Below are 55,338 nucleotides of genomic sequence, written 5' to 3'. Positions count from 1 at the left end.
TCGAAGCCATGCAGTACGACCAGGCACACAGTCTGGCGGGGCTCATGCTGGTGTTTTCGTTTGTGGTGTTGATGGCGGTGGCGTGGTTCAACCAACGTGGCAGTCGGGTGACACCATGAGTGCTCAGCTTCATGTGCGCGTGCAATTGCCGCGTGTTGATTTTTCGCTGGATGTGGATGTTCGCTTGCCCGCCCACGGCATCACAGCGGTGTACGGCGTCTCGGGATCGGGCAAAACCAGTTTGTTGCGCGCGGTGGCGGGCCTGGAGCCTCAGGCGCGTGGTCGCGTGGATCTGGCCGGCCAGGTGTGGCAAGACGATGCACAAGGCATTCGTTTGCCTACCCACCAACGCCCAGTAGGCTATGTGTTTCAAGAAGCCAGCTTGTTTGAGCACCTGGACGTACAGGGCAATCTGAGCTTTGGTCTGCGCCGCAGCGCGGGTCAACCACACACCCTGGATGCCGCCATTGCCTTGCTGGGGATTGGCGGTTTGCTCAAGCGCCGTGTGCAACAACTCTCAGGCGGTGAGCGCCAGCGTGTGGCCATTGCCCGTGCTTTGGCGACGCAGCCTGCCTTGCTGTTGCTGGACGAACCCTTGGCTGCGCTCGACGCTGCTAGGCGGCAGGACATCTTGCCGTGGCTGGAAAAGTTGCGCGATGAATTGCAACTGCCCATGCTGTATGTCACCCACGCCATGGACGAAGTGGCGCGTTTGGCCGACACCATGCTGCTGATGCACCAAGGCCGTGTGCAGGCGGTGGGGCCCGTGTCTGAGGTGCTCGCAGGCAGCGATGCGGCGCTGATGTTGGGTGACGATGTGGGCGCTTTGTTAGACGCCCATGTGCAGGCCTTGGATACCACGTGGCACTTGGCACAAGTAGGCTTTGACGGTGGGGCCATGTGGTTGCGCGATACCGGCTTGGTGCTGGGACAGCGGGTGCGCCTGCGTGTGTTGGCGCGCGACGTGAGCATCAACGTGCAGGCCGCCACAGGCACCAGCATTCAAAACCATGTGCCGGGCGTGGTGCAGTCGTTGACGCCAGACCTCCACCCCTCTCAGGTCTTGGTACGCGTGGCCTGCGGACCGTCGGTGCTGGTGGCGCGTGTCACCGCACGGGCGGTGCACGAGTTGGACCTGACCGTTGGGCAAACTGTGTGGGCGCAGGTCAAGTCGGTGGCCTTGGTCAAGTAGCGCGACCAGACGCGGCGCGTGCGCGGGGTGCATGCACGATCTCTTGAAACATCTGTTTGAGTTGCGCGCTCAGCGGTGACTCGGTGCGTGACTTCATGGTGACCCAACCAAAGCGTGCTTTGGCGTTGAGCGCTGGCACCATGGGCAGCTCCACCAAATCAGGCGCGGCGCTGCGAATGGCCAGCACCACCGCATCGCTGTGACGGGCCACGTCCAGCAGGCTTGAAATTTCTTCGCAGCGCAAATTCACCAGTGCATCGGGGTGGGCTGTTGGGCCGTAGCGCTCCATCAAGATGCGGGCCACCTCGTCGCTCAACGGAGTCGATGCCACGGGGTAATCACACACCATGTCGAGGCTCACCTTGCGTCGCTTGGCCAGCGGATGGCCTTTGCGACACATGAAGGCGCCGTCGATTTCTTGCACCAGCTCAACGTGCAGGTCGGTGGCGGGTTTGAGTGACCGTATGTCAATCACCAGTGCATCCAAGCGGCGTTCGCGCAAGGACTGAATCAATAACTCCGTGCTGCCGCGTGAAATATCGATCTGCGCTTTGGGGTGTTCATGCGCCATGTGCATGAGCAGTGGTGTCATCAACAACGCGCCCGGGCCAGACCCCAAGCCAATGCGCACCTGGCCGATCTCACCCTTGAGCAAGCGTTGTCCGGTTTGGCGCAGCTCATGCGCGCCATCGACCAAGTGTTGTGCATGCTGCACGATGTGTTGGCCAAAGGCGGTCAGCTCGTTCTTTCGGCCAATGCGGTCGAACAAAGCTTGCCCCAGTTCGTCCTCCAGCGACTTGATGCTGCGACTCAGCGCAGGTTGCGTCAGGTGCAGCTTGTCGGCGGTTTTGCTGAACGAGCCTTGGCGGGCCAGCTCGATCAAGTGTTTGAGTTGAACCAGGGTCATGGTTGCATCCATTCATGCATTTAAATTATGGAAATCAATACAACAATGCATTGGACATTATATTTTTGCATTTCTACGATCAGCCCATCACACCACCCATGTCACCACCCAAGGAGTTGACACATGCCTTTCACACTTCGCCGTTTGTTCCCGCTGTTGGCCAGTTTGTTGATGAGTGGCGCCGTGTTGGCGCAGGCCTACCCCACCAAACCCGTGACCTTGATGGTGCCGTACCCGGCGGGCGGTTTGTCAGACGTGATCGCACGCACGGTCAACACCACCTTGGCGAAAAACTTTGGTCAACCCGTGATCGTGGAAAACTTAGGCGGCGTGAGCGGTGCCATTGCAGCCCAGAAGGTATTGAACTCACCGTCTGACGGGCAAATCATTTTTCAGGGCTCGCCCAACGAACTGATCTTGTCGCCTCTGGCCAATGCGGCGGTGAAGTTCAAGAGCGAAGACTTCCGCCTGGTGCAAATGATTGCCACCGCACAAATTGCCTTTTTGGCGCGCAAAGATTTGCCCGTCAACAACGTGGATGAGTTTGTGGACTACGCCCGAAAAATGGCCAAAGAAGGCAAGCCCATCACCTACGCCAGCGTGGGGCCGGGTTCGTTTTATCACCTGCTGGGTGAGCATTTGTCCAAGGTCACCCACATCGAGATGACCCATGTGCCCTACAAAGGCGCGGCACCCGCCAACCAAGATTTGTTGGGCGGCCAGGTGGATATCTTTTTGGCTCCCTTTGGCAAGGCTTATGACGAGTTGGCCAAACAAGGCAAGCTGAAAATTTTGGCCATGCTCAACAGCGAGCGTTTGGAGGGCGTCAAAGACTATCCCGCCATCACCGAGAGCAAAGCGCTCAAGACCTTCACCTTCACCATCTGGACCGGTTACTTTGTGAAAAAAGACACGCCAGAGCCCATCGTTCAAACCATCCACAAAGCCATCACCGAGTCGTTGACCGACCCTGCCGTGCGCAGCGGCTTAGAAGCCAACAGCCAATTGGTAGCGAAGCCTTTGTCGCTGATGGCGGTGGACAAAGCGTATGTGGATGGCACGGCCCAGTTCCGCGCCATCGCCAAGTCGATCAACTTGCAGCCGCAGTGACATGAGTTATTTGCGTGATGCCTTGGTGGACCGCATGGGCGAGTTCATCCAACTGCGACGTGACATCCACAGTCACCCCGAACTCGCCTATGCCGAGCACCGAACCGCTGACCTGGTGGCCAGCAAGCTCAAGAGCTGGGGCTACGCGGTACACCGTGGCTTGGGCGGCACAGGCGTGGTGGGCACCTTGCAGCGCGGGCACAGTGCGCGCCGCTTGGGCCTGCGCGCCGACATGGATGCCTTGCCCATCGAAGAAGCCACTGGGCTGGCCTGGGCCAGTGCCAACCCGGGCGTGATGCACGCCTGCGGCCACGATGGTCACACGGCCATCTTGCTGGCGGCGGCCAAAACCATTGCAGACGATGTGAACTTTGACGGCACCTTGCATCTGATTTTTCAACCCGCAGAAGAAGGCGGTGGTGGCGCCTTGCGCATGATCGAAGACGGTTTGTTTGAACAACACCCGTGTGATGCGGTGTTTGCCATGCACAACATGCCGGGTGTGCCCACAGGCCACTTGGTGCTCCGTGACGGACCAGCCATGGCGTCGAGCGACTACGTGACCATCCGCGTCAACGGACAAGGTGGCCACGGTGCCATGCCGCACCGCGCCGCAGACCCGCTGGTGGCCGCATCGTCCATCGTCATGGCTTTGCAAACCGTGGTGTCGCGCAATGTGGACCCGCAGCACACCGCCGTGGTCACGGTGGGCGCGTTTCACGCAGGAGTCGCCAACAACGTCATACCCGCTCAAGCCACGTTAGAGCTGAGCGTGCGTGCGCTCGATCCGCAGGTGCGCCAATTGCTGGAGCAGCGCATCAAAGCTTTGGTGATGGCTCAGGCCGAGAGCTTTGGCGTCAGCGCCGAGGTGGATTGGAAGCCCGGCTATTGCGTGCTGGTCAACACCGAAGCAGAAACCCAGTTTGCGCGTCGTGTGGCACTCAAGTTGCGCGGTGAGGCCGGTGTCACTCTCAATGGCCCCGCGTTGACCGGCAGCGAAGACTTTGCCTTCATGCTGCAACGCGTGCCTGGCAGCTATGTGCTGATTGGCAATGGCGACGGTGACTCTGCGGGCGCGTGCATGGTGCACAACCCAGCGTATGACTTCAACGACGACAACATTGCCATTGGCGCTTCTTATTGGGCATTGCTTGTTCAGGAGTTTTTTGCCCACTAGAATGAATTAACCATCGACCTTGTGTCGACGTGTCATCGGGAGAGACTGCCCCTGTTTCACAGGGCAGCGCCGAAGGAGCAACCGCCCCGGAAACTCTCAGGCAAAAGGACCGATGACATGCAAATCTCTGAAGAGCGTTTGGCGTATTCGTCCGCCAATCCACCGAAGGAGCAAACCAGCACCGCGCGTGCTGCGTGAATCTCTCAGGTTCAAGACAGAGGGGGCGCCTGATGGCATGTTGCCGTTGGGCCCAACCCTCGACGTTTTGAAAGCTCATTCCTATGACTTCGATTGCCATCATCGGCGGCGGTATCACCGGCGTCACCTCGGCCTACGCGCTGGCCAAACGCGGTTTCTCGGTCACCTTGTTCGAACGCCACCGCTACGCGGCCATGGAAACTTCGTTTGCCAATGGCGGCCAACTCTCTGCCTCCAACGCCGAGGTGTGGAACTACACCGGCACCATCCTCAAAGGCTTGAAGTGGATGCTCAAAAGCGATGCGCCGCTGCTGGTCAACCCCAAGCCCAGCTGGCACAAGCTGTCTTGGTTTGCCGAATTCATCGCGGCCATCCCGCACTACGAACGCAACACGGTGCAGACCGCACGCATGGCCGTGGCGGCACGTGCGCACTTGTTTGCTTGGGCACAAGAAGAGGGCATTGATTTCGACCTCAAGCGCGAAGGCATCTTGCACATCTACCGCGACAAACAAGGCTTTGAGCACGCGGGCGAGGTGTCCAAGCTGTTGACCCAAGGCGGTTTGCCACGTCGTGCCGTGACACCACAAGAAATGAAAGCCATTGAACCCACGCTGGCTGGCAATTACTACGGAGGTTATTTCACCGAAAGCGATTCAACCGGCGACATCCACAAATTCACCAATGGTTTGGCTGCTGCCGCTCAACGTTTGGGCGTGCGCATTCTGTACGGCCAAGACGTGACGGCGGTCAGCAGCAATGGCACCCAGGCCGTGGTCAAGGTCGCGCAGCAAGATGCGCAGCCCAGCGTGCACACCTTCGACAGCTTGGTGATGTGTGCAGGCACCGCCAGCCGAGAATTGGCCGCACAGCTGGGCGACCGCGTGAACGTCTACCCGGTCAAGGGCTACTCGATCACGGTCAACCTCAACGATGCCGCCAGCCAAGCCGGCGCGCCTGTGGTGAGCCTGCTCGACGATGAAACCAAACTGGTCACCAGCCGTTTGGGCGTGGACCGTTTCCGCGTGGCAGGTACGGCCGAGTTCAACGGCTTCAACCGTGACATCCGTGCTGACCGCATCCGTCCTTTGGTGGCATGGGTGGAGCAGTGCTTTCCCAAAATCGATACCCGCTCGGTGGTGCCATGGGCCGGACTGCGCCCCATGATGCCCAACATGATGCCGCGTGTGGGTCGAGGCAAAGCGGTCAACGTGTTCTACAACACAGGCCACGGCCATTTGGGCTGGACTTTGTCTGCCGTGACCGCCGACATGGTGGGTGATGTGGTGGCAGATGCCATGCGGGCACAAACACCTTCGCCCATTTCGGTGTCTGGCGCTAAGGCTGTTGCCGCTTGATACATCGTGTGCGGCCTAAGCATTTGACCGCGCATACGCACTGGCAAAATAACCACGGGCCTTCGGGCCCGTTTTTCATCGGCCCTATTTTTTCTCGAACACACCATGACTCCCACACGCATTGCCGTTGCCGGTGCCGGTTATATCGGTCAAGCCCACATGCAGGCGGCTCAACACAGTGCCACGGTCACGTTGACCGCGGTGGTTGACCCATCGCCTGTGGCCAAAGAGGTTGCGGCCAAAGCCGGTGTGCCTTGTTACGCCTCCTTGGCCGATTTATTTGCCAACGACCGTCCCGATGGCGTGGTGCTGGCCACGCCCAATGCCCTGCATGTGGCCCACGCGCTGGCATGCATGCAAGCGGGTGTTCCTTGTTTGCTAGAAAAGCCCATTGCACCCACCGTGGCCGAAGCGCAAACCCTGGTGGACCAGGTGGAGGCTACAGGTGCCAAAGTGCTGATTGGCCACCACCGCGCGCACAGCCCCATCATGGCCAAAGCCAAAGCCGTGGTGCAAAGCGGAGAACTGGGCCAGTTGGTGGCGGTGATGGGCAGCGCCACCTTTTACAAGCCCGACCAGTACTACGCCGATGGCCCGTGGCGACGTGAGGTGGGTGGAGGGCCCATTTTGCTCAACATGATTCACGAGGTGCACAACCTGCGCATGCTGTGTGGCGATATCGTGGCGGTGCAAGCGTTTGCCTCGAATGCCATCCGCGGCTTTGCGGTGGAAGACACGGTCGCCATCAACCTGCGGTTTGCCAACGGCGTGCTGGGCACCTTCTTGTTGTCTGACACCGCAGCGTGTGCGCGCAGTTGGGAGCAGACCTCGCAAGAAAACAAGGCCTACACCAGCTACGACGACGAAGACTGTTATGTGATCACAGGCACCAATGGCAGTTTGTCGGTGCCCACCATGCGCTTGAAAACCTACCCCCGTCCCGAGGACCGCTCGTGGTGGAAACCGTTTGACGTCAGCACGGTCGAGATGGTGCGCACCGATCCGATTGCGCAACAAATGGAACACTTCGGTGCCGTGGTGCGAGGCGAAGCGACACCGTTGGTCACCGCACGCGATGGCTTGGCCAATTTGCGCGTCACCGAAGCCATTGTCGAAGCCGCCAAAACCGGCAGCACCATCGCTTTGGTGTGAGTCAACGCCTCAAAACCAAGCGGTTGCGCTAGAGCGTTGACTGCAAGTTGTGGAATGCAAAATTTTGTGCAGTTGTTCTCAACATTGCGATAAAATTTGATTCATACAATCCCTTCGCGGTGTCATTAAGTTGGCTCATGCTTAGGGCGAAAAAGCCACCGCAAGGTGGCTTTTTCATGGGTGAGGTTAACTTGCTGAGAACAATTGTTTATGTAGATGGCTACAACCTCTACTACTCGCGGTTGAAGGGAACCCCATACAAGTGGCTGGATATCCCCGCACTTTTTCGTGATCGCATTGTGACGCCACAAAACCCAGCTTCTGAAGTTGTGAAGGTCAAGTACTTCACATCTCCAGTCATGGCTTCATATGCCAGACACGGCAAAGCATCGGAAGAAGCACAAACGCAATATTTACGTGCTTTGCTTGCTCGTTCTGCGGGCTTCATGAAGGTCATCAAGGGCTTTCATGTATTTCAGCCGACGCACCTGCCAGCATACCGTGTGGGTGCCTCTCCAAATAAAGATGATCTCTCATCTGTGTGGATGATTGAGGAAAAGCAAACAGATGTGAATATTGCGCTTGAGGTTTACCGCGATTCAATTCAAGGTTCTTGCGATCAAATCGTCGTTTGCTCAAACGACAGTGATATTGAGACAGCTTTCCGATGCATTCGTACAGATGCTCCGCACGTCCAAATCGGCTTGGTAATGCCGCTGCGAGAGGTGATGGGTGAAAACTTGAATCGTCCAAACCAACGATTGGTACAACACGCACATTGGGTTCGCCATCACATCCGGGATGAAGAGTTGGCCGCTTGTCAGTTACCCCAAAACATTCAAACCAAAAAGAAACCAGCTTCAAAGCCTGCGCACTGGTGAGGCTCTCAAAACCAAGCGGCCACCGCGTAAGGAATCAACAGCGCACCCGCGATGCCGTGCAGCCCCATGCCTAAGCTGGCATACGCGCCTGCTTCGGCGTTCACGCTGAACGCACGTGAGGTGCCAATGCCGTGGGCGGCCACACCCAGCGCAAAGCCGCGTTGCCACCAAGCTGTGATGCGCAGTGCATCCAACACATAGCGCCCGAGCACGGCCCCCAAAATACCGGTGCTCACGGCAAAGATGGCGGTCAAAGTGGGCGATGCTTGCACCCGTTCGGCTATGCCCATGGCGATAGGCGCGGTGACCGACTTGGCCACCAGCCCACGCACCAGGGCTTCGTCCACGCCCAGCCAACGGGCCATGCCCACCGCGGTGAACGCCGAGGTCAAGCCGCCCGCCACCAACGACAACAGCAACACACCCATGCGTCCTTTCAAAGACGCCAAGCCTTTGTAAATCGGGATCGCCAAAGCCACGGTGGCAGTTCCTAGCAAGAAGTGCACAAACTGCGCGCCTTCAAAATATTTGGCATAGGGCATCTTCAGCCCGCTGATGCTCAAGGTCACCAACACCACCGCAATCAACACCGGGTTGGCCAGTGGGTTGCGTTGGCTGCGTTCGTAAATGGTCAGGCCCAGCCAGTAAGCGCTGAGCGTCAACACCAAGGCGAGCAGCGGACTGCCTGAGAGGTAGACCCAAATGTCAGAGATCGGGGGCAGGGTGGTGGTCATGTCAGTCTTTCTTGGCCAGCACTTTGAGCAAGCCCGCCGTCACCGCCACCGTGGCCACCACACTCACCACCAAGGCCGCGCTGATGGCCCATGCGTTGGCTTGCAGCAAGGGCAAGTACAACACCACGCCCACCGATGCGGGGATGAACAACAAGCCCAAGTGCTGCAAGATGCCGCTGCCCACCAGGTCAATGGATGCAGGCACTCTTCCACGCACACTGAGAAACACCAGCAACAACACCAAGCCCAGCACAGGCCCGGGAATAAACGGCAGTGCAAACTTAGAGACCAGCTCGCCCAGCGCTTGAAAGATGAAGAGTTGAACCAAGCCTTGAATCATGCAGCCAGTGTAGACAAGTGCATGGCATCAAAAGTCAAAGCCCAGCTGTTGCTTGGCGGCTTGACTTGTCGTGGGTTTGACTTTTCGGGTGGACAAGGTTTTTCTGGAGGCATGCTTGTCCACCACAGACTTTTTGCCCGCCTTGACTTCTGGCGTTTGACGTCGGCTGTGCAGTTGTTGCTTGCCTTCACGTGTGGCTTGTGCCAGATCGACCACAGGCTGCGCGACGTCCACCCCCAGTTGCACGCCTGCGTGGGTTTGTACCGGCTGAGGCATCAACCAAGGCTCGAACAGCCAGCTGTCTGGCACGCGGCGCATGGCGGGTAGCCAGCGTCTGACAAACACACCGTGCGGATCGTGGTCTTGTGCCTGCTTGATGGGGTTGTACACACGCGTGGTGTTGATGCCTGTGGTGCCTGATTGCATTTGCAATTGGCTCCAGTGAATGCCAGGTTCGTAATCGAGAAATTGCGTCGCTAACCACTCGCCCACCGGCCGCCAGTGCAGCCACAAAGGGTAGGCCGCGACTGACACCAACATGGCGCGCATGCGAAAGTTCAGCCATCCTGTCTCGCGCAGCATGACCACGCAGGCGTCCACCATGGGCCAGCCGGTGCGGGCGGCTTTCAAGGCTTCAAAGTACGCCGCATTGAAGTCTTCCTCGCGCAGTCCGTCGTAGCCACGGTGCATATTGCGCCATTCAATCTCGGGCTCACTCTCGAGTTTTTGAATGAAGTGACAGTGCCAATACAAGCGGCTGATGAACGCAGTCAGCCCCGCGCGGTGGCGCGTAGCCGAAGGTGGCAATTGCGCGATGTGTGCCCGGGTGTGTTGCACCACCTCGCGCATGCTGATGCAGCCCCAGGCCAGATACGCCGACAGGCGCGAACACGCATCGGGTGCCGTCAACGGAGAGGAAATACCCCCGCGATAACCCAAGCTGCGCGCATTCAAAAAGCTCTGCAAGGTAGCCAGTGCCAAAGGTCTTCCCCCTCGCTGGCGCAACGGAGGGTTGTGTTGCAAGTGCGCGGGTGCGTCCATCACAAAAGCTGGCGCTGGCACACGTGACCAAAACCTGAGTGGACCCACCTGTTGCAGCGGTGCCGCCATGTGTTTCTCCCAAGCGGCTTGCCACAGGTTTCTGTTCTTCAAACCACGCACCACACCAAACTGCGCCTGCTCTTGCCAAGGTACGTTGTGTGATCGGCACCAAGCGGCTACTCGCAGGTCGCGGGCGTAGGTCCATCCGTTGCCTGTTTCCTGGTGTGAATGCAGTCTCTCAAATGGATGGTCTTGCCAAATGCGAGACAGCACTTCCGGCAACTCGCCGACGTGTATTTCCAACCACCCACCTTGGGCACGCAATGCCTGATCGAGTGCTTGCAGCGATTCACGGACAAACTCAAAGTGTTGCAGGGCGGCGTCAGGCTGCAACCACAGTTCAGGCTCCACCACGTAAATGCAGCGCACGGGTCCACGCCTGCCTGCTTCGGCAAGTGCTGCATGGTCTTGCCAGCGCAAGTCACGCTTGAACCAAACCAGTTCATAGCTCATGTGTGCGGTGTGTGGCTGGGGTTGACCACTTGTGTCAGCGCTGGGTGGCGTTCGGTCTGGGAATGACTTGGTAGGACGTCATTTTCCCTTGTGCATCGACTTTGGCCAGCACCATGTCGCCCGAGGCGATGTTCTCGCCCATGAAGGCATGGATGTTGACGTGGTGCGTCACCAAGATGAGTGCCTTGTTGCCTTTGGTTTTGACCCTCTCAGCAATGAATTGCTCAAGCGCTTGCGTGCGAGCCTTGGCTAGGTGCATCTCATCAAAAAAAGAGGCCAAGGCAGGCGCCACCTTGAAGCCGCTGAAGTGCAGCAGCTCCGCCGTGTCCTTGCAGCGGCACCACGCGCTGCTGTGCACGTCAGCCGTTGTCACGCCTTGCTTGCGTAGCCACTGGCCCACCACCACGGCTTGTTGGCGTCCCTCTGCGCTCAGGTTGCGCTGGGTTTTGCAGTCTTCCAGCGTGTAACCCGTGGGGTCTCCGACACCAGGGGCCAGGGTGTGGCGTATCAGCAAGACGTAGTCAGGCGACTGAAGTTTCTCTGACAAGTCGCTGGCCAGTGCGCACACCGACAGCAGGAAACAACAAGCAGTGAAGGCAATTTTTTTCAGATTCATGTCACTCAATCTCGCAAAGCTTGTGTAGGGGAGGCTAGCTATTGAAGCCCTGCATGGCAGGCATTTTCAGTGAACAAGACGCACCAGAAACTTGTTCTACAAAAAACATTAAAAATAATAAAAACAATACTAAAATACCTAATAGATTTAAATTCATAAAATTTTTATTAATTAAAAATATTGATTTTTCAACTTCATATTCAAAAGACCAATTTCCAAACAGGGACAGATCATGAGAACTTATCTGCGCAACGCTTGCCCCTTTTTGATGTTGAGCCTGTTTCATTTATGTTCCGGCGCACAAGTTCAGGAGCCTTTCTTAGAGCTGGGGCTGCAAGAGGTGCTACAGCTCGAAATCACCTCCGTGTCTAAGAAACCACAGACGATCTCGCAAGCCGCCGCCGCCGTGTTTGTGATCACGGGGGACGACATCCGCCGTGCCGGTGCGCAAAACATCCCTGATGCGCTTCGGTTGGCGCCAGGGATCAATGTGGCGCAAATCAGCTCGAATGCATGGGCCATCAGCGCACGTGGTTCGAATGGCCGTTTTGCCAACAAACTCTTGGTCATGATTGACGGACGCTCTGTGTATTCGCCCCTGTTTTCGGGCGTTTTTTGGGACACACAAGACACCGTGTTGGCAGACATTGATCGCATTGAGGTCATCCGTGGTCCTGGTGCTTCGCTGTGGGGGGCCAATGCCGTGAATGGTGTGATCAACATCATCACCAAATCCGCTGCTGCCACGCAAGGCAGCTTGATCGACGCCAGCATTGGCAACACCACCCAAGGCAACGTGTCGATGCGTTATGGCGGTGAATGGCAAGGCTTGGGGCATTGGCGCATTTATGGCAAAGCTTTTGAGAACAAAGCGCTTGACCTTGCCAATGGACTGGACAAAAACATGAACAACTGGCGCCAGCAACGTATTGGCTGGCGTGCAGACCTCAACCCCAGCGCGCAAGATGCGGTCACCGTACAGGGTGAACTGCATCAAGGCTCGTACGGCGAGTCGGCACTGCTCAACAACTTATCCTCGCCGAGCAACGTGCCGCAAGGCACCACCCAATCCGATTCTGGCGGCCATCTGTTGGCGCGCTGGCAGCGCGACTTGCCCAGCAACAACTCGCTGACCGTACAAAGCTACTTTGAACACACCCGGCGCGATTGGCCGGCCCACCCCTATTACCGGCTCGACACCTGGGATGTGGACGCGCAATACCGCCACCGCGAGATCAAGTTACATGACATTGTGTTGGGCGCCTCGTTTCGGCAAAACAGCGATGAAGTTCGCACGTCAACCACGGGGCTGCCCCCGGGCATCGAGCAATACCAAACATTCAACGCCGATCATCTGCGCACACGCATGTGGAGCATGCTGGCTCAAGATGACATCAGCCTTATTCCAGACAAGCTGATCCTCACGGTGGGAAGCAAATTTGAAAAGTACGAGGAAGAATCGCTCAAACCTTTGCCCAACGTGCGCTTGATGTGGATGCCCGATGACAACCAAACATTTTGGACATCGGCCAGCAAAGCCATTCGCACACCCAGTCGCATAGACCGCAATGGCACCACGCGGTCTCTCTTGCCTCCAGAGTTCACCTTGAACGGGAGCAGCCTGCCTCGACCTGGCTTCATGGATGTTTCAGGTAAAACGACTTCTGAGGAGTTGTGGGCCTACGAAGTGGGGTGGAAGCAACGCTTGGCGCAGGGCCTCACGCTGGATACCTCGGTGTATTACAACGATTACAAGAAGCTGCGCTCTGGTAGTTTCAGTGCGAACAATTTGCAATGTATGTCTCCTGGCGTCAATCTCCCGACGTTGGCTTGCTTCATACCGGAAACGACACCGTCCAATCAGTACTTGCTTTTGCCAGTCACCCTGCGCAACGAGTACACAGGGCACAGCCAGGGCATCGAAGCCTGGCTGGACTGGCAAGCCACGCGCGAACACCGCTGGCAAGCCAGTGCGAGTCGCTACAGCATGAAGGTCAACACCACGGCGGCGAACGCCTACAGCCTGGAGTCAACCGGCAGCAGCCCCAAATGGACGGGATCTGTGCGCTGGTCCTACACACCCAACCAACGCACAGAGACAGATGTGATCGTGCGCTACGTTAGCGCGTTGGACGATGTGCTCTTTGGTCAGTCCATCCCCAGTTACACCACAGCTGACATGCGCTGGGCCTGGCACAGCTCACCCGAGGTGCAGTGGAGCGTGACAGGACGAAACCTCTTGATGTCACGTCACCCGGAGTTCATTTCAGAGCTGTCTGACACGGCGCGTTCCTTGGTTGGACCTTCTGTGATTTTTGGTGTACGCGTCCAGTATTGACCGGTTACACCGCTAACACACATGCGCACTTGCATGCTTCAACGCATCGTGGCACTGGTTGGGTTCAGTGTTGTCATGCTGTGTGCGTCGCTAAGCACGAGTCATGCACAAACAGATTTGTCACGAGAGGCGCGCATCCAAGCGGTACTCATCCTGCGCTTGATCAAATTTGTGGAGTGGCCAGCTGACAGCATGACACGCACAGAAAGTCTGCAAGTGTGTATCTGGGGTGAGTCACCCACTGAGATCGCACTGCAAAGCCTGCAAAACCAAAAAATACGTGAACGAGACATCCGCTTCAAGAAACTGACGTTGCCACTCGACACCCGTGGCTGCCATGTTCTTTACGTCAGCAATACCGTTCGAGATGTCAGCCCTGCACTGCTCTATGGCTCGGGCAGCAACGCCTTGTTAACGATCAGTGACATGCCTGATTTCAACAAGCGCGGCGGCATCATTGCCTTGGTTCGCAAAGACAACCGCATTGGTTTTGAAATTCAGCTGCGCTATGCCCGCGAGCATGGCTTGCAAATTGGTGCGCCGCTCCTTGAGTTGGCACGCGTCGTGGACTGAACAGGCAGGCTCATATGCGCAAACCAGATCTCATCAAAAACAAACTCAACAGCTTGATGCTGCGCACGGTCACCCTTGCGCTGAGCGCGGCGACTGTGCTTTTGTTGCTCTACCAAGGTTGGACCTTCCAGCAAAACATGTTCGATCGACTCGCGGTGGTGTCGCAAATGGCGGGCAGCAACCTCACGGCTGCGCTGGAGTTTGAAGATGCACGTCAAGCGCAGTTGCTGCTTCAATCGGTGCAAGCCGAGCCAGACATCGTGGCCGTGACGGTCTATGACCGCGAGCGCCAACGCTTTGCGAGCTACAGCGCGCAAGGACGAGCAGCCTCAGTTCATCCCGAACAGCTGACCAGCGAAGATGCCCACCAACACAGTGGCTACGTGTTTCGCGTCAACTTGATGGAGCACACAGCGCCCGTGTTGCTGCACGACGAAACCGTGGGCTACATCTTGATCAGCGCCAGCCCCAACCGTTTGCTGCAACAGTGGGGGGTCAGCTTGCTGTTCATCATGCTGATTTCAATCGTCTCTGGTTGGTTGGCCATGCGCGCGGCATCTGCTTTGCAGCAGCGCTTGGTCGAGCCCATCACCGGGCTGGCTCAGTCCATGCGCCAGTTCACGCAAGAGCAAGATTTCGGCATCCGCGTGCACAGCCAATCCGATGATGAGATTGGACAACTGACCCGTGGCTTCAACGACATGTTGACGCACTTGCAAGAGCGAGAGGTCGCGCTCGATGACCGCAATCGACAATTGGCACACAGCAACCAAGAGCTTGAACAAGCTGTCAAAGAGGCCACACAGGCTCGCCTCGTGGCTGAGCAAGCGGCCTACGTCAAGTCCATGTTTCTGGCCAATATGAGCCATGAAATTCGAACCCCCATGAGCGGTATTTTGGGCATGACCGAGTTGTTGCTCGACAGTCCTTTGCAAACCGAACAACGCAGCCAGGTAGAAACCGTACTCAGCTCTGGCCGGGCGCTGCTGAGCATCATCAATGACATCTTGGATTTTTCAAAAATCGAAGCCAACAAGATGGTGCTCAGTCCTTCGACTGTGGAGATACGCAGTCTGCTGCAAGATCTGATTCAACTCTTCCAACGCAGTGCGCAACTCAAAAACTTGTCTCTGCGCTTGACCGTCGACCCCGAGGTCGTCAATTGGTGCCGTGTCGATGCGGGGCGCTTGCGCCAAATTTTGGCCAATCTGTTGGGCAATGCCATCAAGTTCACCAATGCCGGCGAAGTGCATCTGCATGTGTCACAAGCGCAGGCGTCTGACACACGTGTGCAATTGTGCTTTGAAGTCAGTGACACAGGCATTGGCATTTCGCCCCAACAACAAGACCATATCTTTGACGAGTTCAACCAAGGCGACATCAGCACTGCGCGACGCCACAGCGGCACCGGTTTGGGTTTGGCCATCGCGCAGCGCTTGGTGCAGCTCATGGGCGGCAACATACAAGTCCAGAGCCAAGTTGGCCAAGGCAGCACGTTTTGGTTCTTAGTCGATTTGGACATGGAATCTGCCGTCACACCCACAGGCACTGCCCAGCCACACCAGGTCATGCCCAACAACCCCATCGGGCATCCCGTGTTGGGCTACAGCTGCCGCGTCTTGGTGGTGGAGGACCATCCCGTCAATCAAATCTTGGCCCGCACAGCCTTGAAGCGTTTAGGCTGCGTGGTTGATGTTGTGAACGGCGGTGCAGAGGGCGTCGAGGCAGCCACGGCCAAGACTTACGACCTGATACTGATGGACTGTCAAATGCCCGATGTGGATGGCTACGAGGCCACGCGCCAGATTCGGTTATGGGAGAGCCAGCAAACCAGCCCTGAGCGCATACCCATCGTGGCACTCACGGCCTACGCCATGCAAGGCGACCGCGAGAAGTGCGAAGCCGCCGGCATGGATGACTACCTCACCAAACCTTTCACAGGCCACAGCTTGCTCGACGTGCTGCGGCGCTGGACGCGCGATCCGCAATCAAAAGCTTGAGCTTCGAAAGTTAGCGCGCTGTTGCACACACCGTCGCTGGGCGGGCACTGGTCGCGACAGGCATCAACTGCTAAACAGTTCTGAGTGGGTGCCCGCACGCACAAAATGAACTGTGTTGTCGCCCACTTGGTAAATCAATAAAAAGTCGCCGCCGATATGGCATTCACGGTGGTCAGCCCAATTGCCTTTGAGCGCATGGTCTAACCATTCGGGCCCGAGAGGCATGTCGTTCGCAATGAGCTGCACCATGACCTCTTTGAGGCGCACCATGTCATAGCGCCCCGAGTGCGACAAACGTTGCCAGTCTTTGAGAAACGTCTTGGTGTAGTCAGACGCACGCGGCAGCGCAGCGCGTTTACTTGCGGCTGTTTTTTTCAAGATCAGTGAACAGTTCGTCAGCCGTTGCAAAGCGTGCACGGCGTTTGGCCATCATGGCGCGGGACTCTTGCATCGCAGCCAGTGTTTCGGCATTGGGCACTTTGAGTTCGAGAGGAAAGGCTTGGTCAATCACCACGCGGCGTAAAAACAAACGCACAGCGTCTGACACAGACAAGCCCATGGCTGAGAGGGCCTCTGTGGCTTGCTCTTTGGTGTCGTCATCCACACGAATGTGGAGCATGGAGGTTTGTGCCGTCACTGCGGACTCCTGCGAAATTTAGAATGGATCGTATTTTGTATCTCAATTGAGATATTGTCAACCGCCCACGTCTGTCAACGACTTGCCAGCGCCAACTGCAAGGCCAACTGGTTGTGCCGTTCAATCAGCGGCCCCATGTCGACTGTGGCAATCTGTCCTTGCCGCACCACCACACGGCCATTCACGAGGGTGTAGTCCGCTTGGCCACTGGCGCACAGCAGCAGCGCGCCCACCGGGTCGTGCACCGCAGCGCCGGCCATGCTGAGGGTGTCGGTGCGGAACATGGCAATGTCGGCGCAGTAGCCGGGGCTGAGTTGCCCCAGCTCGTGCGCGCGGCCCAGCACCTGGGCACCCCCGCGTGTGGCCAAGCGCAGGGCGTCACGCGGTGTCATGTCAGACGGGCCCACGTCACAGCCGAAGACGGTGCGCCCGTCCACCACGCGTGGTGCTTCCAAGGCACGCCCCACCCGGGCCAGCAACATAGCTTGCCTTGCTTCGTTGAGCAGGTGTGCCCCGTCGTTGCTGGCACAGCCGTCTACACCCAGGCCCACGGGCACGCCCGCATTGAGCATCTTGCGCAAGGGCAAGATGCCGCTGGACAAACGCATGTTGCTGCAAGGGCAGTGGGCAATGCCCGTGCGTGTTTTGGCAAACAGGTAGGTGCCCGCGTCGTCGAGCTTCACCCCGTGGGCGTGCCACACGTCGTCGCCCACCCAGCCCAGGTCTTGGGCGTACTCGGCGGGCGTGCAGTTGAACTTTTCTCGCGTGTAGGCAATGTCGTGGTCGTTCTCGGCCAGGTGCGTGTGCAGCCGCACCTTGTAGGCGCGCGCCAACTCGGCCGAGCTGCGCATCAGGTCTTGGCTCACACTGAAGGGTGAGCATGGGGCCACGGCCACATGCGTCATGGCACCAAAGCTGGCGTCGTGCCAAGTCTCGATCAGGCGTTGTGTTTCTTTCAGAATGAAAGGCTCTTCTTCCACCACGCGGTCGGGCGGCAAGCCGCCTTGCGATTGGCCCACGCTCATGCTGCCGCGTGTGGCCGTAAAGCGCATGCCCATGGTGTGGGCGGCCTCAATGCTGTCGTCCAGCCGCACCCCGTTGGGGTAGATGTACAGGTGATCGCTGCTGGTGGTGCAGCCACTCAGCAGCAACTCGGCCATGGCCACTTGGGTGGACACCTTCACCATCTCTGGCGTGAGCCCCGCCCATATGGGGTACAGCCCTTGCAGCCAACTGAATAGCTCGGCGTTTTGCACCTGTGGCACCGCCCGTGTGAGCGACTGGTACATGTGGTGATGGGTGTTGATCAGGCCAGGCACCACCACGTGGTGGCGGGCGTCAATCACTTCGTCCACCGCACCGGGGGCCAGCCAGGCGTCCACCGGTTCGTCGGACTTGAAGATGCGGTCAATGCGCCCATCGCGTATCAGCAGCGAGGCGTGATGGAGTTCGGTGTTGGCATCGTCAAGTAACGCGATGCAGCGGGCGCGGTGAATCAGCAGGGTGGTCATGCGCAAACTTTAACTGCTCTATGTCCCGAGTTTTCTGACCAACGCAGCATCGGGAATGTCCCATGTGTTGAGGGCTTGCCCCGTGCGGCATCGGTTTCTAAACTGAAGCGATGAAAACCTACAACATCGCATGCATTCCCGGAGACGGCATTGGCCAAGAAGTAGTTCCAGCAGGCCAGCAAGTGCTGGCAGCCCTGGCCTCGGGCAGCCAAGCATTCACCTTCAACTTCACCAGCTTTGGCTGGGGTGGCGACTGGTACCGCGCACACGGCGAGATGATGCCCAAAGACGGCCTTGATGCTTTGCGCCACATGGACGCCATATTGTTTGGCTCGGCAGGTGACCCACACATTCCCGACCACATCACGCTGTGGGGCTTGCGCCTAAAAATTTGCCAAGGCTTTGACCAATACGCCAACGTGCGGCCCACGCGCATCTTGCCTGGCATCGATGCGCCCCTGAAGCGTTGCGCTCCAAAAGACCTGGACTGGGTGATCGTGCGAGAAAACTCAGAAGGCGAGTATTCGGGGGTGGGCGGCCGTGCCCACCAAGGCCACCCCATTGAGGTAGCCACCGACGTGTCCATGATGACCCGTGCGGGCGTGGAGCGCATCATGCGCTACGCCTTCAAACTTGCGCAGTCGCGCCCGCGCAAGTTGCTGACCGTGGTGACCAAGTCCAACGCGCAACGCCATGCGATGGTCATGTGGGATGAAATTGCCGTGCAAATCAGCCGCGAATTTCCTGATGTGACCTGGGACAAAGAGTTGGTCGATGCCGCCACCGCGCGCATGGTCAACCGTCCCGCCAGCTTGGACACCTTGGTGGCCACCAATTTGCACGCCGACATCTTGAGCGACTTGGCGGCTGCGCTGGCAGGCAGCTTGGGCATTGCGCCCACCGGCAACATCGACCCCGAGCGCCGCTACCCCAGCATGTTCGAGCCCATCCACGGCTCGGCCTTTGACATCATGGGCCAAGGCCTGGCCAACCCCGTGGGCACGTTTTGGAGCTGCGTCATGTTGCTCGACCACTTGGGCGAACACGCGGCTGCACAAAAACTGATGCACGCCATCGAACAAGTGACCGCCAACCCCGCCCTTCATACGCGTGACTTAGGCGGCAGCGCCACCACCGCGCAAGTGACCGATGCGGTGTGTGCGTTGATTCGTTGATTCATCAGGAGACAACATCATGAGCTTGCAATTTTCTTGGCGTGTATGGGGCGCTGGCTTGGCGGCTGCTGTGTTGTCAACGCTGGCCTTGGCGCAGCCTTGCCCCGATAAGAACGTGCAGTATTGGCAAGCCTTTCCACCGGGGGGCGAGTCTGACTTGTCGGCCCGCCATCAGCAACTGGTGTTGAAGAAAAAGTGCGCCGCCATTGAAACCATCGTGCAATACAAAGCGGGGGCAGGTGGCGCGCTGATGTGGACGCAAATGAACGCCTTGCCCGCAGACGGTGTCAACGTGGTGGGCATCAACCTGCCGCACATCGTGTTCCAGCCCATTGAGGGCCAAGTGCAATACAAAACGGCAGACGTCACACCCGTGTATTGGTTTCACTACACGCCAGACATTTTGGTGGTGCCCCTGGCCAGCCCCATCAAAACCTTTGCCGACTTTTTAGCGGCTGCTAAAAAAGACCCGGGCAAGCTCTCGCTGGGTGGTTCGGGTTTGAACTCGGCCAACCACGCCGCGCACGAGCGACTCAACGCCGCCTTCAACATCAAGACCATTTACATCCCCTTCAAAGGCACGGGCGACATGACCACGGCAGTGCTGGGCAGCCAAGTGGATGGGGCCATGACCTACACCCCATTTGCCATTGCCAACAAAGCGCGTGTGCGCCCGCTGGCCGTGGCCATGGAGCAGCGCCATGCGCTCATGCCCGACGTGCCCACCTTCAAAGAGCTGGGGGTCAACTGGGTGGACGGTGCGTACCGCGGCATTGGTGTGCCCAAAGCCACCACGCCAGAACAGCGCAAACGTTTGTCTGAGCTGTGGGCCAATTTGAACAACGACCCCGAGATGAAAGAACTCGCCGCCAAAAACGGCTTTGAGTTGGTCAACGTTGGTGTGGATCAAATGGATGCCTTCATGAAAGAACGCACAGAACTCTACACAGAAGGTGCTGCGCGTTTGGGGCTGGGCAAAAAGTAAAGCGCTGTGACTGGCCTCTAGCTGGCGGCTCATGCGGGTTGCGACAACAAAGCTTTGTCTTGCGACACAATATGCGACACTTATGACGACAAAATAGCGTTAAATAGTGTCGCGATAAATGTCTCGCCACGACAGACAGAAAGGCCCCGCCATGCCACGCACCACCCCCAGCGAAGAACTTCAGTGGATCGAGTCCATCGTGTTGGTCCACCCTCAAGGCATACGCATCTCGGACATTGAGGCCCAAATGGCACAGCGCCAAGCGGGGCAGCTCCACCGCCGCACCTTGCAGCGGCGCTTGCAACGGCTGATTGAGATGCAACGCCTGCGTGCCGAAGGCCCTGGCATTTCTATGCTCTACAAACCCAATTTGCTTGCCAAAACAATGGCACGCGAACCCACCACCTCTGCATTTGTGGGTGGCGCGCAGGCAGAGCCGTACATCTCGGTGTCGCCCGCTGGTGCGCGCATTCGCGATCAAGTGCGCTTGCCTTTGATGCACCGCCGCCCGGTGGGCTATCGACGCGAGTTTTTGGAGGCGTACCTGCCCGGCAACACCTTTTACCTGAGCGAATCGCTGCGCAAGCAGTTGCACCAGATGGGCCGCACATCGGCCAGTGAGCGACCCGCAGGCACCTACGCCCGCGACATCTTGAGCCGTTTGCTGGTGGATTTGTCGTGGGCTTCGTCCAAGCTGGAAGGCAACACCTACAGCCGACTCGACACCCAAAACCTCATCGAACTAGGGCAAGTGGCCCAAGGCAAAGACGCGATTGAAACGCAGATGATCTTGAACCACAAATCAGCCATTGAGATGCTGATTGAAGACGCACACGACGTGGGCTTTGACGCCTTCACCTTCAAGAACCTGCACGCCGTGTTGTCGCAAGACTTGATGCGCGACCCACTGGCCAGCGGTCGCTTGCGCTGGCGGGTGGTGGACATTGCGGGCACCGTGTACCACCCGGCTGCTTTGCCGCAAGTCATTGAAGACGGCTTTGCGCTCATGCTTGACAAAGCGGCAGCCATTGCCGACCCGTTTGAACAGGCGTTTTTTTTGATGGTGCAGCTACCCTATTTGCAACCCTTTGAAGACGTCAACAAACGCGTCTCGCGCATTGGGGCCAACATCCCGCTTATCAAACACAACCTTTGCCCTTTGTCGTTTGTTGATGTGCCTGAACGCGCCTACATCGAAGGCACCTTGGGGGTTTATGAACTCAACGAAGTCGATTTGCTGCGCGATGTGTTTGTGTGGGCCTACGAGCGTTCATGCCAGCGTTACTTGGCCATCACGCAAACCATGGTTGAACCCCATCCACTGAAAATCAAATACCGCGAGGCTTTGATTCAAGCCGTGCAAACCGTGGTCAAAAACCTGCGCAAACCACAGCCCGCCGTGCTGGCCAAACTGACACGCGAGGCCGCTGATGCTGCTGACCGCGAGCTTTTCAAACAAATGCTGACCGACGCATTGCAACAACTGCACGAAGGCAACATCGCCCGCTACCGCCTGCGCCGCGCTGAATATTTGGCTTGGCAGCAAAAGTGTGTGGGGCGCGTTGCTTGACCCAATCTATGAACATCAAATTTGAAAGCACGTTTCTAGTTCAGCCTGATCTTCCGCAGACAGGCAGAGTCGCTTGGCTTTTTGTCGCCATGTGCTCAACACCTTTTGTAAACGCTTGAGATCTTCCTGTGCTTGGGCAGGCGTTACACGATAAAGCTCTGCTGTGCTGAGGACCGTGTCGAGATCCGGTTCTGTGCTGGTGTCATCTATCGCCAATATGTGACAGTCTTTTTTCGTAGATGGGTTCATGTCGTAGGCAGGGGCCAGCCGCCAACCGTTGGGTTGTCGGATGAAGCCATGGTTGCGCAGATGATCATCTCGATTGGCCACGCTTACGTTGAACAATACCCGACGGAACAACTCACGCAGGTCTTCGGCCAGCTTGTTCTCAACGCCGCTTTTGTTGGCGATGAATTCGGCTAGGTCGAGGTAAGACGATTCTTCGCTGTCGCTGCGACCTAAGGCTGCCATAGCGGATGTAAAGAATCGTCGGCGTCTGTTTTCTCTATCAAAACGACGCGTGATGAAGGTGTAGTAGCCCGGTCCTACTTTTTCTAAACGGGCCGGAGCCACGTTCAGCTTGAATTCATCGGCGAGTTGATGCAAAAGCATTTCACGCAATGCCCAATCATGATCATCATCTGCCCCAGGAAACTTGGCTATCCACAGATGACCTTGCTTGTCCTGCAAATTGGCCTTGGGGCGGGCACCACCTAAAGAGGCACCAGGTGCGACCAAGACCCGCAGCCACTGTTGTAAGAGGTCCAGATCTTCTACTTTCTTGCGGGTGAGTTCCAAGGCCACGGCCTGGAGTTCTCCAATGTGCGTCAGCGCGGGCGCAGACAAGGCCTCGTTGGCCAGGCAGCTGCCGTCCACGAATAAGGGAGGCTGCCCCTTGCTGAGTTGTCGATCGCTTTGCAGGGCAGAAAACCGCAGAGCCCCCATGCGGGTCGCGTCTTGCACGCCAAGAAAAAAGTCCCACGCGCGGAGCTCTCGACGTGTGCGGCCCTGTTGTTTGGCTTCTACTACTTCGCGACGCTTCATGAGCGTTTGGCCCCAACGGTCTGGGCAGCTGTCCAAGAAGATGCCGAAGTTGGAGTCTTTGGGGTGAAAGTTGCCACCAGCCAAGGACAGTTCAGGATCGAGCGCGAATGCTGCTGGGTTTTTCAGCCACAGGGGGGAGTATTCAAACCGGACTGACTCGCCGCCTACCCGATAAAGACGCCCCAGATGGGCCAGCGACCCAAACGCTGGATCGTCCAGCCAAACTTCCAAACCTTCTGGCAGTTGGTTCGGTGGAGCAGCTTGTGAGGCAGTGCTCATTTCGAGTCCCCTTCCTGGCCGTCTTGTGGATCATGGGTTGAGTCGGCAAGGACTTTGCGTTTAGGGGCACGGCGTGGAACGGCCAGCCCCGCATCTTGGAGACGGCGACCCACAGGGTCTTGGGCAGCAATCAGTGCGAGGTCTTTTTCCAGGCCAAGCACGGCCAACACACGCAGGTAGGTGCCCAGGGTCACCGCTGGATCGCCTTTTTCCACCTTGTTCAGCGTAGGGCGAGACACTTCTGTTCGTTCGGCTACTTGCGACACCGACAGCCGACGGCGCAAACGAGCTTCGCGCAGCCTGAGCCCCAGCTCGCGCAACAGACGCAACTGGGAAGGATAGAGGGAAGGAGCTTTAGCTGGCATAACAGTAACCATTATGCGCTATTCGACATTTTTTTGTGAAAAATACATTCTCTTATGAATCTATGACTGCTTGCATCGGATATCCATGCGCTTCACCGTCCATGTCTTCCCGCCGCGTTTTCACGGCGCGCACCAGCAGTGCTTTTTGCACTTTTACGTTCAGCCGGTCAACGGTGGCCGCTGGCCTGCCTGCGGGTGCCATGAGCCCAGCCCACGAGCGAACGTCATAGTCGGATACGCCTTGCTGCGACACGGTGGGCACGTCTGGCAGCACGGGCCAGCGCTGCGCGTTTGGGGCTGGGCAAAAAGTAAGCCCTCAGCCCGCCAGCAGGCGTTGTGCCTCTGCCACCACCGCATCGGCAGGCCGCATGACCCACATATTGGGCATGGCACGCAGCGACGCCAAAATTTCGACCGGCTGGTGCGTGGGCCCATTGCGGCCAATGCCAATCGAGTCGTGGCTGAACACAAACTTCACCGGCAGCCCCATGAGCGCCGCCATGTCGTTGGCCGTCGAGCTCCACCACATGCCAGCCTGCCACACGAAAACGCTCGGCCACGTTCTCGCTGATGGACAGTTCGGTGCTGCCGTCGTCGGTGATTTGGTTGTCGTCCCACAGCAGCACCAGGTGGTCGCCAAAGCGGGCGTTCAAATACGCCTCGGCCACCGCCATGCCAAACGCGTTGGCAATGCCTTGGCCCAGCGGGCCGGTGGTCACTTCAATGCCGTTGGCTGATGTGTGCCCTAAGCCGTGCGGGCGCTCGGGGTGCCCTTCGCACACCGAGCCCAGCACGCGAAAGCTTTGCAGCGCTTGCTTCGGAAACTCTGGGTAACCCGTGAGGTGCAACAAGGCATACAACAACATCGAGCCGTGGCCGTTGGACAGCACCACCCGGTCGCGGTCAAACCAGCCTGCGTCTTGCGGATTGAACTTGAGGTGACGGGTGTAGAGCGCCGTGGCAATTTCGGCCATGCCCAGTGGCACACCTTGGTGGCCTTCTTGCGCTTTGACAATGGCGTCGATCGACAAAAAACGGATGGCGTGCGCCAGAGCTTGTTGGGGGTGTGCATTCATGGCGCGGATTTTTGCGAACCCGATATATGAAGACAAGCGATGAATATTCAGGCTTTGCTGAAACGAATTCAATCTTTGTGGGGCGGCGGTTGCCGCGTTTTAAGAACAACGCTGGGTGGGTTTGGGCAGGCAGGGGGGACACTCATTGAGTGAGGTGAATAGCTGGTTTGCAGCGTTCCTTACATTGATGATCAGATGGGAAATAGCTGAAGTGATGCGCATTGCAACCGTTCATTTGACCGCTTGATAGACCTAGTGTGCAGTCAAAGCTCCCCTAACTTTTTTAGGGATAACTACATTTTTGGTCTGAGTAGTTCTCGATAGATTCTCTCGGCTTGGCTGTATGTGATGGCCGGCTCTTTGATGCGTATTGCTTGGATCACCTTAGCTTCATCAGACCGTTCACTATTAGCCGCCTCGAACGCAGCATCCAGTGCTATACGTAACTTAGCTTCGTTGTAACCAGGTCCAAGCAGCCTCTTCACGGCCAGATAAAAACTCTGCTGTCTAATGCTCGCCATCATCTTGAGCGCCTTGATTCTGTCGGCGGGTTCTGCTGAAGACTGTGGGCTCAGTGCGTTGTTCAGTGACTTCTCAGCGTCAGTGATTTTCTCCAGCGAAAGCTCAACCTCTGCTTTGTCTATCCAATGGCTTGGGCGACACGCCGGAAAAGTGACGACTCTTGCCAACGCTTTGGCCGCCAAATCCAATTGTGAGGTTGCTATGTAACCGAACGCCAAGTTCTCCCAAGCATTAAAGCTGTTTGGTTCTAAATCCGTAGCGGCCTTGTAATGCGGTATTGCATATTTCCACCCATTTACTTTAGCTTGGCAGTAGCCAATGCTGATCTCATCATCAGCTGTTCGATCACTTTTCAGAGAAAGGTACGCTTCAAGTGCTTCCTTGTATCGCCCCAATGCTTGTAAGCTCAGACCAAGGTCAAATGCAGATCTTCCTAGATCAAAAATCTTGATCGCCTCGCGATAAAGAGGAATGGCTTTTTCATGCTCACCCAGCCGGGCGTGGGCAACCGCTTGGTTGCCAAGCTTGTTGTAGCGATCAAATATAGATGGCTCATTTTCCGTTGTCTGAGACAGATGTGTGCCAATCTTTGCGGCCAATTGAATTAATGTATTCTGAAGTTCAGCCATTGACTGAAATCGGTTTTCCGGTCGCTTGGCACAGCATTTCCCAATGACTGGATAAAGTGGCGAATCTATCCTTGGCAGATCTGCTTGGTTGTGCATTCTCTCCAGGGTTGTGAAGATGATGTCTTCATCAACCCGTCCTTCAAGGCGCGGTACAAACGGCAATTCCCCTTGCGCTAGTTCAAAAAGCGTAATCCCCAGGCTATAGATATCGCTTCTGAAATCACATGCATATGCGTTAGAAAATTGCTCTGGTGCCATGTAGGCAGGTGTGCCAAAAGATGTGCCCTTCATCGTCCTTCTTGAATTAACATCACCTTCAACGGAGATGAGACTTGATGGCCTTGGGCAGCCAGGCAAAAGACCCAAGGAGGCAATGCCGAAGTCTGTTATTCGTGCAGTATGCGAATCATCGATTAGTATGTTTGCAGGTTTGATGTCGCGATGTGCTTTTACCCCAGATTTATAAGCGACCTCTAATCCTGTGCAGCATTCAATTGCCCATCGGATTTGATTTTTAATGGGCACCTGTCCTGTTTTAATGTGCTCGGCAAGGGTTGTGCGCCCATATTGATCTGGCGTAACGTAGTCCATAACTAACGCCACTTCATTGCCTCGAACTTCAATGAATCTTGCGGGGACAATGAATGGGCTGTCCTCAAGACTTAGTAGCAGGCGTGCCTCGGTTTCAAAGCGTTTTCTACTCTCCGCATTGATCCTCTCTGTCTTCATAAGCTTTAATGCATCGAAGCATTGAACTTTAGGGTTGTGACAGTAGGTTAGGAACACTTCACCGAACCCACCAACACCCAGCAGATCAATGATTTCGTATTCATTAAAAATGAGATCGCCAATACGACGGGTGGTTCCATTGATCTTTGCTCCGTGCTGATATGGTCGTTTTCCTGATTGTTGATCCAAGAAGAGCCGGAAAAGCGTTGCGACCGTTTTCTCATCCCGGTAATCCCAGGCATCAAGCAATATCTGTCCGCGCTTCATCCGAGACTTGGGATTGACAACCGTCAGCCAATTTTTGAAATCTTCACATCGCGCAATCTTCATCCAGGTCGACACATGAGCGTCGAGAAAGTGGAGAACACGCAGGGTTCGGGCCTTTTTTTCGGATCTAGCAATCATTTGAGCGAGGCAAGCCTCAATGTCTGTCAACATATTTGTCATTAAATGCCTCCGTGTGCACGGCGTAAGTGTTGATGTATCCGTTAAAAGAGTTTAGTTAAACCATCTTCTTCCATACATGCAAAGACCCGAATATGTTTTTCTTACGGGGTGCGCGACACTTTGCACTGGCTGGTGGTGGTCAGCCGGTTATCCTTGGTCGTGACACCGACGTGCCCCGGGCATCCCGGAAGTAGTTCTTTGATGCACTCCCATTGGTCGTCTCTCAATGCGTATCTGTGTCCCATTGCTTTGTGCCCTTTATGGCAATACGCATTGAATGGTCGACATCACCAAAATAATGACACGCCCTGGTAAAACAAGACAGCAGAAAGAAACCTATGACTGACGAAATAAAAGCTCCGCTAGATCAAGGCGAAACCCGCGACATGACTGTTGTCAAAATTGTTTTGGGCTTCGTTCCATTAGTAGGTGGTGCACTTGCTGAAGTTGCGGGGTGTGTAAACGACAACTTGTCTCGGCGGCAAGAACATTGGATGCTCCAAGTTACGGCCGCAATCAATGATTTGCAGCGAAAACTAAATATTAGTGTTGAGCAGCTAATGCAGAGCGAGAGATTCACATCGTTTTTGCTCCAAGCCACTCCGATAGCGCTAAAAAATCATCAGCAAGCAAAGATAGAAGCACTCAAAAACGCACTTTTCTCTGTGGGAGAGCTTGAGTTTAGTAATGAGGATTTAGCCTTTCAATATCTGCGGTACATCGATGAATTGACTGTTTCGCACCTAGGTATTTTGCATGCCATCTCAAAAAACGAAGACGCTTTCAAAGAGGTCAGATCCATGGAGGCGGCGTTTCAAATGTTGACGCAAGAAGAATCGCCAAATTTGTCACTAAATGTAATGCGAGCTTACATTAGAGATCTTGACTACAAGGGTTTGATTAATGCGGCAGACCTTGAGGATTTGCCTGAGTTTGAATCAAAAGCAGGCTACGTTGCCAAAGAACAGTCAGCCAGAAACTCGCTAAAAGTGACAAATATGGGTGCTGAATTTCTTTCGTTCGTCTCACAACGATGAAGCAGGACCAGTGCGCCTTCGATAAGTTCTAGACACGATGAACTATTCCACAAGCTCTTCGCCTCAGGTCTTGGCGTGCCGCGCTGGGTAGACGATGAAATGCGATTGCACCCCTAAATTTAACTTGTAGCAGTCGGGTTGGTTTGCGTTCAAGCCGAACAAATCACTGTTTAGGTATCTTTGCTTCGGCAACAACCTGAATCCATTTTTGCGTCTGGCTGGCCACCATGTTTTTCATTTCTTCGGGTGTGCTGCCACGCGCTTCGCCGCCCATGTCTTCCAGCCGCGCTTTCACGGCAGGCACCAACAGTGCTTTTTGCACTTCTGCATTCAGCCGGTCAATGACGGCTGCTGGTGTGCCTGCGGGTGCCATGAGGCCAGCCCACGAGCGAACGTCATAGTTGGCTACGCCTTGCTCCGACACAGTGGGCACGTCTGGCAGCACGGGCCAGCGCTGCGCACCGGTTGCCGCCAGGGCACGCAGTTTGCCGGCCTTGATGTTGGCCATCACCGCAGTGGGTGGCGCAATGATCATCGGAATGTCACCCGCCAACAAGGCGGTGAGTGAGCCCGCGTCGCCTTTGTAGGGCACATGCAGCAGCTGCGTCTTAGACATGCTGGCCAGCAGTTCACCAGCCAAGTGGTGGGTTGACCCAATGCCTGCTGTGCCGTAGCTGATTTGCTCAGGGTTGGCCTTGGCCGCAGCCAACAAGGCCGACAAATTTGCAAACTTGCTGTTGGCCGGCACCACGATGAGGAACGGGAAATAGGTGATGGTGCTGACCATCTCAAAGTCTTGCACCGTGCGATACGCCAAGTTGTTGTAGAGCGCGCCTGCCACCGCATGTCCGCCCGTGGCCAGCAGCAAGGTGTAGCCATCGGGTTTGGCTTTGGCCACGGTCGCCGCCGCAATGGTTCCACCTGCTCCGGCCTGTGCCTCCACCACCATGGCTTGCCCCAGGCCTTTGCTCATTTCTTGGCCCACGGCTCGGGCAATGGCATCGGCGTTGCCACCGGGTGCAAAGCCCTGAAGAATTTTGATGGGGCGCTCAGGATAGGTTTGTGCGCCCACGTGAGGTGCCAAGCCCAGCGATCCGGCGCCTAGGGCGATGAGTACGTTTCTGCGAAGCATGTTGTCTCCTCTCAGATTTGGGTTTCACGGGTGCATGACGAGCTTTCCGCTGACCATGCCACGGTCAAGCAACTCATGGGTTGTGCGAACCTGACTGAGTTTGAAAATTTGGCATTCGGGCGCTTTGACTTGGCCATGGGCCATGAGCGTGATGGCTTCGTGCATCAATGCGCGCCTGAGTGACACGTCTTCATCCAAGGTGTGCATCGAAAAACAGCGCACAGCCAAGCTTTTGCCCAGCAAATTACGCAGCACCTTGAACACGTCTTCGCTGGGCATGCCCTGAACAATGTTGTAAGACACCAGCGTGCCCCAAGGGGCCAGGCTGTGAAGGCCATCAATCAGGCTTTGACCACCCAGATGGTCAAACACCAGGGCCACGCCATGCCCGTGGGTGATGTGCTGGATGCGCGCTTTCACATCGTCTTGTGCGGTGCAAATCACGTGGTCAAAACCTTGCTCAAGTGCAAAGCGGCTTTTGTCGGCGCTACGGCTGGTGCCGATGGTGGTCAAGCCTTTGTGCTTGGCCACTTGGCAAAGCATGCCCGCTACGCCGCCTGAAGCGCCGGTGATCAAGGCATGCCGGTTCGCGCCATGCACTTCTCCGGCCACACGCATCAGCGCCAAAGCCAGTTGCAGATTGGGCAAGCTCACCGCATCTTCAAACGCCAGTGTGGCGGGCAAACGGTAAGGGGCATCTTCTGGCACCACGATGGCTTGCGCGTAGCAACCGCCACGTTGCGCCAGTTCACGCGCACTCACCAGCACACGGTCACCAGGCTGCCACAGTTGCACGCCTTCGCCAATGGCATCAATCTCTCCGGCCATTTCAGCGCCGGGAATGGCGGGCAGTGGGGGCATCCATTTGTAGGTGCCTTGGCGAATCAGCACATCGGGCCGGCCCACGCCAATGGCGCGGGCTTTGACACGCACCTGTCCAGGCCCAGGAAGCGGCTCAGGCACGTCCACTTCAATCAGGCTTTCAGGGCCACCGGGCACCTGGACTTGTATGGCCTTCATGTTTTAGGCTTGCGCCGCGATGGGGTTGACCAGTGTGCCAATGCCTTCGATTTCCACTTCGCACACATCACCGGGCTTCATGAACCAAGCGGGCTTGCGGCTCCAACCCACACCGGCAGGTGTGCCGGTGGCAATCACATCGCCCGGCACCAGGGTGAAGATGGTGGAGGCGTAGCTGATGAGTTTGGCGATAGAAAAAATCATGTGGCCCGTGTGGCTCGACTGCACCACTTCACCATTGAGTCGGGTGACCAGTTTGAGTTGCTGGTTCGGCGCAATTTCATCGGCGGTGACCATCCACGGGCCAAAGCCGCCTGTGGCTTCGAAGTTTTTGCCCGAGGCAATTTGCTTGGCGTGAAATTGCCATTCACGCACGCTGCCGTCGTTGTAGCAAGAGTAGCCCGCAACGTGGTCAAAGGCTTGGACCTCAGGGATGTTGCGGCCTTCCTTGCCAATGATCACAGCCAGTTCGCCCTCCCAGTCGAGCGAGTCCGAGACCTTGGGGCAAATGATGGGCTGGCCATGGGCCACTTGCGAGCGCCACACCCGCAAAAAGATGGGCGGCTCTTGCGACAGCTCGCGGTGCATGCCTGCGGCCAGCACTTCTTGGTGGTGGTCCATGTAGTTGCGCACGGCGCAGACAATTTTTTCGGGCTTCGGGATGACCGGCAGGAAGGTGATGTCTGCCAGCCGCACGTCGGCGGTCTTGTTGGCCACATATGTGCTGGCCTGAAGGTAAGCCCCCGAGGCGATGTAATCGGTCAGTGTGGGGTATTGCGGCATGGCCTTGCCCAGATCGACGATGGCGTCAGGGCCGACCAGCGCGCCCCAGGTTTCGCGGCCTTGGTGGATGAACGAAAGCAGTTTCATGAGGGTTCCTTGATGAATGAAAGAGTCAGTGGGCGTGGGCGAATTGGGCTTGCCATTGTTCGATGGGCATGAAGCTCGGGTCGCTGCGGCAAATGGCTTCGGTCTGTCGCAAGATGGTGTCGTCGTCTTGGCTCAGGTCCAAGGGGTCGCCGTGGGGCTGCGAGATGTAGTAGGGCATGTCGATGTAGATTTCCACGGTGTTGCCTTCTGGGTCTGCAAAGTACACCGACAAGGCGTTGCCGTGGTTCAACGGCAGCAACTTGCTGGCGCCCAAGGCAACGGCCTTGTCTTTGATGTCCCGAAGCGACTGGATGGAAGGCACCGCAAAAGACAGTTGCATGACGGTGCTGAAGGTCGCCTCGACAGGACGGCCACCTGCAATCACCAGTTGGTGGTGTTGGTGAGGGCTGGCGCTTAAAAAAACCAGAGGCGCCTTGAAGGTCTTGCCCACACCACGGTCGGTCTCGACCAGACCGAAGACCGTTTTGTAAAAGTGCACCATCTTCTCTACATCGGTCACATAAATGCCGAAATGCGAGGGGGTGGGGTGACTGACATTCAGCATGGGCATCTCCTTGGGGTGTAGGTGTGCATTCAGCCGCGCTGTTTGGCTTGTTGTTTGAACGCGGCCATCACGTTGGTTTGCGTGCTGGCAATGTGTTCTGAAAGCAGCAGGGCGGCTGTTTTGGCATCGCGTCGCACCACAGCGTTCATCAGCGCGCGGTGCTCGGAGTCTTTCTTTTTGGAAACGGTGCGATTGCGCGCTGCAAAGTGGCGGTAGCGTTCGGCCTGATCGAACAGGCTCATGCTCCATGCCAATTGCCGCTCCGAGGGGCAAGCCGCAATCAGCGAAAAATGAAAATCCCGGTGGCGCTGGCTCCATTCAAAGTCCAGCGTTACCGGACCTTGCGGCAGCCTTGACTCGATCTTCTCCAGCCGATGAAAGGCGGCCACGATATGGGCCTCCCAGGCGTCATCGCCCGCGCGGATGGCGTCGGTCAAGGCGGGGATGTCCAGCATCAGGCGCATTTTGGTGATGTCGCTCAAATCGGCGGGCGAGATGGGCGTGACCCTGAAGCCCCGCCGCTCGTCGGCCTTGACCAGCCCCTCTTGCACCAAGCGATTCAACGCCTCGCGTAAGGGGCTGCTGGAAAAGCCATAAAGGTTTTGCAGTGCATCGAGTTTGAGCTTGCACTCGGGAGCATGCCGACCCGACAGCACATCGTGTCGAAGTGCCTGAAATGCTTGTTCAGACACGGTGGTGTTGGCGCTCATTTCTTGCATGATTTACAAATTGTGCATAAAAATGTAATTGTGCATGCTGGTGCAAACCCTGCCGACAAGATGATGGCTGCGCCTTCACGACGCGTGACTTCGGGGCGTGAGGTGTGCGGCGCTACGATAGCGTGATGAATGCTTTCACCCTCGACCCCCAAGCTTTCCTGCGCCAACTCTTTGATGCCGCCGTGCAGCGCGCCTTGCCCTTGCACAACACCGCCGCGTGGTTGCCCCCACCGCCCAAGGGCCGCACCCTGGTGTTGGGCGCAGGCAAAGCAGGTGGGGCCATGGCGCAGGCGGTCGAAGCCTTGTGGCCCGCAGACCAGCCGCTCTCAGGCCTGGTGATCACGCGCTACCACCACACGCCGCCGCGCCCAGCGGGTTTGCCCGCACGCATTGAGGTGGTGGAGGCTGCGCACCCAGTGCCCGACGCCGCAGGCTTGGCCGCCTCTGAGCGCATCTTGGCCTTGACCCAGGGGTTGACGAAAGACGACTTGGTGCTGTGCCTGATCTCGGGCGGCGGCTCCTCTTTGTTGACCTTGCCTGCGGAGGGCGTGAGCCTGCAAGACAAGCAGCGCATCAACCGCGACTTGCTGCACAGCGGCGCCAACATCACCGAGATGAACTGTGTGCGCAAACACCTCTCGCGCATCAAGGGTGGGCGCTTGGCGGCGGCTTGTGCACCAGCCCAAGTGGTGACGCTCACCATCAGCGACGTGCCAGGCGACGACCCCTCGGTCATTGCCAGTGGCCCCACAGTGTGTGACCACACCACCTGTGCCGACGCGCTGGCCATTTTGCAGCGCTACCGCATTGCGGTGTCGCCGCAGGTGGAGGCGGCCTTGTTGTCGGGCGCGCTGGAAACCCCCAAGCTCGGCATTGCCTGGCATGAACAACCGGTGCACCTGATTGCCACGCCCCAACAGTCACTCGAAGCGGCAGCGCAGGTGGCGCGTGCAGCGGGCTTGAACGCCTATGTGCTGAGTGACGAAATAGAAGGCGAGTCGCGCGAAGTGGGCAAGGTGCATGCTGCGCTGGCCCGTGCGTCGGCGCGTGGTCTGGGGCCTTTTCAAAAGCCATGTGTCATTTTGAGTGGCGGCGAGACCACGGTGACGGTGCGTGCCCAACCCCCTGGCACGCCCAAAGGCAGAGGCGGGCGGGCCGGTGAATTTTGTTTGGGGCTGGCCGAAGCGCTGCAAGCGCAGCCCGGTGTGTGGGCCTTGGCGGCCGACACCGATGGCATTGACGGCAGCGAAGACAACGCCGGTGCCCGCGTGGCCCCCGACACCTTGGCGCGTGCCGCAGCGCTGGGCTTGAAGCCCTCGGCGCATCTAGACCGCAACGACGCCTATGGTTTTTTTGAGCCGCTGGGCGACTTGGTGATCACGGGCCCCACCTTCACCAACGTCAACGACTTTCGCGCCTTGCTGGTGCTGTGAGTTCACTCGCAGAGGCTGCGAATCTCTGGCGGAATGGCGATGGCGCGGATGCCGGGTTGCGTTGCGTTGTCGCCCTCGCGGTGCGCGGCGAAGATGCGCACCTCGTCACACTCCATGATCAGGTCGTCGTCGCGCATGACGCGGTAGCGCATCACAAAACTTTTGGCGCGCCACTCAGCGATGTGGGTGTGGATTTGCAACACGTCGCCATAGCTGGCGGTTTTGACAAACCGTGCATGCGTGTCCACCAGCGGTGTGCCAATGACGCCCAGGGTTTTTTCGGTTTCATGCCAGGGCGGCACACCGCATTGCACAAAGAAGTGACGTGAGGCCGCATCGATCCAGCGAAAGAAATTGGGGAACCAGACAATGCGGGCCGGGTCGCAGTCGCCAAACTCGACCTGTTGGGTGAAGATGATGGTTTTATTCATGAAGTGAATGATCATGCAGGCATTAACGCGGGTTTGAGTTTTGCGAGTTCTTTTTTCAAACCTTTGCCGGCTTGCCAGAGGTCGTAGGCTGTTTGTTCTGCGAGCCACAGCTTGGCGTCGCCTCCATTTTCTAAACCTAACCATGCTTGCAGGCGAAGTGCCATATCGGGCGATATGGCCGCTCTGCCATTGATGACGCGCGACAACGCAACGCGTGATACGCCCAGTTGGCGCGCAGCTTCACTCACGCCCAAGCCCAGGGCGGGCAACACGTCATCACGCAAGGTCAGGCCGGGGTGGGGTGGGTTATGCATGGTGGTCCTTCAGTGGTAATCCAAATAGTCCACCAAGACAGCATCCAAGCCGTCAAAGGTGAACGTGATTCGCCAGTTGCCATTGACCCAAACTGAGTAGTGGCCCCCAAGATGTGCGCCACTCAGTCGGTGCAAGCGCCAACCAGGCAAGTTCATATCTTGGGCGTGTGTGGCCTCGTTCAAACGTGACAGAAGCCTCGACAACTTTGCAGCGTGAGCAGCTTGGATGCCAGATTTGCTGCCCCTCTCAAAGAAAGCCTGTAGCCCTTTGTGTTTGAACGTTTTAATCACGCTGCCATTGTATCTTCATGCGACACATGCGTCTTCAGCAAGGTTTGGCCCAAGCTTGAAGGTTTCTCCTTGCACCACCGTGTGCGCCACCAGCCGGTCATCACCCAGCACCACCAAGGCAAACAGCCACTCGGCCAGCGACTCGGCTTGTGCGCTGCGGCGTGCAAGCAGCGGTGTGGCGTTGGGGTTGAGCACCACAAAGTCGGCCTCGCAGCCCACTTGCAAATTGCCCACCACGCCGTCTAGCCCCAAGGCCCGTGCTGCGCCTGCGGTGTGTTGCCACCACAGGTGCGCCGGGCTCAGGCTCAGGCCTGCGCGCCCCACCGCTTGGCGCGCCACGGTGTAGGCCGCGTGCATGGTGTGAAACGGGCTGAAGCTGGTGCCGCCGCCCACGTCGCTGGCCAAGCCGTAGCGCAAGCCACAGCGGTCGGCGCTGGCGTAGTCAAAAAAGCCGCTGCCCAAAAACAAATTGCTGGTGGGGCTGATGGCGGCCACCGCACCGCGCTCGGCCATGCAGCGGCGGTCGGTGTCGTCGAGGTGGATGCAGTGCGCATACACCGCCCGCTCGCGCAGCAAACCCGCCTGGGTGTACACATCCAGGTAGCTGCGTGCGTGGGGGAAGAGTTCATGCGCCCAGCGCACTTCGTCCAGGTTCTCGGCCACGTGGGACTGAATCCACACCGTGGGGTGTTGCTGTGCCAACTCGCCCGCGCCGTGCAGTTGTGCCTGCGTGCTGGTGGGCGCAAAGCGCGGGGTGATAGCGTAGCCCAAGCGGTCCACACCGTGCCAGCGTTGAATCAACGCTTCGGTTTGCTGCAAGCTTTGCGCGGTGTCGCGGTCGCGCAAGCCCTCGGGGCTGTGGCGGTCTTGCAGCACCTTGCCGGTGATCATGCGCAAGTCGCGGGCTTGTGCTTCCATCATGAAGGCGTCCACCGACGCCGGGTGTGCGGTGGCAAAGGTCAACGCGGTGGTGACGCCGTGACGCATCAACTCATCCAAGAAAAAGCGGGCCACGCCGCGTGCGTGCGCCGGGTCGGCAAACTGCTGCTCGTGGGGAAAGGTGTAGTGCTCCAACCAAGGCAGCAAGCCCTCGGCGGGTGAGGCAATGACGTCGGTTTGCGGGTAATGGATGTGCAGGTCCACAAAGCCCGGCGCAATCAGGTGGCCTGCAAAGTGCGTCACGGCCAGATCGGGGTAGTGGCCAATCAAGCTGGCGTAGTTGCCCACGGCTTGAACGCGCACGGTGCCGTCGGCGTCGCGGGCGGTGACCAGCAGGCCATCGGTTTCATGCAAGGGCGTGGCGTGCTGGCTGTCGGCAAACCACAGCAGGGCGGCGCGCCATCCGCGCCAGTCGGTGCGCTGGGCACGGGGGGGTGTGGGGCTCATGGGTGCTTCAAGGCGTGCAGCACGCGCTCAGGGGTGGCGGGCGTGTCGAGTTGCACGGGCGAGTTGTCGCCGCGTGCGGCGGAAATGGCTTCGCGCAACGCTTCGTACACGCTGATGGCCAGCATGAACGGCGGCTCACCCACGGCCTTGCTGCGACCCACGGTGTCTTCGCGGTTGGCCTCGGGCCACAGCGACACGGCAAAGTGTTCGGGCACATCGGCGGCGGTGGGAATTTTGTAGGTGCTGGCGCCTTTGGTTTGCAGCACACCGGCGCTGTTGTACACCAACTCTTCGGTGGTGAGCCAGCCCAGGCCTTGCACAAAGCCGCCTTCGATTTGGCCCACGTCAATGGCCGGGTTCAGCGACTGGCCCACGTCGTGCAAGATGTCCACGCGCAACAGCCGGTACTCGCCCGTCAGGGTGTCAACGGCCACCTCGCTGCACGCCGCGCCATAGGCAAAGTAATAAAACGGACGACCCGTGAGGGTGTGGCGGTCGTAATGGATTTTGGGCGTGGCATAAAAACCATCGCTCCACAGTTGCACGCGCTGGTTGTAGGCCAGTTGCACCGCTTGCACAAAGCTGCGCGTGGTGTGGGGCGTGCTGACCTGGGCGTTGGCAAACACCACCTCTTCTGGCGTGCAGCCATCGAGTTGGGCCAAGCACTGTGCCAAGTTGCTGCGCACAGACAGTGCGGCGGTTTGTGCGGCACGGCCATTCAAGTCGGTGCCGCTGGAGGCGGCGGTGGCGCTGGCGTTGGCCACTTTGTCGGTGTCGCTGGCGCTGATGCGTACCTGCGTCATGGGCAAACCAAACACTTGGGCTACCACACCACACACCTTGGTGTGCAGGCCCTGGCCCATTTCGGTGCCGCCGTGGTTGACCAGCACACTGCCGTCGGTGAACACAGACACCAAAGCACCTGCTTGGTTGAAATGTGTGGCCGTGAAGCTGATGCCAAATTTCACGGGCGTCAGCGCCATGCCGCGTTGAATGACCGTGTGTTGCGCGTTCCACTCGGCCAGTGCGGCGCGGCGGGTGCGGTAGTGGCAGTCGTCGGCCAGGCGCGTCATCAGGGGGTGCAAGATGTTGTCTTCCACCCGCATGCCGTAGGGTGTGGTGTGGCGGTCTTGCACGCCATACAGGTTGCGCAGGCGCACATCGAGTGGGTCGAGGTGCAGCGCACGCGCGATGTCACCCATCACAGTTTCGATCAGCAACACCCCCTGAGGGCCACCAAAACCGCGGTAAGCGGTGTGGCTTTGGGTGTTGGTTTTGCAGCGGTACGAGGTGATGTCTGCCGCTGGCAAAAAGTAGGCGTTGTCGGTGTGAAAAATGGCCCGGTCCGCCACCGGGCCGCTCAGGTCGGCGCTGTGGCCGCAGTGCGCCATTTGCACCGAACGCAGCCCCAGCAGTTGGCCCTGGTCGTCGAAGGCAGCCTGGTAGTCGTGGCTGAACGGATGGCGCTTGCCGGTGATCAGCATGTCGTCCCCGCGGTCCAGCCGCATCTTGACCGGGCTCTTCATTTTGTGCGCTGCCACTGCGGCCCACACGGCCAGGTGGCCGCCTTGTGTTTCTTTGCCGCCAAAGCCGCCGCCCATGCGGCGGCACACCACCCGCACCGCATGCAGCGGCAGCCCCAAGGCATGGGCCACCCAGTGCTGCACCTCGCCCGGGTGCTGGGTGCTGGAATGCACCAGCCATTGCTGCTGGCCTTGCGGCACGGCGTAGGCAATTTGGGTTTCCAAATAAAAGTGTTCTTGGCCACCAATTTCCAACTGGCCCGCGAGTTGGTGTGGCGCCTGTGCCCAGGCCGCCTCGGTGTCGCCGCTGCGCACGTGCACGGGGGGCAACACAAACGACTGTTGCTGCAAGGCGGTGCGTGCGTCCAGCACCGGGGGCTCGGCGGCCACGTCGATGCGTGCCAAGCGTGTGGCGTGCAAAGCCTGCTGGTGGGTGTCGGCCAACACCAGAGCCATGACCTGGCCCACGTGCGACACGCGATCGCTGGCAAAGATGGGTTCGTCGTGGGTGTAGGCGGCCAGCACGGGGTCGCCCACGATGTCGGCGGCTGTGACCACGCCGCGCACACCGGGTGCTTGCAGGCAGGCGCTCAGGTCGAGCGCGCGCACCTGACCGCAGGCCACGGTGCTGAGCACGGGGGCTGCGTGCAGCGTGCCTTCGGTCAGGGCCATGTCGTCGATGTAGGCGGCACTGCCTTGCACATGGTGCACAGCGCTTTCGTGAAAAGCGCTTTTCTGATCAGCGCTTTCGTGGATGGCGCTTTCATAGAGGGTGTGGGTGGTGTTCATGCCAAGTCCTCCAGGCGAATCTCGGTCTGGCCTGTGCTCTCCAACCAGGCGCGTTGCAACAAATTGCCCAACACCTCGCGGCGGTAAGCGCTGCTCGCGCGCATGTCAGAGATGGGGTCAAACTCTTGGCGCAGCACGGCTTGCGCCTTCTGCACGGTGTCTGGCGTCCAGCGCTGGCCCAGCAGCGCGGCCTCGGTGCGCACGGCGCGCACGGGCGTGGCGGCCACGCCCCCTACGCCGATGCTGGCTTGGGTGATGCGCTGGCCCTGGCGCTGGAGTTGCACCACCAGGCAAATGGCCGAGATGTCGTCTTCCACCCGCTTGGACACTTTGTAGGCTCCCAGCCATTCGTGCGGCGTGGGGCGCGGCACCTTGATCCAGCACAGCACTTCGTCGGGGGCCATCAGGTTTTGTCGGTAGCCGGTGTAGAGGTTTTCCAGCGGGAGTTCGCGGTGCACGATGCGGTGACGCCGCCACGCCATCAACACCACATGCGCACCCAGCGCAATCAACAAGGGCATGCTGTCGCCAATGGGTGAGCCATTGGCCACGTTGCCGCCCAGGGTGCCCGACTGGCGGATGGGCCAGCCCGCAAAGCGGTCGGCAAAGGCCTGCACGTGCGGGCGCTCTTGTGCCAGCGCTTCGAACGCGTGCTGCAAATTCACCGCTGCACCGATGGCGATGTGGCGTGGGTAGTCTTCCACCTGCCGCAACTCGTCCACACGACTGAGGTCAATCACTTGCTGCCAGCGCTGCCGGCCTTGGGTCAGCGTGAGGCCAGCGTCGGTGGCCCCCGCAATCAGGGTGGCTTGGGGTGACTGGCTACGCGCGCGCAGCAAGTCTTCCAGGCGTTCGGGCAGCACGTAGTCGCTGTGGGGTTTGCGCGGTTCAATGTCTGCCAGCGCTTGCAACAGCGCGGGCTCGTCCACGCGTTGCACCGGGTAGTCGCCCATGTGGCAGGCCGCTTGCACGATGGGCCGGTAGCCGGTGCAGCGGCACAGGTTGCCAGACAGCGCGTGTTGCGCCTGTTCACGGTTCACCGTTTGACCCTGGCACACGCTGTCTTGGTACAGGCCAAATAGGCTCATCACAAAGCCGGGTGTGCAAAAGCCACATTGCGAGCCGTGGTGGTCCACCATGGCCTGTTGTGCCGGGTGCAGGTCACCGGCCGTCGTGGCCAGGTCGCCCGCTGTCCACACGGCCAAGCCATGCACCGAATGGGCTGGGCGAATGCAGCTGTTGATGGCGCGGTAGCTCAAGCGACCCTCGCTGGCTTCAGCCACCACCACGGTGCAGGCACCGCAGTCGCCTGCGGCGCAACCTTCTTTGGTGTCGCAGCTGCGCAGGTCCTCGCGCAGCAGGTCAAGCAGCGTGCGGTCCGGTGGTACATTGTTCAGCGCCAGAGTCTCTCCACGTCGAACAAACATCAGTGGCTCTGAGTTCAAAGAGGCTTGGGATGGTTTTTGCTTGGTCATAGTTCCAACCTTCCTAGCAAGATTAGTGCAAACACGCTGATGCAATATGACACATCCTCTTTTATCTTTGCAAGGCATCACGAAACGCTATCCGGGGGTGGTGGCCAATGATGGGGTGTCCTTGGTGGTGCAACCCGGTGAAATTCATGCCGTGCTGGGCGAAAACGGTGCGGGCAAGTCCACCCTGATGAAAATCATCTACGGTGCGGTCAAGCCCGATGCGGGCGAGATTCGCTTTCAAGGTGAGGTGGTACACATCCGTAACCCGCAAGAGGCCAGGCGTTTAGGCATCAGCATGGTGTTTCAGCACTTCAGCTTGTTTGACACCTTGAGCGTGGCCGAGAACGTGTGGTTGGGGCTGGACAAGTCGTTCAGCCTGGCACAGGTGACGCAACGCATCACCGACACCGCCTCGCAATATGGTTTGGACATCGACCCGGCCCGCCCGGTGCACACCCTGAGCGTGGGCGAGATGCAGCGCGTAGAGATCATCCGTGCTTTGCTCACCAACCCCCAGCTCTTGATCTTGGACGAGCCCACCTCGGTGCTCACGCCCCAGGCGGTGGAGAAGTTGTTTGTGGTGTTGCGCCAGCTTGCCAGCGAAGGGCGCAGCATTTTGTACATCAGCCACAAGCTGCACGAAATCCGTGCGCTGTGCACCGCCTGCACCGTGATGCGTGCCGGGCGCGTGACCGGTGTGTGCGACCCACGCCAAGAAACCAATGCCTCGTTGAGCCAATTGATGATTGGCTCTTTGCCGCCCGAGCTAGGCCTGCGCAGCTACCAACCGGGGCCCGAGGTGCTCAGCGTGCGCGATTTGCGTTTGACACGTTCTGACCCCTTTGGGGTGGACCTGCGTGGCATCGACTTGCAGGTGCGCGCGGGTGAGGTAGTGGGCATTGCCGGTGTGTCGGGCAATGGCCAACGTGAACTGCTGTATGCCTTGTCGGGCGAAGACACACGCGCAGCGCGTGACAGCATTCAATTCCAGGGCCAAGCCATGGGGCATTGGGGACCCGAGCGACGCCGCGATCTGGGGCTGCATTTTGTGCCCGAAGAGCGCTTGGGCCGCGGCGCTGTGCCCAGCCTGAGTTTGGCGCAAAACCTGTTGCTCACCCGGCATGAGGCGGTGTCGAAACGGGGCGGTTTGGGTTGGTTGAATTTGGCGCTGCTGCGCGAGCAAGCGCAGGCCATCATCGCGCGCTACCAAGTCAAGGCGGGTGGGCCCGACGCGCCTGCGCGCTCGTTGTCGGGTGGCAATTTACAAAAGTTTCTGGTGGGGCGCGAGATCGAGGCTGCGCCCAAATTGCTGATCGTCTCGCAACCCACCTGGGGGGTGGACGTGGGGGCTTCGGCACAAATCCGCGCCGCCTTGCTGGCGCTGCGTGACGCCGGTTGTGCGGTGTTGGTGGTGAGTGAGGAGTTGGACGAATTGTTAGAACTGTCAGACCGTTTGCATGTGATCGCCAACGGGCGCTTGTCACCTGCCTTGACGCGCGAAGAAGCCAGCGTGTCGCGCATTGGCGCTTGGATGAGTGGCTTGTGGGATGCCCCTGCACACGATGTTGCGCAACAGGAGGTGCCCCATGCTGCGGCTTGAACCTCGTGCCCAGGCCTCTGTCGTGTGGCGCTACGCGTCGCCCGTGTTGGCGCTGGCCATCACCGTGGTGTTGGGGGTGTTGTTGTTCATGGCCTTGGGCAAAGACCCGTTGCGCGGCCTGACGGTGTTTTTTTGGGAGCCCATCAAAAGCGTGTACGCCTTGTCTGAGCTGCTGGTCAAAGCTACGCCCTTGCTGCTGATTGCGCTGGGGCTGGCGGTGTGCTTTCGCTCCAACATCTGGAACATTGGCGCCGAAGGCCAGTTTGTCATGGGGGCGGTGTTTGCCTCAGGGGTGGCGCTGCTGGCCGATGCCAACAGCCTGAGCGGCTACTGGGTGTGGGTGCTGCTCGCCGGTGTGCTGGGTGGCATGGTGTGGGCGGGTTTGACGGCCTGGCTGCGCGACCGCTTCAATGCCAGCGAAATTCTGGTCAGCCTGATGCTGGTGTACGTGGCGGTGATGGTGTTGAACTACTTGGTCTACGGTGTCTGGAAAGACCCCCTGGGCTACAACTTTCCGCAAACCAAAACCTTTGATGCGGTCACGCAAATCCCCAAGCTCATCCCCGGCACGCGTGTGAATATTGGCGTGTTGCTGGCGCTCGCGGGTGTGGGGGCCTTGTGGGTGTTTTTGTTTCGCACCCGTGCGGGCTTTGCCCAGCAGGTGGGCGGCTTGGCGCCCGATGCGGCGCGCTACGCAGGTTTCTCGTCACGTCGCGCCTTGTGGCTGGCTTTGCTCAGCTCGGGAGCTGCAGCGGGTTTGGCGGGCGGGCTGGAGGTGGCGGGGCCCTTGCGCCAACTCACGCCGTTTGTGCCTGCGGGTTATGGCTTTGCTGCCATCATCGTGGCCTTTGTCGGGCGCTTGCACCCGGTGGGCATGGTGCTGTCGGCCTTGTTGATGAGCATGTTCTACATCGGCGGCGAGCTGGCGCAGTCGCGCTTGGGGCTGCCGCGTTCTTTGACGGGCGTGTTTCAAGGGTTGCTGCTGTTCACCTTGTTGGCTTGTGACACCTTGATGCAATACAAGCTGCGCTGGGTGCCTGCCGTGCCCTCGGTGCCGGCGCTGAAAGGGGGCGCCTCATGATGGACAGTTATGCACTGTTGTGGGCCGCCACCATGAATGCGGGCACCGTTTTGGCGTTGGCATCGCTGGGGCTGCTGATCAACGAGAAAGCGGGCATCGTCAACCTTGGGGCCGAAGGCATGATGCTGTGCGCCGCCATTGCGGGCTATGCCACCGTGTCGCACACCGGCAACGATGTGCTGGGTTTTTTGGCCGGCATGGGCGCAGGGGCGGTGTTGGCTGCGGCCTTTGGTGTGTTGGTGATATGGCTGGGCACCAACCAATACGCCACCGGCTTGGCGCTGAGCTTGTTTGGCGGCGGCTTCTCGGCTTTTGTGGGGGTGAGCTACGTGCAGGCCAAGTTGCCTGAACGCATGCAGTTCTCGGTGCCGCTGCTGGGTGACTTGCCATGGGTGGGGCCTGCCATGTTTCGTCACCACCCGCTGGTTTATGGCGCAATTGCTTTGACTCTGGTGCTGATTTATTTCTTGTACCGCACCCGCGCTGGCTTGGTGTTGCGTGCGGTGGGCGAGTCGCCCGAGTCGGCACATGCCTTGGGGTACCCGGTGCGTCGCATCCGACTCATGGCCGTGGTGGCCGGGGGGGCGTTGTGTGGTTTGGCGGGTGCCTACATCTCCATCATTTACACCCCGCTGTGGGTCGAGGGCATGATTGCGGGCAAGGGCTGGATTGCCCTGGCCTTGACCACCTTTGCCACATGGCGCCCGGCACGTGTGTTGCTTGGTGCTTACTTGTTTGGTGGCGTCACCATGTTGCAGTTTCATTTGCAGGCCACGGGGGTTGATATCCCGAGCCAGTTCTTGAGCATGCTGCCTTACCTCGCCACCATTGCTGTGCTGGCTTTGATTTCACGCAACCCTACCTGGTTGCGCGTCAACATGCCCGCCTCGATTGGCAAGCCATTTTTTCCTGGCTCATAATTTATTTCCCACCTCACTCTCACAAGAAGGAACTTGCATGACAGATTTGTACACACGTCGTTGGATTCACGCTGCGGCCTTGACCGCCGTGGCTGCCGCTGCCTTGGTCGGCTGCGGTAAAAAAGAAGAGGCCAAGCCCGCCGAAGCCCCCAAGGCTGAAGCCAAGGCCGAGCCACTCAAAATTGCCTTTGCCTACGTGGGCCCTGTGGGCGACGGTGGCTGGACCTTTGCGCACGACAACGCCCGCAAAGCCCTCGAAAAAGAATTTGGCGACAAGATCCAAACCTCGTTTGTCGAGAACGTGCCTGAGTCGGCTGATGCCGAGCGCGTGCTGCGCGACATGGTGGGCCAGGGCAACAAGTTGGTGTTTGGCACCACCTTTGGCTACATGGAGCCGATGCTCAAAGTGGCGGCTGACAACGCGGGCGTGAAGTTTGAACACGCCACCGGCTACAAGCAGGCCCCCAACATGAACACCTACGACAGCCGTACCTACGAAGGTGCGTACTTGGCCGGTGTGATTGCGGGCAAGATGACCAAGAGCAACACCCTGGGTGTGGTGGCTTCGATCCCAATTCCTGAAGTGATCCGCAACATCAACAGCTTCACCTTGGGCGCTCAGTCGAGCAACCCCAAAATCAAAACCAAAGTGGTGTGGGTCAATGAGTGGTTCAACCCACCGAAAGAAACTGAAGCTGCCACCAGCCTGATCAACGGTGGCGCTGACGTGTTGTTCCAAAACACCGACTCGCCCGCCGTGCTCAAAACCGCACAAGACAAAGGCAAGCGCGCCTTTGGTTGGGACTCGGACATGACCGCTTACGGCCCCAAAGCGCACCTGGCATCGAGCGTGATCAACTGGACGCCTTACTACGTGGCCGCCACCCGTGCTGCGCTGGAAGGCAAGTGGGCCGGTGGCGCACACACTTGGTGGGGCGTGAAAGAAGGCGCGATTGACATCGTGTCCATCGCCGAAGACGTGCCTGCTGAAACCAAAGCCAAAGTGGACGACGTGAAGAAGGGTTTGAAAGACGGCAGCTTTGCCATCTGGAAAGGCCCCTTGGCTGACAACACCGGCAAAGAAGTCTTGAAGAAAGACGAAGTGGCCGATGACAAGTTCATGAGTGGCATCAACTTCTTCGTCAAAGGCGTGGAAGGCAAGGTGCCTGGCGCCAAGTAAAACTGTCTATACAGTTTTCAGTTTGACAAAAGCCGCCTTCGGGCGGCTTTTGTCATTTTTTGGCCCGCGTTTTGCTAGCAATCTGAGCTAGTCTTTTTTAACCTTGAAGGAATTTGACATGAAATACAAACTCTCGCTGATTGCTTTCGCTGCGCTGACATCAGTGGCTGCTCAAGCTGCGGATTGGAGCGACACGGCTTTGACGTACCGCCATGGCAGCAAGTTTGCTGAGCCTTACGGCAACACAGATATCTCCAAAAACATCGTGGGCTTGACACACGTCAGCGGCTACAAATACGGCACCAACTTCTTCAACGTGGACATGTTGATGTCCAACAGCAAAGACCCTGCAACTGCCACATCTTCTGAAGGCGCGCGCGAGGTGTATGTGGTGTACCGCAACACCGTGGACCTTGAAAAGGCCACCGGCAAGTCGTTCAAAACCAGCGGCGTGCGTGGCTTGGGCGTGACGGCTGGCTTTGACTTCAACACCAAAACTGATGCCGGCTACAACTCCAAAAAGGAAATGTTTGTGGTGGGCCCGACTTTGATGTTGGACGTTCCCGGTTTCTTGAACGTGAGCTTGCTTGCCTTGTTTGAAAGCAACTCTCCTTTCAACGGTTACAGCAGCACATCGACGCCGCGTTATAACTACGACACCCATCCCATGATTAGTTTGTCTTGGGGTATTCCTTTCAGCGTGGCGTCTGTGCCCTTGTCTTTTGAAGGGTTTGCCAACCTGATTACCGCCAAAGGGAAAAATGAGTTTGGTGGTGACACCGCTGCAGAAACCAATATCGACATGCAAGTCATGTACGACATGAGTTCCGCCGTCAACGCCAGCAAGAACACCTTCAAAGTGGGCTTGGAATACCAATACTGGAAAAACAAGTTTGGCAATCCAACGACTGCCACAACCAACTCATCTACCGGACAAGCAGGCCCCGGCGCTTTCGCCAAGACCCCCATGATCCGCGCTGAATACCACTTCTAATCAAGCGCCATTCATGCACAAGGCCGCCCTCGGGTGGCCTTGTTTCGTTGGCGTTTCAACGCGTTCCAAATATGCGGTCGCCCGCATCGCCCAAGCCGGGCAAGATGTAGCCGTGGTCGTTGAGTGCGCGGTCAATCGATGCGGTGTAGATGTGCACGTCCGGGTGGCACTTGCGCACTTCGGCCAGGCCTTCAGGGCAGGTGAGCAGACACACAAACTTGACCGACCTCGGGTTCAAGGCTTTCACCCGCGTGATGGCTGCCACGGCTGAATGCCCGGTGGCCAACATGGGGTCGACCAGCACCACGTCGCGCTCTTGCATGTCGGGCGGCATTTTGAAGTAGTACTCCACCGCCTCTAGCGTGTGTGGGTCGCGGTACAAGCCAATGTGTCCCACGCGTGCGCCGGGCACCACGGTGAGCATGCCGTCCAAGATGCCGCTGCCTGCGCGCAAGATGCTTACCAGCACCAACTTTTTGCCATCAATCACGGGCGACTGCATGGTCTCCAGTGGGGTTTCGATCTCGATGTGCTGCACCGGCATGTCGCGCGTCACCTCATAGGCCATGAGCATGGACAGCTCATGCAGCAATTGGCGGAAGGAGTGTGTGCTGGCGTCTTTGCAGCGCATCAAGGTCAGCTTGTGTTGAACCAAGGGGTGGTCAATCAGATGGATGTGTGTGTCGGTCAACATGGTGTCCTGTGGGAATGGGTGACACAAAGCCAGCAACTTTTGAGCCAAAGTCACGGCGGCTGGTGCCTGCCCAATTGTCGACCCACGCACTGAATCGATCCGCCTGTTTGCACCACGACGTGGCAAGAGCAAGGCTGCCCAGCACCAAGAGCGTGCTTGTGTGTATGCGATTTGTGAGAAATACGTATACAAAGTTGGCATACGTTTTGCGATGTGTTTGCATGGACCTACGCCAAGCCCCATCCAACGCAGCCGCCGTGGAGTTGGTGTCGCTCACAAAAAACTATGGCGATGGCAAGCCCGCTGTGGATGCCATCAACCTGCGCATTGCCAGTGGCAGCTATTGCTGTTTGTTGGGGCCGTCGGGTTGCGGCAAAAGCACCACCTTGCGCATGATCGCGGGTCACGAGTCGGTCACCAGCGGCGATGTGTTGCTGGAAAACCGCAACATCACCGACCTGCCCGCTGCTGCACGTGGCACTGCCATGATGTTTCAAAGCTTTGCCCTGTTTCCGCACATGTCGGCCTTGGACAACGTGGCCTTCAGCTTGAAGATGAAAGGGGTGGACACCGCCACCCGACACCAAGCTGCCGGGCAACTGTTAGAGCGCGTGTCCATGTCGCATTTGGCGCAGCGCAAGCCGGGCGAGTTGTCGGGCGGGCAGCAGCAGCGCGTGGCCTTGGCGCGTGCACTGATCACCGAACCCAAGGTGTTGTTACTGGATGAGCCTCTGTCGGCCCTGGACCCCTTTTTGCGCATTCAAATGCGTGCCGAGTTGAGGCGTTGGCAAAAAGAGCTCAAGCTGACCTTCATCCACGTGACCCACTCGCAAGAAGAGGCCATGGCCTTGGCCGACACCATGGTGGTGATGAACCACGGAACCATCGAGCAAATGGGCTCACCGCACGAGATTTACAACCAACCCCGCAGCGAGTTTGTGGCGCGCTTCATGGGCGGGCGCAACGTCCTTGCATGGTGTGGGGCACTCATCACGGTGCGTGCAGACCACATGCAGTTGCATGCCATGACAGACCGCGTAGCGCCTGGTAGCCAGACCCTCACAGCACGCATCACAGACATTGAATACCAAGGCACGCATGTCTTGGTGGGCTTGCAAGCGCAGGCAGCGGCACCGCAAGCCACTCCTTCAGAGCTGACGGTGATGGTGTCTGAAAACCGCTTCATGGCGCAGCCTTTCGCGTTGGGCCAGCAGGCACAAGTGGCTTGGTCTGTGGATGCCGCGCATCACTTCACGTCGGCGTCAGTTTCAACGGTTTGATTTCTCTTTACCCACCATCCTCAAGGAGTATTTGCCATGTCAGAGCCAGTTGTTCAAAACACATCGTCGCTGCAAGACGCAGCGTCTGAAACCCTGTCGTCTTCGGTGCCGCGTCGCGCCTTGCTCAAAGGCACCGCAGGCATTTTGGCGTCGGGCTTGTTTCCGGCCATCCATGCGCAAGAAAAAATCGTGCTGCGTTACCTGGGCACGGCGGTGAACCAAGACAAAGCAATTGGCGACAAGTTCAAAGCAGACACTGGCATTGAAATTCAATACGTGGCGGTGACCACCGACGACGTGACCAAGCGTGCTGTCACCGCGCCCAACACCTTTGACTTGATCGATACGGAGTATTTCTCGCTCAAGAAAATCGTGCCCACCGGCAACCTCAAAGGCATTGACACCAAGCGCATCAAAAACGCCGACAAGATCACCAGCTTGTTCACCACAGGCAAAGTGGCGGGCAAAGCGGTGGGTGACCAAGGCACAGCACCCAAGAAAGTGATTTACCTCGAAGGCGAAAAGAGCAAAGTCTTCGCCAAGAGCCCCACCCAATTCATGTCCTTGATCCCCACGGTCTACAACGCCGACACCCTGGGCATTCGCCCCGACCTGATCAAGCGCCCCATCAACTCGTGGGCCGAGTTGCTCAACCCCGAGTTCAAGGGCAAGGCCGCCATCTTGAACATTCCCTCCATTGGCATCATGGACGCGGCCATGGTGGTGGAAGCCATGGGCATTTACAAATACCCCGACAAGGGCAACATGACCAAGAAGGAAATTGACCTCACCATCAAAACCCTGATCGAAGCCAAAAAAGCAGGCCAATTCCGCAGCTTGTGGAAAGACTTCAACGAGTCGGTCAACCTGATGGCCTCGGGCGAGGTGGTGATTCAGTCCATGTGGTCACCGGCTGTCACAGCCGTGCGCTCCAAGGGCATTGACTGCACCTTCCAGCCTTTGAAAGAGGGATACCGCGCCTGGGCCGCAGGCTTTGGTTTGCCTGCCACCTTGAGTGGCAAAAAGCTCGACGGTGCGTACGAGTTCATCAACTGGTTCTTGGACGGCTGGGCCGGTGCCTACCTGAACCGCCAAGGCTATTACAGCGCTGTGCTCGACACCGCCAAATCCAAAATGGAAGCCTACGAGTGGGCGTATTGGATGGAAGGCAAGCCTGCCACGCAAGACATCAAGAGCCCGCATGGCGATGTGTTGGCCAAAGCCGGTGCGGTGCGTGACGGCGGCAGCTACGAAGCGCGCATGGGCGGCATTGCGTGCTGGAACGCGGTGATGGATGAAAACAACTACATGGTCCAGAAATGGAACGAGTTTGTAGCGGCCTAACCGGCTGATGCCTAGCCCACCGATCGGACCGCCACTGCGATGACCAGCCCCCAGACATCCACCGGTCCGATCGCTGCTGCCCCGCTGGGGCGGCAGTTGGCTGCTGCGTGGCAAGCAGCGCCTTTGGCGCTGGTGTTTGCGGTGTTCTTTGTGATTCCGTTGGCCTTGGTGGTAATGGTCAGTTTTTGGGACTTCAACGAGTACGAGTTATTGCCAGACTTCACCTTCAAAAACTACCTGTCGATTTTTGAAGGTTGTGCCTCAGAAGGTGATTGGTGCGTGACCTTGAAGACCTATGTGTCCACCTTCAAGTTTTGCGCGTGGGTGTGGTTGCTGACCTTGGTGATTGGGTTCACCGTGTCGTATTTCTTGGCTTTTTTTGTCACCTCTGTGAGCGTGCAAACCGTGCTGTTTGTGCTGTGCACGATTCCCTTTTGGACCTCCAATGTCATTCGCATGATTTCGTGGGTGCCTTTGCTGGGACGGCATGGCTTGGTGAACCAGGCCTTGGTCCAGGCGGGGGTGATTGCCTCACCCATTGAGTGGTTGTTGTTTTCAGATTTTTCGGTGGTGTTGGCCTTTGTGCATCTCTACACCATGTTCATGATCGTGCCCATCTTCAACTCCATGATGCGCATCGACCGCAGCCTGATCGAAGCTGCCAGCGACAGCGGTGCCAGTGCGTGGCAAATCTTGTGGAACGTGATCGTGCCCTTGTCCAAGACCGGCATCATCATTGGCTCGATCTTCATCATCACCATCGTGATGGGCGACTTTGTGACCATCGGCGTGATGGGCGGTCAGCAAATCGCCTCGGTTGGAAAAATCATCCAGGTGCAGACTTCGTACCTTCAGTTTCCTTTGGCTGCGGCCAATGCGGTGATCTTGTTGGCCATTGTGTTGATGATCATTTGGGCGCTGACGCGCATGGTCGACATCCGCAAGGAGCTGTGACATGAAGCGCAGCTTGGAGTTTTGGTTGCTCGCATGTTTCTTTGCCGCGTTTGTGTTGTTTTTGTACGGCCCGATGTTGACCATTGTGGTGTTGAGTTTTCAAGGCCCAGAGGGTGGATTGACCTTTCCCTTGCGTGGCACGTCGACGTATTGGTTCGCCAAACTGCAAGAAGGCTTAGGGGTTGTGGACATTGGTGCCGCTCTGAAGCGGTCCTTGGGGCTGGGCACGGTGGTGATGGTGCTCACGGTGGTGTTCTCGCTGTTGGCGGGCTTGGCCTTTCGCAAAAAACTGCCATTCGCCAACACCTTGTTTTATGTGGTGGTGGCGAGCTTGATCATGCCGTCCATCATCGTGTCCTTGGGCATTGGTTTGGAATTTCGATTGATCGATGGCGTCATCAAAGGAGCTCTTGACATGCTGGGCATGCAAGAGGTGTTGGAGGGCTATGGCAGCGCTTTGGGCTTGTCCACCTCTGCCTTGGGCGCACACCTGACCTGGACGCTGCCCTTTGGTTTGCTGATCATGTTTGCGGTGTTCAACCGTTTCAACCCGGCGTATGAAGAAGCCGCGCGCGACTTGGGTGCCAGCCCCTGGCAAGGCTTTCGTCATGTGGTGCTGCCCATGATTGCTTCTTCTGTGGTGGGGATTGCCATGTTTGGCTTCACTTTGAGTTGGGACGAAATTGCCCGTACCTCACAAGCCATTGGCGACGTCAACACACTCCCCTTGGAGTTGCAAGGCCTCACCACCACCGTCACCACCCCAGCCATTTATGCCTTGGCCACGGTGACCACCTTGGTGTCGTTGGTGGTGATGACCGTCACCCTGTGTTTGGTGGCGTGGTTTGACCAACGCGCCAAGCGTTCACGCGCATGACCCATGCGTGAGTTGCTGGTCATCAACCCCAACACCACGCCATCGGTGACGCGTTTGTTGGCACAACACGCGCAGACAGTGGCGGGCGCAGATGTGCGCGTGACCACCCTGCAAGCGCGTTTTGGTGCGCCCTATATTTCCGACGAAACCAGCTATGCCGTGGCAGGGCACGCCACGCTCGATGCCTACCTGCAACACACCCGCAACCACCACGCAGCACCGAGCGCGGTATTGATTGGCTGCTTTGGTGACCCGGCCTTGTTTGCCTTGCAAGAAATTAGCGACGCGCCGGTGACGGGGCTTGCTGCGGCTTCATTCTTGGAGGCTGCTTTGCAAGGGCCTTTTGCCATCGTCACCGGTGGTGAGCGCTGGCCCGCCATGTTGACGCGTCTCGCGCACGCTTTGGGTTATGCCGATACCTTGGCCGGGTCCTTCACCGTGCAAGCCACGGGTGCGCAACTGGCAGCTGATCCGGTGGCTGCACAAGTTGTTTTGCGTGACGCCTGTTTGGCAGCCCTTGAAAAATTTCAAGTCAACAGTTTGATCTTGGGCGGTGCGGGTTTGGCGGGCATGGCGGCTGAGTTGCAACACGCCCTGCCTGTGCCCATCATCGACAGTGTGCAAGCGGGTGTGCGGCAAGCTGTGCGTGCCATGTCGCGCACAACAGGTGTGGCGCGCCACAAGCCAGATGTGTCTTGGTTCAAGACCGAGGGCGTCATCCCTGATTAGTGCACTCCTTGCTTTAAACAAGTGCGCCTGCACATTTTTGATGCTCAGTTTTATTAATTTAGGGCCATTCTTTCGGCTTTTGGTTTGGCATATTTTGTGCACAACATCTTTGGGCTTTCAAAGCCGCGGTGTCAGTCTTTTTCAAACCAAAAAAGGGAAATCATGCAATCCACTTTCAAACTCGGCGCCATTGCTTTGGCTGCCACTCTCTGTTCAGCGGCCATGGCCGATATGAAAATCACCGGCGTGATTGATGGTGGCTACGTCACCACCAACAAAACCGGTAGCTCTGCTAACAAAACCATTTCAGGCGCTGCCAGCAGCATCTTGGGTGTCTCGAATGTGGGCATCTCGGGGGACAAAGATTTTGGTGACGGTGCCACTGGATTTTTCAATTTCCAAGCGGGCTTTAAACCCACCGACGGCAAGATGTCTGACACCTCGACCTTGTTCTCTCGCAACGCCTATGTGGGCCTGAAAGGTTCCGCCGGCAGCGTGTCGTTGGGTCGTCAATGGAACTTGAACGACGACTGGTTGGTCGGCTCTGTGTTCAAAGGCGGTTACAACGCCGGTGCGGTGTTCAAGTTCTCTGAGTTTGATGCGATCAGCGACATTTACTCCAAGTCCATCAAGTACGTCACACCCACCATGGGCGCTTTCCAAGGTGCGGTGATGTACGCATCGGCATTGAATGACGACAACTCAGGCTCTTTGAGCAACATCGGTTTGAAGTATGCCGACGGTCCCATCTATGCAGCGGCCACCGTGTTCAACGAAAAGAGCACCACCGACACCACCTACAAGTTGACCACCATGGGGGCCAGCTACACCATGGGTGCCTACAAGCCGCGCATTGGTTATGCATCGAGCGACATTGCCGCTGGCACCTTTGTGTCTTTGGGTACCTCGGCAGTTGCCGCGACCAAGGCCAACGTCACCAACCTCGGCATCGACTACGCCGTGAACCCCAAGTTGACCGTGTCTTTGGATTCGCTCAAGCGTAAGAACACCACCTTGTCCAACGACTCCACGGTGACGCGTCTGTTGGCCATTTATGCATGGCGTCCTGATGTGGCCTTTGTGGGCAACGTGGCGCGCATCACAAACTCCAGCACCGCCAGTCAGTCGCTGTCTAGCGAGTCATCGGGTTGGGTGGCAGGCCAATCGCAACAGTCTGTGGCCATGGGTGTGCGCGTGACTTTCTAAGCCGCGTTGTTTTTTCTCCAAGGTTTTTAACGCGTCTATCCACGTCTAGCGGGTAGACGCTTTTTTGTTTGAAAAGGAAATTGATCATGATGAATCGTCGAGGAAACCTCAAGGCCCTGGCCGCAGCCGCAGCGCTGTCGGTGGGATCGTTTGCCGTTGTGCCGCAAGCCTTTGCCGCAGACACCATCAAGGTGGGCGTGCTGCACAGCCTGTCGGGCACCATGGCCATCTCTGAGACCGTGCTCAAAGACACCGTCTTGATGGCGATTGACGAAATCAACGCCAAAGGCGGCGTGCTGGGCAAAAAGCTCGAACCCGTGGTGGTCGACCCCGCATCAAACTGGCCTTTGTTTGCAGAAAAAACCAAGCAGTTGCTGACCCAAGACAAAGTGGCCGTGATGTTTGGCTGCTGGACCTCGGTGTCGCGCAAATCTGTGTTGCCCGTGGTCGAAGAACTCAACGGCTTGCTGTTCTACCCCGTGCAATACGAAGGTGAAGAACTCAGCAAGAACGTGTTCTACACCGGCGCTGCCCCTAACCAGCAAGCCATTCCTGCCGTGGACTATTTGATGAGCAAAGACGGTGGTGCTGCCAAGCGCTGGGTCTTGCTGGGCACCGACTATGTGTACCCCCGCACCACCAACAAAATCTTGCGCGCTTACCTCAAGAGCAAGGGCGTGAAAGAGTCGGACATCGACGAAAAGTACACCCCGTTTGGCCACAGCGACTACCAAACCATCGTGGCCGACATCAAGAAATTCTCCGCCGGTGGCAAGACCGCGGTGGTGTCCACCATCAACGGTGACTCCAACGTGCCGTTCTACAAAGAACTGGGCAATGCAGGCTTGAAGGCCAAAGACGTACCCGTGGTGGCATTCAGCGTGGGCGAAGAAGAGCTGCGTGGTGTGGACACCAAGCCGCTGGTGGGCCACTTGGCGGCATGGAACTACTTCATGAGCATCAAGAACCCGACCAACGATGCCTTCATCAAGAAGTGGAGCGACTACGCCAAGGCCAAGGGCATTGCGGGTCACAAGGACAAGCCACTGACCAACGACCCGATGGAAGCCACCTACATCGGCATCCACATGTGGAAGCAAGCGGTGGAGAAGGCCAAGAGCACCGATGTGGACAAGGTGATTGCGGCGATGGCGGGTCAGACCTTCACGGCACCGAGCGGCATCACCAGCAAGATGGATGAGAAGAACCACCACTTGCACAAGTCGGTGTTCATTGGCGAGATCAAGGCCGATGGCCAGTTCAACGTGGTGTGGAAGACACCCGGTCCTGTCAAGGCCAAGCCATGGAGCCCGTTCATCGAAGGCAACGACAAGAAGCCTGATGAACCTGTGAAGAAGTAAGCTCAAGCCTTGCGTTCTTGCTTGTTTGTATCGGCGCACATTTTGTGCGCCGATTCTCTTTAGGAGTTTCTTTATGTCACCCTCACGCAGACATCTTCTTCAAAGTTTCGCCGCATTGGGCGTGTTGGGGTCTGTCGCCCCTTGGGCTTTGTCCGCCGAAAAAATCAAACCCGGCAGCGACGCTGCCTTGATCGTGGTGGACGTGCAAAACTGTTTTATCGAGGGCGGCACCTTGCCCGTGGCCAAAGGTGCTGAGGTGGTGCCGGTGATCAACCGCATGGCCAGCGCGTTTGCCAACATCGTGGTCACGCAAGACTGGCACACGCCCGGTCACGCCTCGTTTGCCAGCGCCCACCCCGGCAAAAAACCGTTTGAGACCACCACCATGCCCTACGGCACCCAGGTGCTGTGGCCCGACCATTGTGTGCAAGGCAGTGCCGACGCGGCATTGCACCCTGAGCTCAAGTTGCCCAGTGCCCAATTGATTTTGCGCAAGGGTTACCACGCCGATGTGGACAGTTACTCGGCCTTCATGGAGGCCGACCGCAAGACGGCCACGGGCTTGGCGGGCTACCTCAAGCAGCGGGGTATCAAGACGGTGTTTGTGGTGGGTTTGGCCACCGACTTTTGTGTGGCCTGGACGGCCTTGGATGCGCGCGGCGCAGGCTTTGCCACCTATGTGGTGGAAGACGCCTGTCGTGGCATCGACCTCAATGGCTCAGTGGCCGCGGCTTGGAAAAACATGACCGCCAAAGGCGTGAAACGCATTCAGTCGAGCGACTTGGCCTTGGCCTGATTCAGCCGACTTGTTGCCCACTCATTTGCAAGCCAATTTGTTCTGGGTTGGTGCTGGCCGTGGGCAGGGCGGGTGACAGCTGGCCGTTGGCGATGACGGCCATGCGGTCGCTGATCATGAACAGCTCGTCGAGTTCTTCCGAGATCACCAAAATCGCCACGCCCTGGTTGCGCAAATCAATCAGGGCTTGACGAATCAGCATGGCTGCGCCCACGTCCACGCCCCAGGTGGGTTGCGA

The 55,338-nt window shown here is 58.0% G+C and carries 55 protein-coding genes, 2 pseudogenes and 1 riboswitch (2 of these 58 running past the window's edge); of the genes and pseudogenes, 29 read left to right on the top strand and 28 right to left on the bottom strand.

Going from position 1 to position 55,338, the window contains the following annotated elements; all coding sequences use genetic code 11:
- Together modB and modC are read left to right on the top strand one after the other, a co-directional pair.
- Positions 1-119 carry the 3' end of a molybdate ABC transporter permease subunit gene (modB, locus tag B9Z39_RS14715; protein ID WP_108302212.1) on the top strand. The gene continues 565 nt to the left of window position 1, outside the view, so the window shows 119 of its 684 coding nt (coding positions 566-684); its start codon lies off the left edge, out of view; its stop codon occupies positions 117-119.
- The gene (gene modC / locus B9Z39_RS14710) at positions 116-1,192 is read left to right on the top strand and encodes a molybdenum ABC transporter ATP-binding protein (RefSeq protein WP_108302211.1); all 1,077 of its coding nucleotides are present in this window, start codon (positions 116-118) and stop codon (positions 1,190-1,192) included. The genes modB and modC overlap by 4 nt, the downstream gene beginning before the upstream one ends.
- Here modC and B9Z39_RS14705 read toward each other — a convergent pair.
- Complete coding sequence (locus tag B9Z39_RS14705; RefSeq protein ID WP_108302229.1) at positions 1,185-2,099, bottom strand: LysR family transcriptional regulator; 915 nt, start codon at positions 2,097-2,099, stop codon at positions 1,185-1,187. The genes modC and B9Z39_RS14705 overlap by 8 nt on opposite strands.
- Before the next feature lie 123 nt (positions 2,100-2,222).
- On the opposite strand from B9Z39_RS14705, the gene B9Z39_RS14700 reads away from it, so the two are divergent.
- The 5 genes from B9Z39_RS14700 to B9Z39_RS14680 all read left to right on the top strand — a co-directional run bounded on the left by B9Z39_RS14700 (position 2,223) and on the right by B9Z39_RS14680 (position 7,975).
- Entirely contained in the window at positions 2,223-3,209 is a 987-nt protein-coding gene (locus tag B9Z39_RS14700) for a tripartite tricarboxylate transporter substrate binding protein (protein ID WP_108302210.1), read from the top strand.
- 1 nt (position 3,210) lies between these two features.
- Positions 3,211-4,386 (top strand): M20 aminoacylase family protein, encoded by a 1,176-nt coding sequence (locus B9Z39_RS14695; RefSeq protein ID WP_108302209.1) that lies wholly within the window; start codon positions 3,211-3,213, stop codon positions 4,384-4,386.
- A 26-nt stretch (positions 4,387-4,412) separates the two neighbouring features.
- A riboswitch (glycine riboswitch) is annotated at positions 4,413-4,508 on the top strand.
- A gap of 159 nt (positions 4,509-4,667) precedes the next feature.
- Complete coding sequence (locus B9Z39_RS14690) at positions 4,668-5,942, top strand: D-amino acid dehydrogenase (RefSeq protein WP_108302208.1); 1,275 nt, start codon at positions 4,668-4,670, stop codon at positions 5,940-5,942.
- A 105-nt stretch (positions 5,943-6,047) separates the two neighbouring features.
- Positions 6,048-7,094: a Gfo/Idh/MocA family protein gene (locus B9Z39_RS14685; protein ID WP_108302207.1), complete on the top strand. Its 1,047-nt coding sequence runs from the start codon at positions 6,048-6,050 to the stop codon at positions 7,092-7,094.
- 176 nt (positions 7,095-7,270) lie between these two features.
- A complete protein-coding gene (locus B9Z39_RS14680; protein WP_108302228.1) occupies positions 7,271-7,975 on the top strand; it encodes an NYN domain-containing protein in 705 nt (234 codons plus the stop codon).
- A gap of 5 nt (positions 7,976-7,980) precedes the next feature.
- Here the strand turns inward: B9Z39_RS14680 and B9Z39_RS14675 are convergent, their stop codons facing one another.
- The 4 genes from B9Z39_RS14675 to B9Z39_RS14660 are packed head-to-tail and all read right to left on the bottom strand — an operon-like array spanning position 7,981 to position 11,219.
- Positions 7,981-8,709 (bottom strand): LrgB family protein, encoded by a 729-nt coding sequence (locus tag B9Z39_RS14675; RefSeq protein WP_100147806.1) that lies wholly within the window; start codon positions 8,707-8,709, stop codon positions 7,981-7,983.
- 1 nt (position 8,710) lies between these two features.
- The gene (locus tag B9Z39_RS14670; protein ID WP_100147807.1) at positions 8,711-9,049 is read right to left on the bottom strand and encodes a CidA/LrgA family protein; all 339 of its coding nucleotides are present in this window, start codon (positions 9,047-9,049) and stop codon (positions 8,711-8,713) included.
- Between the two features lie 27 nt (positions 9,050-9,076).
- Positions 9,077-10,603 (bottom strand): cryptochrome/deoxyribodipyrimidine photo-lyase family protein, encoded by a 1,527-nt coding sequence (locus B9Z39_RS14665; RefSeq protein ID WP_108302206.1) that lies wholly within the window; start codon positions 10,601-10,603, stop codon positions 9,077-9,079.
- Between the two features lie 34 nt (positions 10,604-10,637).
- On the bottom strand, positions 10,638-11,219 hold the full coding sequence (locus tag B9Z39_RS14660; RefSeq protein ID WP_108302205.1) for a histidine phosphatase family protein: 582 nt from the start codon (positions 11,217-11,219) through the stop codon (positions 10,638-10,640).
- 53 nt (positions 11,220-11,272) lie between these two features.
- On the opposite strand from B9Z39_RS14660, the gene B9Z39_RS16925 reads away from it, so the two are divergent.
- The 4 genes from B9Z39_RS16925 to B9Z39_RS14645 are packed head-to-tail and all read left to right on the top strand — an operon-like array spanning position 11,273 to position 16,130.
- Positions 11,273-11,455 (top strand): hypothetical protein, encoded by a 183-nt coding sequence (locus tag B9Z39_RS16925; RefSeq protein ID WP_146183343.1) that lies wholly within the window; start codon positions 11,273-11,275, stop codon positions 11,453-11,455.
- The gene (locus tag B9Z39_RS14655) at positions 11,452-13,557 is read left to right on the top strand and encodes a TonB-dependent siderophore receptor (RefSeq protein WP_108302204.1); all 2,106 of its coding nucleotides are present in this window, start codon (positions 11,452-11,454) and stop codon (positions 13,555-13,557) included. The genes B9Z39_RS16925 and B9Z39_RS14655 overlap by 4 nt, the downstream gene beginning before the upstream one ends.
- Before the next feature lie 33 nt (positions 13,558-13,590).
- Positions 13,591-14,130 carry a YfiR family protein gene (locus B9Z39_RS14650; protein ID WP_158269511.1) on the top strand — a complete coding sequence of 180 codons (540 nt, stop codon included), beginning with the start codon at positions 13,591-13,593 and terminating at the stop codon, positions 14,128-14,130.
- 14 nt (positions 14,131-14,144) lie between these two features.
- Entirely contained in the window at positions 14,145-16,130 is a 1,986-nt protein-coding gene (locus tag B9Z39_RS14645) for an ATP-binding protein (RefSeq protein WP_108302202.1), read from the top strand.
- A gap of 63 nt (positions 16,131-16,193) precedes the next feature.
- Here B9Z39_RS14645 and B9Z39_RS14640 read toward each other — a convergent pair whose 3' ends face one another.
- From B9Z39_RS14640 to B9Z39_RS14630, 3 genes are all read right to left on the bottom strand, one after another.
- Positions 16,194-16,514, bottom strand: coding sequence for a type II toxin-antitoxin system YafQ family toxin (locus B9Z39_RS14640; protein WP_100147847.1), 321 nt, complete (start codon positions 16,512-16,514; stop codon positions 16,194-16,196).
- Positions 16,486-16,767: a type II toxin-antitoxin system RelB/DinJ family antitoxin gene (locus B9Z39_RS14635; protein ID WP_369823344.1), complete on the bottom strand. Its 282-nt coding sequence runs from the start codon at positions 16,765-16,767 to the stop codon at positions 16,486-16,488. The genes B9Z39_RS14640 and B9Z39_RS14635 overlap by 29 nt, the downstream gene beginning before the upstream one ends.
- Positions 16,768-16,841: 74 nt before the next feature.
- Positions 16,842-18,278, bottom strand: coding sequence for an 8-oxoguanine deaminase (locus B9Z39_RS14630; RefSeq protein ID WP_108302201.1), 1,437 nt, complete (start codon positions 18,276-18,278; stop codon positions 16,842-16,844).
- A gap of 110 nt (positions 18,279-18,388) precedes the next feature.
- On the opposite strand from B9Z39_RS14630, the gene B9Z39_RS14625 reads away from it, so the two are divergent.
- The 3 genes from B9Z39_RS14625 (at position 18,389) to B9Z39_RS14615 (ending at position 22,008) form a co-directional block, all read left to right on the top strand.
- Positions 18,389-19,453 (top strand): tartrate dehydrogenase, encoded by a 1,065-nt coding sequence (locus tag B9Z39_RS14625; protein WP_108302200.1) that lies wholly within the window; start codon positions 18,389-18,391, stop codon positions 19,451-19,453.
- 19 nt (positions 19,454-19,472) lie between these two features.
- Positions 19,473-20,438 carry a tripartite tricarboxylate transporter substrate binding protein gene (locus B9Z39_RS14620; RefSeq protein ID WP_108302199.1) on the top strand — a complete coding sequence of 322 codons (966 nt, stop codon included), beginning with the start codon at positions 19,473-19,475 and terminating at the stop codon, positions 20,436-20,438.
- Between the two features lie 151 nt (positions 20,439-20,589).
- Positions 20,590-22,008, top strand: coding sequence for a Fic family protein (locus B9Z39_RS14615; RefSeq protein WP_108302227.1), 1,419 nt, complete (start codon positions 20,590-20,592; stop codon positions 22,006-22,008).
- A 15-nt stretch (positions 22,009-22,023) separates the two neighbouring features.
- Here B9Z39_RS14615 and B9Z39_RS14610 read toward each other — a convergent pair whose 3' ends face one another.
- The 7 genes and pseudogenes from B9Z39_RS14610 to B9Z39_RS14580 all read right to left on the bottom strand — a co-directional run.
- Entirely contained in the window at positions 22,024-23,331 is a 1,308-nt protein-coding gene (locus B9Z39_RS14610) for a type II toxin-antitoxin system HipA family toxin (RefSeq protein WP_108302198.1), read from the bottom strand.
- Positions 23,328-23,696 (bottom strand): helix-turn-helix transcriptional regulator, encoded by a 369-nt coding sequence (locus tag B9Z39_RS14605; protein WP_108302197.1) that lies wholly within the window; start codon positions 23,694-23,696, stop codon positions 23,328-23,330. Before B9Z39_RS14605 ends, B9Z39_RS14610 begins: the two co-directional genes overlap by 4 nt.
- A gap of 52 nt (positions 23,697-23,748) precedes the next feature.
- Complete coding sequence (locus B9Z39_RS14600; protein ID WP_233249024.1) at positions 23,749-23,949, bottom strand: tripartite tricarboxylate transporter substrate-binding protein; 201 nt, start codon at positions 23,947-23,949, stop codon at positions 23,749-23,751.
- Between the two features lie 63 nt (positions 23,950-24,012).
- On the bottom strand, positions 24,013-24,186 hold the full coding sequence (locus tag B9Z39_RS14595) for a hypothetical protein (RefSeq protein WP_233249025.1): 174 nt from the start codon (positions 24,184-24,186) through the stop codon (positions 24,013-24,015).
- A 19-nt stretch (positions 24,187-24,205) separates the two neighbouring features.
- A pseudogene (locus B9Z39_RS14590) lies at positions 24,206-24,772 on the bottom strand (transketolase); the annotation flags it as partial.
- 293 nt (positions 24,773-25,065) lie between these two features.
- Positions 25,066-27,099 carry a protein kinase gene (locus B9Z39_RS14585; RefSeq protein WP_108302195.1) on the bottom strand — a complete coding sequence of 678 codons (2,034 nt, stop codon included), beginning with the start codon at positions 27,097-27,099 and terminating at the stop codon, positions 25,066-25,068.
- Positions 27,100-27,239: 140 nt separating this feature from the next.
- A pseudogene (locus B9Z39_RS14580) lies at positions 27,240-27,344 on the bottom strand (IS5/IS1182 family transposase); the annotation flags it as partial.
- Between the two features lie 93 nt (positions 27,345-27,437).
- Here B9Z39_RS14580 and B9Z39_RS14575 point away from each other — a divergent pair.
- Positions 27,438-28,136 (top strand): hypothetical protein, encoded by a 699-nt coding sequence (locus B9Z39_RS14575; RefSeq protein WP_146183342.1) that lies wholly within the window; start codon positions 27,438-27,440, stop codon positions 28,134-28,136.
- Positions 28,137-28,299: 163 nt separating this feature from the next.
- Here the strand turns inward: B9Z39_RS14575 and B9Z39_RS14570 are convergent, their stop codons facing one another.
- The 5 genes from B9Z39_RS14570 to B9Z39_RS14550 are packed head-to-tail and all read right to left on the bottom strand — an operon-like array spanning position 28,300 to position 32,442.
- Complete coding sequence (locus tag B9Z39_RS14570) at positions 28,300-29,268, bottom strand: tripartite tricarboxylate transporter substrate-binding protein (protein WP_108302193.1); 969 nt, start codon at positions 29,266-29,268, stop codon at positions 28,300-28,302.
- A gap of 24 nt (positions 29,269-29,292) precedes the next feature.
- On the bottom strand, positions 29,293-30,288 hold the full coding sequence (locus B9Z39_RS14565; protein WP_108302192.1) for a zinc-dependent alcohol dehydrogenase family protein: 996 nt from the start codon (positions 30,286-30,288) through the stop codon (positions 29,293-29,295).
- 3 nt (positions 30,289-30,291) lie between these two features.
- The gene (locus B9Z39_RS14560; protein WP_108302191.1) at positions 30,292-31,158 is read right to left on the bottom strand and encodes a fumarylacetoacetate hydrolase family protein; all 867 of its coding nucleotides are present in this window, start codon (positions 31,156-31,158) and stop codon (positions 30,292-30,294) included.
- A gap of 25 nt (positions 31,159-31,183) precedes the next feature.
- Positions 31,184-31,723 (bottom strand): VOC family protein, encoded by a 540-nt coding sequence (locus B9Z39_RS14555; protein ID WP_108302226.1) that lies wholly within the window; start codon positions 31,721-31,723, stop codon positions 31,184-31,186.
- A 29-nt stretch (positions 31,724-31,752) separates the two neighbouring features.
- Positions 31,753-32,442 carry a GntR family transcriptional regulator gene (locus B9Z39_RS14550; protein ID WP_108302190.1) on the bottom strand — a complete coding sequence of 230 codons (690 nt, stop codon included), beginning with the start codon at positions 32,440-32,442 and terminating at the stop codon, positions 31,753-31,755.
- Between the two features lie 125 nt (positions 32,443-32,567).
- On the opposite strand from B9Z39_RS14550, the gene B9Z39_RS14545 reads away from it, so the two are divergent.
- Positions 32,568-33,875, top strand: a complete 1,308-nt coding sequence (locus B9Z39_RS14545) for a glycerate kinase (RefSeq protein ID WP_108302189.1) — start codon at positions 32,568-32,570, stop codon at positions 33,873-33,875.
- 2 nt (positions 33,876-33,877) lie between these two features.
- Here B9Z39_RS14545 and B9Z39_RS14540 read toward each other — a convergent pair whose 3' ends face one another.
- From B9Z39_RS14540 to xdhA, 6 genes are read right to left on the bottom strand one after another with little or no spacing between them, the layout of a single operon-like run.
- Positions 33,878-34,321: an acyl-CoA thioesterase gene (locus B9Z39_RS14540; protein WP_369823346.1), complete on the bottom strand. Its 444-nt coding sequence runs from the start codon at positions 34,319-34,321 to the stop codon at positions 33,878-33,880.
- Complete coding sequence (locus B9Z39_RS14535) at positions 34,318-34,620, bottom strand: HigA family addiction module antitoxin (protein ID WP_100147826.1); 303 nt, start codon at positions 34,618-34,620, stop codon at positions 34,318-34,320. Before B9Z39_RS14535 ends, B9Z39_RS14540 begins: the two co-directional genes overlap by 4 nt.
- Before the next feature lie 9 nt (positions 34,621-34,629).
- A complete protein-coding gene (locus tag B9Z39_RS14530) occupies positions 34,630-34,911 on the bottom strand; it encodes a type II toxin-antitoxin system RelE/ParE family toxin (RefSeq protein WP_100147827.1) in 282 nt (93 codons plus the stop codon).
- A 15-nt stretch (positions 34,912-34,926) separates the two neighbouring features.
- Complete coding sequence (gene guaD / locus B9Z39_RS14525) at positions 34,927-36,297, bottom strand: guanine deaminase (RefSeq protein WP_108302188.1); 1,371 nt, start codon at positions 36,295-36,297, stop codon at positions 34,927-34,929.
- The gene (gene xdhB / locus B9Z39_RS14520; protein ID WP_108302187.1) at positions 36,294-38,609 is read right to left on the bottom strand and encodes a xanthine dehydrogenase molybdopterin binding subunit; all 2,316 of its coding nucleotides are present in this window, start codon (positions 38,607-38,609) and stop codon (positions 36,294-36,296) included. Before xdhB ends, guaD begins: the two co-directional genes overlap by 4 nt.
- Complete coding sequence (gene xdhA / locus B9Z39_RS14515; protein WP_233249023.1) at positions 38,606-40,036, bottom strand: xanthine dehydrogenase small subunit; 1,431 nt, start codon at positions 40,034-40,036, stop codon at positions 38,606-38,608. The genes xdhB and xdhA overlap by 4 nt, the downstream gene beginning before the upstream one ends.
- 94 nt (positions 40,037-40,130) lie before the next feature.
- On the opposite strand from xdhA, the gene B9Z39_RS14510 reads away from it, so the two are divergent.
- From B9Z39_RS14510 to B9Z39_RS14490, 5 genes are all read left to right on the top strand, one after another.
- The gene (locus B9Z39_RS14510) at positions 40,131-41,684 is read left to right on the top strand and encodes an ABC transporter ATP-binding protein (protein WP_108302185.1); all 1,554 of its coding nucleotides are present in this window, start codon (positions 40,131-40,133) and stop codon (positions 41,682-41,684) included.
- Positions 41,671-42,765 carry an ABC transporter permease gene (locus B9Z39_RS14505; protein ID WP_108302184.1) on the top strand — a complete coding sequence of 365 codons (1,095 nt, stop codon included), beginning with the start codon at positions 41,671-41,673 and terminating at the stop codon, positions 42,763-42,765. The genes B9Z39_RS14510 and B9Z39_RS14505 overlap by 14 nt, the downstream gene beginning before the upstream one ends.
- On the top strand, positions 42,765-43,685 hold the full coding sequence (locus tag B9Z39_RS14500; RefSeq protein ID WP_100147833.1) for an ABC transporter permease: 921 nt from the start codon (positions 42,765-42,767) through the stop codon (positions 43,683-43,685). The genes B9Z39_RS14505 and B9Z39_RS14500 overlap by 1 nt, the downstream gene beginning before the upstream one ends.
- A gap of 37 nt (positions 43,686-43,722) precedes the next feature.
- On the top strand, positions 43,723-44,865 hold the full coding sequence (locus B9Z39_RS14495) for a BMP family ABC transporter substrate-binding protein (RefSeq protein ID WP_100147834.1): 1,143 nt from the start codon (positions 43,723-43,725) through the stop codon (positions 44,863-44,865).
- Between the two features lie 118 nt (positions 44,866-44,983).
- On the top strand, positions 44,984-45,859 hold the full coding sequence (locus tag B9Z39_RS14490) for an outer envelope protein (protein ID WP_100147851.1): 876 nt from the start codon (positions 44,984-44,986) through the stop codon (positions 45,857-45,859).
- Positions 45,860-45,914: 55 nt separating this feature from the next.
- Here B9Z39_RS14490 and upp read toward each other — a convergent pair whose 3' ends face one another.
- Positions 45,915-46,553, bottom strand: coding sequence for a uracil phosphoribosyltransferase (upp, locus tag B9Z39_RS14485; RefSeq protein WP_100147835.1), 639 nt, complete (start codon positions 46,551-46,553; stop codon positions 45,915-45,917).
- A 221-nt stretch (positions 46,554-46,774) separates the two neighbouring features.
- Between upp and B9Z39_RS14480 the strand changes: the two genes are divergently transcribed.
- From B9Z39_RS14480 to pncA, 8 genes are all read left to right on the top strand, one after another.
- Positions 46,775-47,833 carry an ABC transporter ATP-binding protein gene (locus B9Z39_RS14480; protein WP_108302183.1) on the top strand — a complete coding sequence of 353 codons (1,059 nt, stop codon included), beginning with the start codon at positions 46,775-46,777 and terminating at the stop codon, positions 47,831-47,833.
- A 36-nt stretch (positions 47,834-47,869) separates the two neighbouring features.
- Positions 47,870-49,177 (top strand): PotD/PotF family extracellular solute-binding protein, encoded by a 1,308-nt coding sequence (locus tag B9Z39_RS14475; protein ID WP_100147837.1) that lies wholly within the window; start codon positions 47,870-47,872, stop codon positions 49,175-49,177.
- Between the two features lie 39 nt (positions 49,178-49,216).
- Entirely contained in the window at positions 49,217-50,131 is a 915-nt protein-coding gene (locus B9Z39_RS14470; RefSeq protein WP_100147838.1) for an ABC transporter permease, read from the top strand.
- 1 nt (position 50,132) lies between these two features.
- Complete coding sequence (locus B9Z39_RS14465; RefSeq protein WP_108302182.1) at positions 50,133-51,008, top strand: ABC transporter permease; 876 nt, start codon at positions 50,133-50,135, stop codon at positions 51,006-51,008.
- Between the two features lie 3 nt (positions 51,009-51,011).
- Entirely contained in the window at positions 51,012-51,737 is a 726-nt protein-coding gene (locus B9Z39_RS14460) for an aspartate/glutamate racemase family protein (protein WP_199221224.1), read from the top strand.
- A gap of 162 nt (positions 51,738-51,899) precedes the next feature.
- Positions 51,900-52,943, top strand: coding sequence for a porin (locus B9Z39_RS14455; RefSeq protein WP_108302181.1), 1,044 nt, complete (start codon positions 51,900-51,902; stop codon positions 52,941-52,943).
- 89 nt (positions 52,944-53,032) lie between these two features.
- A complete protein-coding gene (gene urtA, locus B9Z39_RS14450; protein ID WP_108302225.1) occupies positions 53,033-54,304 on the top strand; it encodes an urea ABC transporter substrate-binding protein in 1,272 nt (423 codons plus the stop codon).
- A 73-nt stretch (positions 54,305-54,377) separates the two neighbouring features.
- A complete protein-coding gene (gene pncA, locus B9Z39_RS14445; protein WP_108302180.1) occupies positions 54,378-55,100 on the top strand; it encodes a bifunctional nicotinamidase/pyrazinamidase in 723 nt (240 codons plus the stop codon).
- Between the two features lies 1 nt (position 55,101).
- Here pncA and B9Z39_RS14440 read toward each other — a convergent pair whose 3' ends face one another.
- On the bottom strand, positions 55,102-55,338 hold the end of the coding sequence (locus B9Z39_RS14440; RefSeq protein WP_108302224.1) for an ABC transporter ATP-binding protein. 1,272 nt of this gene lie beyond the right edge of the window; only the last 237 of its 1,509 coding nucleotides appear in the window; its start codon lies off the right edge, out of view; its stop codon occupies positions 55,102-55,104.

The organism is Limnohabitans sp. JirII-29 (assembly GCF_003063395.1).
GTDB lineage: Bacteria > Pseudomonadota > Gammaproteobacteria > Burkholderiales > Burkholderiaceae_C > Limnohabitans.
This window is presented reverse-complemented; position numbering and strand designations above follow the sequence as displayed.

Excerpts from the sequence above, each read along its gene's own strand:
- modC (WP_108302211.1), top strand. The coding sequence starts at position 116 with ATGAGTGCTCAGCTTCATGTGCGCGTGCAATTGCCGCGTGTTGATTTT.
- B9Z39_RS14705 (WP_108302229.1), bottom strand. The coding sequence starts at position 2,099 with ATGACCCTGGTTCAACTCAAACACTTGATCGAGCTGGCCCGCCAAGGC.
- B9Z39_RS14700 (WP_108302210.1), top strand. The coding sequence starts at position 2,223 with ATGCCTTTCACACTTCGCCGTTTGTTCCCGCTGTTGGCCAGTTTGTTG.
- B9Z39_RS14695 (WP_108302209.1), top strand. The coding sequence starts at position 3,211 with ATGAGTTATTTGCGTGATGCCTTGGTGGACCGCATGGGCGAGTTCATC.
- B9Z39_RS14690 (WP_108302208.1), top strand. The coding sequence starts at position 4,668 with ATGACTTCGATTGCCATCATCGGCGGCGGTATCACCGGCGTCACCTCG.
- B9Z39_RS14685 (WP_108302207.1), top strand. The coding sequence starts at position 6,048 with ATGACTCCCACACGCATTGCCGTTGCCGGTGCCGGTTATATCGGTCAA.
- B9Z39_RS14680 (WP_108302228.1), top strand. The coding sequence starts at position 7,271 with ATGGGTGAGGTTAACTTGCTGAGAACAATTGTTTATGTAGATGGCTAC.
- B9Z39_RS14675 (WP_100147806.1), bottom strand. The coding sequence starts at position 8,709 with ATGACCACCACCCTGCCCCCGATCTCTGACATTTGGGTCTACCTCTCA.
- B9Z39_RS14670 (WP_100147807.1), bottom strand. The coding sequence starts at position 9,049 with ATGATTCAAGGCTTGGTTCAACTCTTCATCTTTCAAGCGCTGGGCGAG.
- B9Z39_RS14665 (WP_108302206.1), bottom strand. The coding sequence starts at position 10,603 with ATGAGCTATGAACTGGTTTGGTTCAAGCGTGACTTGCGCTGGCAAGAC.
- B9Z39_RS14660 (WP_108302205.1), bottom strand. The coding sequence starts at position 11,219 with ATGAATCTGAAAAAAATTGCCTTCACTGCTTGTTGTTTCCTGCTGTCG.
- B9Z39_RS16925 (WP_146183343.1), top strand. The coding sequence starts at position 11,273 with ATGGCAGGCATTTTCAGTGAACAAGACGCACCAGAAACTTGTTCTACA.
- B9Z39_RS14655 (WP_108302204.1), top strand. The coding sequence starts at position 11,452 with ATGAGAACTTATCTGCGCAACGCTTGCCCCTTTTTGATGTTGAGCCTG.
- B9Z39_RS14650 (WP_158269511.1), top strand. The coding sequence starts at position 13,591 with ATGCTTCAACGCATCGTGGCACTGGTTGGGTTCAGTGTTGTCATGCTG.
- B9Z39_RS14645 (WP_108302202.1), top strand. The coding sequence starts at position 14,145 with ATGCGCAAACCAGATCTCATCAAAAACAAACTCAACAGCTTGATGCTG.
- B9Z39_RS14630 (WP_108302201.1), bottom strand. The coding sequence starts at position 18,278 with ATGACCACCCTGCTGATTCACCGCGCCCGCTGCATCGCGTTACTTGAC.
- B9Z39_RS14625 (WP_108302200.1), top strand. The coding sequence starts at position 18,389 with ATGAAAACCTACAACATCGCATGCATTCCCGGAGACGGCATTGGCCAA.
- B9Z39_RS14620 (WP_108302199.1), top strand. The coding sequence starts at position 19,473 with ATGAGCTTGCAATTTTCTTGGCGTGTATGGGGCGCTGGCTTGGCGGCT.
- B9Z39_RS14615 (WP_108302227.1), top strand. The coding sequence starts at position 20,590 with ATGCCACGCACCACCCCCAGCGAAGAACTTCAGTGGATCGAGTCCATC.
- B9Z39_RS14610 (WP_108302198.1), bottom strand. The coding sequence starts at position 23,331 with ATGAGCACTGCCTCACAAGCTGCTCCACCGAACCAACTGCCAGAAGGT.
- B9Z39_RS14605 (WP_108302197.1), bottom strand. The coding sequence starts at position 23,696 with ATGCCAGCTAAAGCTCCTTCCCTCTATCCTTCCCAGTTGCGTCTGTTG.
- B9Z39_RS14595 (WP_233249025.1), bottom strand. The coding sequence starts at position 24,186 with ATGGGGCTGCCGGTGAAGTTTGTGTTCAGCCACGACTCGATTGGCATT.
- B9Z39_RS14585 (WP_108302195.1), bottom strand. The coding sequence starts at position 27,099 with ATGACAAATATGTTGACAGACATTGAGGCTTGCCTCGCTCAAATGATT.
- B9Z39_RS14575 (WP_146183342.1), top strand. The coding sequence starts at position 27,438 with ATGACTGACGAAATAAAAGCTCCGCTAGATCAAGGCGAAACCCGCGAC.
- B9Z39_RS14570 (WP_108302193.1), bottom strand. The coding sequence starts at position 29,268 with ATGCTTCGCAGAAACGTACTCATCGCCCTAGGCGCCGGATCGCTGGGC.
- B9Z39_RS14565 (WP_108302192.1), bottom strand. The coding sequence starts at position 30,288 with ATGAAGGCCATACAAGTCCAGGTGCCCGGTGGCCCTGAAAGCCTGATT.
- B9Z39_RS14560 (WP_108302191.1), bottom strand. The coding sequence starts at position 31,158 with ATGAAACTGCTTTCGTTCATCCACCAAGGCCGCGAAACCTGGGGCGCG.
- B9Z39_RS14555 (WP_108302226.1), bottom strand. The coding sequence starts at position 31,723 with ATGCTGAATGTCAGTCACCCCACCCCCTCGCATTTCGGCATTTATGTG.
- B9Z39_RS14550 (WP_108302190.1), bottom strand. The coding sequence starts at position 32,442 with ATGCAAGAAATGAGCGCCAACACCACCGTGTCTGAACAAGCATTTCAG.
- B9Z39_RS14545 (WP_108302189.1), top strand. The coding sequence starts at position 32,568 with ATGAATGCTTTCACCCTCGACCCCCAAGCTTTCCTGCGCCAACTCTTT.
- B9Z39_RS14540 (WP_369823346.1), bottom strand. The coding sequence starts at position 34,321 with ATGATCATTCACTTCATGAATAAAACCATCATCTTCACCCAACAGGTC.
- B9Z39_RS14535 (WP_100147826.1), bottom strand. The coding sequence starts at position 34,620 with ATGCATAACCCACCCCACCCCGGCCTGACCTTGCGTGATGACGTGTTG.
- guaD (WP_108302188.1), bottom strand. The coding sequence starts at position 36,297 with ATGAGCCCCACACCCCCCCGTGCCCAGCGCACCGACTGGCGCGGATGG.
- xdhB (WP_108302187.1), bottom strand. The coding sequence starts at position 38,609 with ATGAACACCACCCACACCCTCTATGAAAGCGCCATCCACGAAAGCGCT.
- xdhA (WP_233249023.1), bottom strand. The coding sequence starts at position 40,036 with ATGTTTGTTCGACGTGGAGAGACTCTGGCGCTGAACAATGTACCACCG.
- B9Z39_RS14510 (WP_108302185.1), top strand. The coding sequence starts at position 40,131 with ATGACACATCCTCTTTTATCTTTGCAAGGCATCACGAAACGCTATCCG.
- B9Z39_RS14505 (WP_108302184.1), top strand. The coding sequence starts at position 41,671 with ATGCTGCGGCTTGAACCTCGTGCCCAGGCCTCTGTCGTGTGGCGCTAC.
- B9Z39_RS14500 (WP_100147833.1), top strand. The coding sequence starts at position 42,765 with ATGGACAGTTATGCACTGTTGTGGGCCGCCACCATGAATGCGGGCACC.
- B9Z39_RS14495 (WP_100147834.1), top strand. The coding sequence starts at position 43,723 with ATGACAGATTTGTACACACGTCGTTGGATTCACGCTGCGGCCTTGACC.
- B9Z39_RS14490 (WP_100147851.1), top strand. The coding sequence starts at position 44,984 with ATGAAATACAAACTCTCGCTGATTGCTTTCGCTGCGCTGACATCAGTG.
- upp (WP_100147835.1), bottom strand. The coding sequence starts at position 46,553 with ATGTTGACCGACACACACATCCATCTGATTGACCACCCCTTGGTTCAA.
- B9Z39_RS14480 (WP_108302183.1), top strand. The coding sequence starts at position 46,775 with ATGGACCTACGCCAAGCCCCATCCAACGCAGCCGCCGTGGAGTTGGTG.
- B9Z39_RS14475 (WP_100147837.1), top strand. The coding sequence starts at position 47,870 with ATGTCAGAGCCAGTTGTTCAAAACACATCGTCGCTGCAAGACGCAGCG.
- B9Z39_RS14470 (WP_100147838.1), top strand. The coding sequence starts at position 49,217 with ATGACCAGCCCCCAGACATCCACCGGTCCGATCGCTGCTGCCCCGCTG.
- B9Z39_RS14465 (WP_108302182.1), top strand. The coding sequence starts at position 50,133 with ATGAAGCGCAGCTTGGAGTTTTGGTTGCTCGCATGTTTCTTTGCCGCG.
- B9Z39_RS14460 (WP_199221224.1), top strand. The coding sequence starts at position 51,012 with ATGCGTGAGTTGCTGGTCATCAACCCCAACACCACGCCATCGGTGACG.
- B9Z39_RS14455 (WP_108302181.1), top strand. The coding sequence starts at position 51,900 with ATGCAATCCACTTTCAAACTCGGCGCCATTGCTTTGGCTGCCACTCTC.
- urtA (WP_108302225.1), top strand. The coding sequence starts at position 53,033 with ATGAATCGTCGAGGAAACCTCAAGGCCCTGGCCGCAGCCGCAGCGCTG.
- pncA (WP_108302180.1), top strand. The coding sequence starts at position 54,378 with ATGTCACCCTCACGCAGACATCTTCTTCAAAGTTTCGCCGCATTGGGC.